Genomic DNA, 57,671 nt, shown 5'->3' with positions numbered 1-57,671 from the left:
ACCAAATAGTTTATCAGAAATTATTTGGCCATTTAATTCAAGTTGAAAGTACGCAGGACCAAAGCGTATTTCCCACTCGTATATAAATTTCACTTGGTAGTTTTCATCGGGAGATGAGTATATTTTGTTCATAGTTTATAACGCCACACTTCACCCGACGGGCGCCGAAGCATGAAGGTGTTTGATTTTTGACAATAAATGAATAGCCAACAGGGCCGAAAAGCCGCACTTGCGCCCGGTCGGCGTGCAAGTGTTTGTTAGCTGCTTGTAATACCGATTACCATTAATTCAAGAGCATATTCATAGACGCGTTCAGATAAATCTGTGCTTGACCCAAGTAATTTCATTACCTCATTCCTATGCTTTGTGTAATTTGGATTGTAATAATCATTGAAACTCCCCATCCCCCCATAAACAGATCTAATCGAAGATGATAGATCGCTTAATTCCTTTTGAGTGAATTTAGAGTTTGATAATGATTTTGCATTTTCAAGTTGTCGTTCAAAATGATCAATCCAAGGACAGTCCTCGTCTAAACGCAAATGAATACACAAATGTTCGAGCGATTGTATTAGTTTATCGAGCTGATTTTTTCGAATAGATAACTGAATTTTCATAGTCCTCGATCATGTTGAATAGCAGCTAACGCCAGCACTAACGGGCCGGGCGGCGCAAGGCGACGGAGGCCAGGAAGCGAAAGCGGTTGATTGACGAAACCGTTTGGAAACGGGCAGCAGTAGCCCGGACCAGTTAAGTGCTTTGTTGTAAGGCGGGCTTCAATTCAAGATGATCCGAAAACCCAAGGCCTTGGGGACAACTGAATGAAGAAGACCCTTCGAACTGAAAGAAAGGAAATCGCCAACCTTTGAGTTGCCGAAACCCCTCACGAACACCACAGCCTATAAACAAAACTGTTGAACGAGCCACCCGAAAACCAAAAAAGCTGGTTTTATGGCTATTTTTAGCACTGTTTTGCACGAGGATACCCTCGTGACAAACAGTGGACAAATTCAAAGAACGAAACCCTTAGGCGAAGGGGAAAAACCACAACCCCTTACGTTTTTTGCAAGTACCGATAAGGCTTACAACAATTATTATTGGACAATTTTGTCCAGTAACACCCTCCCAGAGGGAAATACGGACATTATTGTCTAATATTCTATCCATCCCTGGGAATATGGGACCATCATGTCCCGTATTCCATTTATTGGGAACCGATCTGTCCCATAATACCTTCTCACAGGGAAAAACCGACAGCCTTGTCCCATAATCCGCATCATGTCGGAATACAGGACTATTTTGTCGCATATTCTTATATTTCATGCATTTTCAGACAGTCGCACATGAACAATTGGCGTTTTTCACCATTAACAATGTTACCCTTGGGGTTATGCTACTATATTTAAACATTCAGCTGAGTGCTCAACCCAAAGTCGACTGCCTGCTTTTCGTCAAACTGGTAAATTCTTACTCTTTGGATTGAACAATTGCAAGGAGGTATTTAGCGGTCCGCTCTCCAACCCTGGCGGTTTGACTAAGTGCGTGACAAAGAGCGCCTGAAACACAACGCCTGCCTGGAGGAAGAGCCTCACCCGGATAGTTTCTGAAAAACGACAGCCTCAGATATATAAGATGTAATCCATCGATTTTTTAGTGCTCTTCTCACCTTTTGGGCCAGTTGATTGCACCCACCATATGCGTTATCAGCGTGTTGAGGTAAACCACGACATCTGCAGCCCTGATGCCTTGAATAGGGGTGCACTCGATCCATGAAATATCGGGCTTGTTCAACCTGGATCACGCGTTGCATGAACCGGTACCTCCCGGCACACGTGCGAGAGATAAGAAAATTCCCGGTACAATTAGGTTTCATCACCGGCCTCGGAGATTCGGCGGTGCGCAAGCACACCCTACCTTTGCCCCCGTCGCATCCGGTCATGTGAACCCCATAAGGTGTGCTTGCGCACCATCAAACAAGCTCATTATACGGCGTGAAGGGACGCCAAACGAACGTGGCACCATGGCCGATTCGAAACATCAAAGGGTTGCGGGCACCTCTCCCCCATAGCCCTATCCCCCGAATATGATCCTGTTATTTTCATTTGACGGGGGCCGTTGAGGGTGGTAGCCTTAACTTGTCTGACAAGTCGACAAGTATACAAGTTCATCCATCAACAGAAAATGGGAGCCCCCATGAAACGAGCCAGGTTGTCAGAGCAAATCGTAAACGAAATCCAGAGGATGATCCGGGATGAAGGGTTCTCCGACGGAGATCGTTTCTATTCCGAAAACGTGCTGACAAAAAAACTGGATGTGAGCCGGGCCTCGGTGCGCGAGGCCATTCGCATCCTTGAAATATCGGGCAAGGTAACGGTCCGCCAGGGCAAAGGGATCTTTGTGAGCGATCCCATCAGCAAAGGGGTCAACACCTTTGCAGCCTGGCTGCAATCCAACGAGGCAGACCTGCGGGATCACTTTGAAATGCGCCGGATTTTAGAACCCAAAGCCGCGTCCCTGGCTGCGGAAAAGGCCGATGAAAAAGACCTTGAAGCCATGGAGGGCACCCTGGACGCCTTTTCCCGACAGGTAGCCTCGGAAACACGGGAGGGGATCATCGAGGAAGACAGGATCTTTCACCTGGCCCTGGCCAAATCCACCCGGAACCGCCCCCTGTATATCCTGATGAAGACCATGGCCGAGAGCCTGAGCGAAGGGTGGATCTCCAGTTTGAATATTCCGGGGCGGGCCGAGCGCACCGTTGCCGAGCACAAGGCGATCTTTGATGCCATCAAGGCAAGGGACCCAAAACGCGCCGAAAAGGTGATGATGGCCCACCTGGAAAACGCAGAAAAAGAGATTCTGGATTACATGCAGCGCCAGGGGTAACACCCGGGCCGCAAAAGGAGTACCGATGGGCGTAGTCATTACAACCCTTGTGGAGAATGGCCAGGGCGAGCACCTGGGGCTGACCTGTGAGCACGGTCTTTCATTTCTTATCGAAAAAGACGGGCAGAGCTTCCTCTTTGATACGGGCAAATCCGATGCATTCCTGAACAACGCCAAACAACTTAACCTGGACCCCTTCCGCGCCCAGACCATCATTTTAAGTCACGGGCATTACGACCACAGCGGCGGCGTCCCCCATTTCCTGAAGAGCCCCTTTCGGCGCAAGGAGGTGGAGCTGGTGGTGCACCCCCATTTTTTCCGGGCAAAATACAGCACGGACGGGGCGCGCACCGAATTTTTGGGCAACGGGTTTACACGGGCCGAGGTGGAAGCGTCCAAGGGCAGCATCCGGTTCGCAGCCCCGGGCGTGGATGAGATCGCCCCGGGTGTCTATGTCATCTCCGATTTCGACAAAACCCATCCCGAAGAAAAGGCCAACCTCCGCTTTGTATTCGAGGAAGCAGGGCAGCTCGTCTCCGATACCTTTGCCGATGAGCTCATGGTGGCCGTGGAAACCGACAAGGGCCTTGTGCTGATACTGGGCTGTGCCCATCCGGGGATCATGAACATGATCGACACGGTGAAAGCTCGCCTTCACAAAACGATTTATGCGGTGGTCGGGGGAACGCACCTCGTTGAGGCCGACGACCGACGCATGACTTCGACCGTTTCCTATCTCAAGGGGCTGGATTGCGCCGCCATCGGCGTGTCCCACTGCACCGGCCCCAAGGCCATGGCAGCCCTTGAGAAGGCGGACGGTCGGTTTTTTCACAACAGGACGGGGAGTTCCCTGAGGATCGGGTAACGCCCCGGGTGATGAGGGAGGTTGAAGTATGGCAAGCGGTTTGTTTCTATTCGGTATTATTTTTGTCGCCATCGTAGGCATGATCGTGCTTATCTCAAAATTCAAGTGGCACCCGTTTATCGTGCTCATTCTGGCAGCGTATTTTGTGGGGCTCCTGGCGGGCCTTCCCGTAGACAAGACCATCGGGGTGATTAAAAAAGGATTCGGAGGGATCTTAGGCAACATCGGCATCGTGATCATCGCCGGTACCATCATCGGCACGATCCTGGAAAAAACCGGCGCGGCCCTCACCATGGCCAACGCCATTCTGGCCCTGGTGGGAAAAAAGAGAGCGCCCCTCACCATGAGCCTCACCGGGTATGTCACCAGCATCCCGGTCTTCTGCGACTCCGGCTTTGTGGTCCTCTCGCCCATCAGCCGGGCCCTTGCGGAAAAATCGGGCATCTCCCTGGCGGTGATGGCAACGGCTCTGAGTTCAGGCCTCTACGCCACCCACTGCCTGGTGCCACCCACCCCCGGCCCCATCATCATGGCCGGAACCCTTTCAGCGGACCTCGGCCTGGTGATCCTCATGGGATTTCTCGTCTCCATCCCCGTGATGCTGGCCGGTTACGTGTACGCCATGAAGGTGGCAGTGAAATACCAAATCGAGGCGAGTCCCGAGGTCTCCCTTGAAGACCTCCTGGACAAATACGGGAAACTTCCCGGGGCGGTGCACAGCTTCTCTCCCATTGTCCTGCCCATCGTGCTCATTGCCTTGAAATCCATTGCGGATTTCCCCGCCGCCCCCTTTGGCTCCGGTGTGGTAAAAACCTTCTTCGACTTTCTGGGCAACCCGGTCACCGCCCTTCTCCTGGGGGTCTTTCTGGCCACCAGTCTGATCCCCAAAGAAGAAAAGGGCGCCTCCTTTGCCTGGATCTCCGAAGGGATCCACCACTCGGCGTCCATCCTGGCCATCACCGGCGCGGGCGGGGCGCTGGGACTCGTGCTCCGCGAGCTGCCCCTGGCAGACGTGTTGAGCAACTCCCTGCTCCAGATGAACCTGGGCCTGTTGATCCCCTTTATCATCGCCATGCTCCTCAAGACCGCCATGGGCGCATCCACAGTCTCCATGATCCTGACCTCGGCCATGGTGGCCCCCCTTATGGTGCAGATGGGCATGACCTCAGAACTGGCCAAGGTGCTGGTGGTGCTCTCCATCGGCGCAGGATCCATGACCGTGTCCCACGCCAACGACAGCTACTTCTGGGTGGTCTCCCAGTTCTCGGACATGGACACCTCCACGGCCTACAAGTGCCAGACAGGGGTCACCCTGGTCCAGGGCATCGTGGCCATGACCGTGATCCAGGCCCTGGCCATGGTCATGTTGTAGCCTCCGGCGGCGAGAGTGGCGAAAACACCTCGAAAGCTCATTTCCCTTGCGCTTTTTCCTTCGTTCATCTGAAAAAAGCGCAAGGGCCTTTGGGTTAACCGTGATGACACCGACGGATCGATTTTTTACATGGTTCGCCTGAATGGACTTTAAAACCTGTTTATCAAACTTTTGAAAAGTTTGGCCCCCGGCAGGGCCGCCGGAGGCAAAGATAAGGATAAGGCATGACATTCATTCGTCTGTTTTTCTACAAACGATTTGCCCTCAACGCCTTTGTGCTGCAAGACTATGAAAAGGCCCTGACATACTTCGGTAAAATTGCAGCCCTTTGCCCGGATACCCCGGGAGCCTATTACAACATGGGGCTGTGCCTTATGGGGCTCAAACGGTTTGAGGAGGCTGAGGCTGCCTTTAAAGAGGATGTGCGAAAAAACGGCATGAGCCATGAGCGCTGCAGGGCCTTAGGGGACCTGGGCTACCTCTGGGGAAAAAAGGAAAGCGCCATCACGTGGTATGAAAGATGCCGGGCCCTCTCCGACGACCACCCGGATGCGCCCTGGCTGGATCGCCGCCTGGCCCTGCTCGCCTCCGTCAACGACATGGCCCCCTTGCAGGAGTCTCAGCGCCTCCTTGAGGAGGGCATCGCCTGCATGGCAAAGAAGAAAAGCGCCGTGGCCGAAAGCGCCTTTGAAAAGGCTGTGGCCAAGGATCCCACCAACATCCAGGCCCTCAACAACCTGGGGGTGCTTCGCATGGAGGTAAACCGGGACCCCGAAGGGGCGGCCGCCTGTTTTCGCAAGATTACGGCCCTGTCCGGCGCCCCTTTGTATGCTGAAAATCTCAAAAAAGCCCTGAAATCCGAGTCCTGAAAACTATGGAGGCCGCACACCCATGAACCAGACCATCCAAGACGCACAAACCATCTTCCAGGCCGCCCTCTCCGATGTGGACCCCGAAGGGCTCATCCACCAGAAACTCTCCCTTGAAGGAAGCATCCTCACCGTGCAGGCAGATGGCGAGCCCCTCACCTTCGACCTGGACCAATACCACCGTATTCTGGTGGTGGGGGTGGGCAAAGCGTCGGCCCGCATGGCCCTGGGCGTGGAGCAGGTTCTGGGAACGCGCATCACCGACGGGCTGGTGGCGGTGAAATACGGCCACACCGAACCCACCTCCCGCGTGCGCCTGATCGAAGCCGGACACCCGGTGCCCGATGCAAAAAGCGTGGAGGCAGCCCGATCCATCGTCTCCCTCTGCCGCGATGCCGACGAAAAGACGCTGGTCATCAACCTCATCTCCGGCGGGGGTTCTGCCCTTATGTGCTGCCCCTATTCGGAAAGCGGGCTCTCTCTGGAAGACAAACAGCAGGTCACCCAGGCGCTGCTGGCCTGCGGGGCCGAGATCCAGGAGATCAACTGCATCCGCAAGCACCTCTCCGGGGTCAAGGGGGGCCGCCTGGCCCAGGCCCTGTACCCGGCAGACTCGTTGAACCTGATTCTCTCCGACGTGGTGGGGGACCACCTGGACGCCATCGCCTCGGGCCTCACTGCCCCGGACCCGTCCAGCTTTTCCCAGGCCGTTGCCATTGTGGACAAATACAAAATACACGACGCCCTGCCCCCAAAGGTCCTCGACTTCCTGACCAGAGGGAGCAAGGGGGAAATCCCCGAAACACCCGGGGCCTCAGACCCCGCCTTTGGAAAGACCCGAAATATGCTCATCGGCTCCAACTTCCAGGCGCTGAAAGCTGCTCGCAGCAAAGCCCGGGACCTGGGGTACAACGCCATCATCCTCTCCTCCCAGATGACAGGAGAGGCCCGTGAAGCTGCCAAATTCTACCTGGGCATCGCATCGGAACAACTCAGGAACCGAACCCTGGCCCCAACCCCCGCCTGCATCATCGCCGGGGGAGAGACCACGGTGACCATGAAAGGAGACGGCACAGGCGGCCGCAACCAGGAGATGGCCCTGGCCTTTCTCAATGAGCTCAAGAACCGACCCGAGCTCCACGACCACGTGGTCTTCCTCTCCGGTGCCACGGACGGCAACGACGGCCCCACGGATGCTGCAGGGGGCATCGCCTCGGCCCATGGCCTGGAAGCTGCCCGGGAAGCCGGGGTCAACCTCCAGCGGTACCTGGACACCAACGACAGCTACAATGCCCTTGAGCAAAGCGAAGCCCTTCTCAAGACCGGGCCCACCAACACCAATGTCTGCGATGTGCAGGTGCTGATCGTGACATAGAACGTAAAAAAACCAAAAACATGCCTCCGGCGGCAAGGTGAGCCACCTTGAAAGCAAATTGCGAATGTGCTTTCCCCATCGCTTGTCACGCCGTAGCCCACAGACGACGGAGGCATGGTGAAACGTTGACAAGGGCGTAGGCGGATTCCTCGGGGAAAATCACATTCGCCTTTAAAGCACCATCTATTCAAGCCGTTTTCTGTTCAATTTTCTCCCCCTTCGGACCTATAGCCTAAAATCTGGAGCGCCGCACTCCGGTGCGGCAAAAGCGCCCCCCAGCCAACAAGCCGCACACCCCAACACATCCTCCTTCCCCCCTCCAGAATGTCGTTAGCCCTTATATTTCATGCAAAAACGGCCAGATCAAAGCAATGCTTTGTCACTACGCATCAAAAAAAACAGCCTCCGGCGGCAAGGTATGCCTCCTTGAAAGCAGATCGCCAATGCGCTTTGGCCATCGGCCTGTTTACATTCCCCCCGCCCCCCTTGTCCCCTGGGGCGCCGCACTCCTGTGCGGCTCGGGTCGCGACGGACTAAAAAGCCGCACCGGAGTGCGGTGCTCCGTTTCGGTCGATTTTTCTCGATTTTTTTGAACGTCGTGGCCAAACGATAACCAATGCCCACACGTCATTCAAGAAGAACGATTAAGGCCTGTTTGTTAAACCCATTTTTATGATATTGGGCAAATGTTTAGCAACTGGCGATATAAGCTGAATAGTTACAAAAAACCGCACACACCAAGCCGCACATCGCAACACCTCCTTTTTCCCCCCAGCCTCCTCCAAGAAGTTTGCCAAGACTAAAAAAGCAAATAACTCTTAAGAATCCGCAACAAAGTAAAAGGTTTTATTCTGCCGCGCTGGTATCTCTGAATCACATCCTTGCCTCTTCACCATGGACGCATCGTCCCTGACTTTAAAAGGACATCGCAACCGCTGCAAAACCAGGCAATCCGAACCAATAAAACCATTGCACAACCGGCGAAACGCTCCGGGCGTCGTCGTTTATGTCACCCGTTTCTAAACGCGTGACGAAAGAATCCATTCTAATTTCGGAGGAAAGTATGAAACAAAAAGCCATTCCCAGAATGATCCTTGCCGCCCTGTCGTGTGTGTTTCTCTTCTCATCCCATGCCGTTGCCGGCCTTACCGGTGAAACGAATTACGATGTCTACGATTCCACCATGGCGACCATGAGCGGAAAATCCTACTCCGGGGGCATCGATATCGTGTACTCCCAGCAGGCAACCGGCACGGCAGCTGCCAAGACCCGAAGCATTCTCAAGTGCGAAGACGGCACCTGGGTCGGCTCCAACAAAAGCGTTCAGGTCAACATGTACTCCTACCTTGGTGGTCACCTTCTGACCCTTGCCGATGTGAATCCCTACGGATCAGGTATCTACTGCCAGGCCGTAAAAGTTGACCCCACGCCCCTTGCCAACGGAAACCGTACCGTCTGGTTCTCCATGAGCGGCAACGGCGCAGGGGACGGAGACTGGTACTCCGTGGTCGTTGATGAAGATTTCACCTCGGTTGAGGTTGCGGCAGCCTCTGAGTTCTCCCAGCCGGGATGCTGGGAGGTGGAGTGGAGCACCGACACCACCCTTGGAAGCATTCCCTTTTTTGCGGGCAAAGAGACCAACGCCTGGACCGAGCCCCACGCCATCTACATCCACTCCGGTGGCTCCCTCCAAAAAGTCGTGGACGTAGGCGGCTACTCCTGCGGGTTTGCCTTTGACGACGAAGGCAACCTTTACACCGGCACCTACACCTCCTCCGGCCCCACGGACAGGCAATACGTCCGGCTCTACTCCACGGCACAAATTCGAAACGCAGTAACCAACAGCACCACCCTCACCGCCTCGGACGCCATCAGCACCATTCCCATCCCCGCCGGAGGCAACTCTGCCGATACCTACCTCGGGGCTAACGATCTGGAAAGGGATCCCGACGGCAACATCTACGTCACGGCCAACGGGTCATGGAACGCCAACTTTAACTCAGACCTGGGCTTTGTCTTCCGTATCGACGCCTGCACGGACATCAACAACCCGCCCACATCCATGACGAAAATCGCAAGCGGCTCTTTTGATTCCACCAAAACCGACTGGCAGAAAAGTCTCGCCTACGACGGAGCCTCCAACCTCGCCTCAGGAGGCCACTACAACCCCACCAGCTCATCCATGACCGGCAACCGCCTCTACGTGGACCAGGACTTTGCCTGGGGCAGCGGCGGGCCGGACGTCGTGAGCGGGCTCGGCGACGATGCCAACAGCGATTCGGACAGCATCCCGGACTGCTTTGACAACGCCTACCTCACAACCAACGCCAACCAGATCGATGCGGACCTGGATATGTACGGCAACATGGCGGATGGGGATTTTAACAACGATAACAGCTGCAATGTAATCGACGAAGCGTGGCTCAACACCTATATAGGGACCAGCAACCCTGTTTATGACATGAATTCTGACGGAACAGTTGATTCAGCGGATGAATCGCTATTTCTTTCCAGAAAAGGATCAGGCGCACCTTATTATTGATTTTTGGTAAGCCTTCTCCAGGATTAAATCTAATCAAATAGTCTCATCCTTACCAATGGTGCATCCTGTCCAGCATCTTGAACGGGGTGCACCATATAAACAAGCTCTCCCCCAAAAAGTCTGAATGCTTGCCGATTGATTCAGCGTTAATATTTTCTTATGTATGGAGTCCACTTTATGAAATTCTGCATCTCACAAAAAATGAGTCTATGTATATCGGCCCTGATTGTTTTTGCTCTTGTACTCGGCGTTGCAGGGTTCCTACTCGTCAGTCCCCCCCAGCATGATACCACCAAGGAAACAGAGACAGTTCAGGCCCCCCTTAAGCAACCAGAGATGAATTCCCACCTTCCGGCCCAAGCAGAAACCCTTGTGGAAAAAACGCACGTCCAAATCCCCCCCCTCTCCCCCTTGAGCCGACCTTGCTTCAAGACCTGTCCGAAGAGTTCACAACCTATGCCCTGAAAACAACGGATGCGGAAAAAATCCGTGTGGAAACAAGCCAGGCCGACGGCAGGGGTTACGTGGCATTTATGGCTAGGCAGGAAGGCTTTGAGCGGGGTATTCCCACCGTCATGAAGGAACTGGCGCAGGTTTACCTGGATACCTTCACAGACGCCCCGGCCATTACCCTTTCCCTGGTGATCGGAGGCGGCATCAAAGGGCAGATGACCTTTCTGCGCGATGAGGACGGCGCGGCGGTCCTGCCGGAGCACCATGGAGCCCAAACCATGGAGTAAAAGCCATCCATGCGCAGCATAAAAAAGTGCACCACCAAGCAAATAAGTCCGTATCATCCGCAAATTATTAAAAGGTTGCGTCTCGGTTCTCTGGTATCACTGAACAACCCGAAGACAGATGAGAAGGATGCGCCTGGCCAAGGCGCATGCACCTTAGCAAACCGCCGTCACTGCATGAACGCCCATGGTTTCCGGCAAGCATCTGCGCAAGCAGTTGATGATGCGTGTTCCTTTAATAACCGCTGCCTCCGGTCTCCTCCCCCCAGGCAAAGCGTACAGAGACGCCGTGATTGCGGATTTTTATTCTGCAACCGGCCATGATCCACATATGTCGGACGAAAATTTGGGAGGTGCCCCATGAACCCCTTCAGTCGCCTGTTCTTCCTGTCCACCTGTTTCCTGTTTTTCTTATGTTCCCCTGCCTCGGCAGCCCCTGTGCCCGATACGAATCAAACCCTGTGCTATGACGATGCCGGTAACGAGATTGACTGCGCTGGCTCAGGGCAGGACGGATCTGAATCTATCAACCCCATGTCCTACGAAAAACTGGATGATGAGGGATATGTGCTCTCCCCGGAAGCAACAACCTGGGTAGCTGTCCGCGACAAGGTCACCGGGCTTGTCTGGGAAGTAAAAAATGAAGTGAACAAAGATGTGAAATACTGTTGGGGCTCTAAGCCTTCCGACTCTTCGAAGCTCTTTATTGATGATTTCCTTGAAACCCTAAACACTGAACAATATGCAGGGCGTAACGACTGGCGCATTCCCACCATTAAAGAACTTACCTCCCTTGTAAGGTATATTGACAACCCGGAAGATGTGTTGAAAATCGACACAGATTGTTTCCCAAACACGGCCCCTGATGGCTCCTATTGGTCGGCCACTCCATTCGAAATAGCGGAGGGCATGAGCTTCTCATATTCACTGAATTTTAAAGCCTTTACACAACACGCAAACTGGAATAATAGTTCATTCCCCAAATCATACTTACGCGCGGTCAGTGGACCGAAGCAAACTGGAGAGTATCGCCTCAAACCCAATCACGAGATCCCAGGGACTGTCACCGATACGGAAACGGGATTGATGTGGGAACAAGAACTTGCGTCCAAATATTTACAAGATGATATCCCGATAAAATATACTTGGGGCGAAGCTCTTTCATATTGCAACACCCTCGAGACTGGTGGCTACCGTGACTGGCGCCTGCCCACAGCCAAGGAACTTCTAACCATCGTCAATTTTGCTGGTTCAAAAAAATTGGTTTACCCATCTGTTTTTTCTAACATTAGAACAGAATCCGACGAATCCTATTGGACATCAACTTACGCAAAACACGAATCGAACGAAAGCCCACTTACCGTACATTTTTCAACAATTATGGAAAGTCTCAAATACTATTCCGACATGGCAAAAGCAGCAAAATCGACAACATCGGTCCTCGCCGTCCGAGGCGGCCAACCCATCAACGATGGGCACCTTGTGATCACCTCCCCTCGCCAAGGCGCCGACATTGAACCAGGTGAGGAGATCCTTGTTAAGTGGATAGGTTTCCATCAAGCCACACAGGGAAACGTGGTCATGGACTTTTCCACCGACGGAGGAAAGCACTTTACGACGATCACTGATTCGGCTGAAAACACAGGACTCTACGCCTGGCAAATCCCGCCGGACATCTCTTCCGTGAACTGCATGCTGCGCATCACCCCAACGGTTTCGGGGCATGAGCAAGAGGGAACGACCCAGAGCCTCTTTCGCATCGGGCCCCAGGTAAAACTCCTCCTCGGTGATCCATCCGGGCACACGAGTGAAAGCGGATTAACCGCAACGGTTCCCGTCTGCCTGAACACACAACCCGACGGGACGGTCGTTCTCTCCATTGAAAGTGACAACCCTTTAGAAGGAATTGTCTCCCAAGGCGGCACCCTGACCTTTGGGCCCGACGATTACGACCAGCCGCAACTCGTGACGATCACAGGGGCCAACGATCATGTCGTCGACGGATCGGTTGCCTACCATGCCCTGGCGACGGTCGACCAGGTTCACACCACGGACACAACAGGCTACACCACCCTTGAGCCGACCCTCATAACACTGATCAATGACGACGACGACACAGCAGACTTCGTGGCCACCCCTGACAAAATTATTATCTCCGAAAACGGTACCTCAGCAAACATATCCGTTCACCTCACGTCAAAGCCCACAGGTAACGTAACCATACAATTCAAAAGTATCCATTCCGACAAATACGAACTCAACAAGGCAGAACTGGTTTTTTCCCTTACAAACTGGGGTCTTCCCCAGAAAATGGTCGTAACCGGTAAAAAAGACGGTGTCCCGAAAGCAGACGAGCAATTTGATCTCTCCGTGGAAGTGGACATCGACAAAACCACGGACCAGAGTGGCTATAAGGCGATCAAATCAAAAAGCATCCATGTCACCTGCCTCAACACCGACCCGGGGCTCTTTGTCACAGACTACTGGACCGAGGGATACAACCATCTGCGCCTGACAGAAGATGGAGGAACTGCACAATTCTCGGTTCGGTTACTGACGCAGCCTTCCGCCAACGTTACCGTCGATATCGAATCTACGGATACAACCGAGGGTGTAGTCTCTCCCCAAAAGCTGGTCTTTACGCCCCTTAACTGGAAGGACGAGCAATTTGTCACCGCCTCCGGCGTGGACGACTTCATCATTGAAGACCCCATGGTTCCCGAAGATTTTCAGATAATCGTCCGGCCAAACAAACCGGAGACAAAAGACACCACGGGGTATGCGGATGCTCCTGAACACATCATCTACCATGTCAAAAATGTCGACAACAATGACTGGGAACGAATCGCTCTCACCGTAGGGGATATCTCCGGAACCGTGACTGAAAACGGCGGTTCCGCAACCTTCCACGTGGCCTTGGGCACCGTGCCCGACGGAGACGTCATTGTAGATGTCACGAGCAGCAACGAAGCCGAAGCCTCCGTCTCACCTGCTACCCTTGTCTTTGCCCCCGAGACCTGGAATGAAAAAAAGACGGTGACGGTCACCGGTGTCCCGGACAGCAAGGAGGACGGTGAAAAAGAGGTGACGGTTCAGCTATCCGTCAACGGAGCCTCCTCAGACACCACCGGGTACAAAGACACCGCAGCCACCAAGGTCCCCTTGAAGAGCAGTAATGCGCAGTCGTCTGCCGAAAAAGCCACCCCCAGCCCCGAAACGCAAGGCGAAAACACCGAAGGAGGTTGCTTTATCCAATCACTGCATCACGGTCTGCCGTAATGCGTGACGCCATGAGCCCTCCGGTGACACAACCGAAGGGCTCATGGGCGCTCCTCCCGGTACAGCGCCGATACCGTCTATGTGACCATTCATTTTCACTCACTCGTTTTAGGTTTCCCATGAAGAAAAAACACATTGCCCTTGCCCTGATTCTCTGGAGCCTTCCTTTGCTCCCCGTATGGGCCTTTGCCGTGCCGGACACCGGACAGACCACCTGCTTTGACAATGAAGGAAACCCCATTGCCTGCCCATCTCCGAGCCAGCCCTTTTACGGGCAGGACGGCAACTTCCTCATCAACCCACCGTCCTTTTCTAAAACAGACAGCGACAAAACAGTCACAGACCATGCCACCGGCCTGACCTGGGAAGTAAAAACAGCGGCCAGCTTAGAAGAAACCGTCACCCAGACCGAGGCCCTGGCGTACATCGACCAGCTCAACGCCGAGGCATTCTGCGGGCACCGGGACTGGCGACTGCCAACCATCCTTGAGCTTCACGCCATGGCCGACTTCGAACATGACGGCCCGGCAGTCGACACCGACTTTTTCCCCAACACCCAGAAGACGCGTCACTACTGGTCGTCAACCACCAGCGAAGTGGAGGGCGTTACGAAATATTACCTCCTCAATTTTGATCTCGGACACGTTTTCAACACCACCAACCCGGACACGGCGGCCACAGTCCGTGCCGTAAGGGGCACCCCCCTGACCAACCCGAGCCGATACCACCTGAACATGGACAATACGGTCACCGATTTCAACACCGGCCTCATCTGGGAACTGAAGACCCAGGAGAACACCAGCGACAAATGGCGCCAGCACATGGCGGCAGCGTACTGCAACGATCTGGAGATCGGCGGTTACACCGACTGGCGACTGCCCACGATCAAAGAGCTGCTGACCTTGATCGATTACACCAGGACAGAGCAGCCCATGCTCCATATGCCCGTTTTCACGAACTCAGTCATTGCCTTCCACAGCGAAATATCGGCGTGTTACTGGTCCTCCACAACATCGGTTACGCCTGTTATCCAGACAGGGAAAAAAACCATGGCATGGGCCGTTGATATACAGCACGGTGTCACCAAACGTGGTTTTAAAACCTCCCAGGACAACAGCGGGGACGCCTTCCGGGTTCGAGCCGTCAGGGGAGGACAGGCCTTGCAGCCAGGGGGCCTTGTCATCACAAGCCCTAAACCCGGTTCCACCTGGCACAAAGGGGATACCATGCTCATCACCTGGGAGAACCCGAGCCCGGAGATCCCCGGCAATGTCGCCATTGCCATCTCCTGCGACGGTGGAAAGTCCTTTGCCTCCATAACGGATGACACCCCAAACGACGGAGCGTATTCCTGGACCGTCACCGAACAGGACGACGTCAACGGAGTCCTTAAGATCATGCCCCTGAACGGGGCTTATGCAGCCAGAGGAGCCAGCACGGGCATCTTTTATACGGAGTGCAGAAAATACCTCTGCGCCATCCCCCATGACGATACAACCCGGGAAATCGGGTCCCAGGCGGTCATCGATGTCAAGCTTAGCACAGCCCCTGAAAACACCGTGGCCTTTGATGTGACCTGCTCCGACGACACCGAAGCCAGGGTCACGCCCAAGGCCCTCTTTTTTTCATCGGAAAACTGGTGCGATACCCAGTACGTCACGGTCACCGGCAAAGACGACACCGAGGCCGACGGCAACCAGGATTTTTACGTCAACGTCTCCGTCAACACAGAGTTCACAAAGGACACCAGCGGCTTTGCTGCTCTGGCGCCCACACAGGTATCCTTTACAAACATCGACGACGACACGAAGCAAAGCGATGGGGAAGGGTCCGTGAAGGCGGGAGATGGGGATACATCCGGGGGGTGCTTTATCCGATGCGCTGTAACGCCCTGATCATATCATGATCTCTTTACCGGCCACGGATTGCCCAGTCCGGGGCCCGGATGTGGCGACGCCACGTTGGCTGCAAAGCCCTCGGCCCCCGGAGCATCTGACTCCGGGGGCCCTGCCGGGTGAACGCCATCATGACTCCCCCCGACGAAGAGAACCAACCCCGCAATTTATTCACAACATACCGCAACTATGTCCCAGCTTTTTACTCAAAAATTGACTATCTTGAGCGCCATGCACCTCACACACGACGAAGGACGCATCATATGATCAAACTGATGAGTACATTATGGAACGACGAAAGCGGAGCCACCGCCATTGAGTACGGGCTGATTGTCGGGGTCATGGCCGCGGTGCTCGTGGGCGCCCTCAACCTGTTCGGCACCCAGCTCACCGAATTGTTCACGGCGATCTCCGACAAGCTGGGCAATGCAGCCCAGACAGTGGCGACCTCCGACGAGTCCTCCGGGACGTATTAGCCGCCATGAACAGCGCATGGGCATGTGCCGCTCTCTTTACCGCGGCCCTCTGCACGGACCTGCAGGAAAGGGTTATCCCCAACACCCTCACCCTTTCTGCAGCCTTAGGGGGGCTTGCCTTTCACACCCTTCTGTCAGGAGTGCCGGGGGCCCTCTGGAGCGTGCAGGGGGGTCTGACAGGCCTTGCCTGCCTCTTCATCCCCTTTGTGTTGGGGGGTGTGGGCGGGGGAGATGTCAAGCTGCTTGCGGCCACGGGAACCTGGGTCGGTGCCCATGCCCTCTTCTCGGTCTTTCTCTACGGCGCCATGGCAGGAGGGGCCATGGCCCTTGTGCCGTATCTTAGACACCGACGGAGCAGGCGGCATGGTGAAACATCGGCCGTCACCATGCCCTATTCCCTGGCCATGGCGACGGGATACGCGGCGTACCTGCTCATGGGAAAGGTCCCCCTGGGATGATGGGATACGCAGACAAAAACAACAACCGGGGCGCCGTGGCCGTGGAATTCTCCCTGCTGCTCCCCATCCTGCTGGTGATTCTGTTTCTTATCATCGAGTACGGCTGGTATTTCACCAACCGGATCGTCCTGACCGATGCCGTGTACACAGGGGCCAAGGCCGCCGTGGAAGCGCGAGAGTGGAATGCCTACGGAGAAGATCCTGAGGAGTTTGCACGCCAGGCCGTGGCCGACGCGTTCTGGGTCTTTAAATTGAACCGGGACAAAGACATCCGGATCACCATTACCCCAAGGGACTCAACCGGCCCCCGGCGAATCGAGGTCAGCGTACCGGCACTGAAGGTCAGGCAGCTCACGGGATTCCTCCCGGAATTCATGGTGCCCAGGAAGCTGAACGCACGGGCCGTCATGGTGTTTCACGACATTTAGAAAGAGAAAGGCAACCTATGCGACACATTCGAGGCATCATCGCACTGATCCTGGCCGTGACCTTGGGGGGTATCGCCTCGGTGGTGGTTTTGAGAAACTTGAGCAAATCCGTTGCGGCCCCGCCACCGGTCCATGCAACAACCACAGCAAAAGCGCCCCCCTCCTATACCCGAAAAATCCCGCCGGGACTTCGGGCCATCAGTGTTCAGGTCACCGCCACCTCGGGGCTGTCCAAAAAGCTTAAATACGGCGACATCGTCGATGTCATCGTCACAAGCAGCGACCCCGGGGAAAAATTCGCCCACCTCTCCCGGGTCGTCCTGCAGCGGGTCAGAATCCTCAGCGCCTACCCCGAAACCGAGACCACGACCAAGGCGCGAACCTTTACCAAGGCATGGAACGTCAGCCTGATCGTCACCCCGGAGCAAGGGGTGGCCCTGAGCTCGGCCGCCGCATCCGGGGAGATCTCCCTTCTGGCCGTCAACCCGGAGGACGACCAGCCCGTGACCAGGTACAACGCCGGGTATTCTCTCCACTCGGGAGTCCACCTGCTCTCTCCCCCCGCCGACCTCAGCGCCGAGATCCCCGAAGGCCTGAGGGCCATCACCCTCACCGTCAAGAAAGACGACGGCATCTGCAGTGTCTTTGAACACGGGGACCGCGTGGACCTCATCGGGACAAGCAAAATCGGCGGGTTTACCGGAGACACCGACAACCCCGGCTCCGAAGGGATGACCACCGCCTTCCACCACTCCTCGAAAACCCTGCTCCAGAACATCGAGGTGCTCAACTCCGAAAAGGTGCTGGACAACCTGCCGTCCCCGGGCCAGTCGACCCAGCGGGTCACCCTGCTGGTAAAACCCCATGAGGCCGAAATGATCGCAGCGGTGTCCGATGCATCAAAAAAAACCGTTTTCCGGCTCATCAGCCGCAACCGGTCCGATACAACGCGCACCGACACCCAGGGAGCGTACGTCATCGACATGCTGGCCCATAAAAAAGAGGTCCACCGCGTCACCATTTACCGAAAAACAAAATCGTCCAACAAAATATTTTATACCCACGATTAGCGGAGCCTGATTTGAAATATTACCTGTTTCTGTTTCACGCCCTTGTCTTTCTGACCTGTATCCGCCCCTGCGCAGCCTCATCGTGTCAGGATTTTGCCGACGGCGGATGCCGGATCATGGTGGAGGCCAACAAGTCCTTCGTAAAACTCACGGACAAGAAGGTCACCAGCATCTCCGTTGCCAACCCGGAAATTGCCGATGTCAAACTCGTCACCCCCCGCCAGGTGCTCATCATCGCCCAGAACCCCGGGTCCACGAACCTGGTCCTCTGGTACGGGGAGGGCGAGGAGAGCCGGGCCGATGTCTACGAGGTCTCCGTCTACCTCTCGGAGAAAAAGATAGCCTTCATCCGCTCTCAGTTAAAAGCCTTCGTGCCCCATGCCAGGGTGACGGTAGGCCAGAGCCAGGATGGCGTCATCCTCTCCGGGTCCGTGGAGAGCCAGCAGGAGCTCGACCGGGTCCTGACCATCGTCTCCGCCCACGTGCTCAAAATCACCAACCTCATCGAACTCCATTGCGCCCAGCAGGTGCAGCTGGAGGTGACCATCGCCGAGGTCTCCCGCACCGGCCTGAAACGCATGGGGCTTGGTTTTCTCGTGAACCAGTCCCTGGGGATCAGCGTCTTTGAAAACGGATCGGCTTCGGCCAACATGGCCCGAACCAACACCGGCTCACAAATCTCCGCGTCAACGGCCAGCATCGCCTCCCCCTTTGCCTCCGCCTTTCAGATTGCCGTCACCAATGAAAAGGGAAACGCCTCGGCCATCTTAAGCATCTTAAAGGGCCAGGAGCTCATGCGTTTGCTCGCCACCCCCACCCTGGTCACCACCTCGGGCCAGACAGCCAATTTTGTCGTGGGCGGTGAGTTCCCCGTGCCCGTGGCCGGAGAATCCGGGCAAATCTCCATTCAGTTTAAAGAGGTGGGGGTCAAGCTCAATTTCACCCCCACCATCATCGGCAAAGAGGTCATCTCCCTGGTGATCAAACCGGAAATCAGCTCCCTGGACTACACCGTGGCGGTGAAATCAGGGGGCGTGTATGTGCCGGGGGTCAAAACCCGGAAAGGCTCTGCCACCCTTTCCCTGCGGGACGGCCAGAGCTTTGCCATGGCCGGACTCCTCAAGGAGGAGAGCAGCCGAAGCATCAAAAAAGTGCCTGTACTCGGAGACATCCCCGTCATCGGCGGAATCTTTACCAGCAAGGAGTACAGCAAGGAAGAGACCGAGCTTGTGGTGATGGTCACCCCAAGGCTGGTCAAGCCCCTGAACAGCGATGAGCTGCCTCGCCTGCCCGGAGAGGATATGCATGACTGCATCAACGACATGGATTTTTTCATGCTCAACCGGCTCTCGTACAAAACCTGCTCCCCCGAGCCCTCCCCTAATAAAGGAAAGACTGAAACGGGAGACACTGAACTCATCCATGTCACACAACCGCCCTCACCCGTGTTCGTGGGGGACTTAGGGTTCGCAAGGTAATTATGGCAAACAAACTTAAAGGATTGATCATAGGCAATGGAAACGGAGCTGAAATTGAAGATGCCTTTGCCGCAGAACTCAACCCCCTGATCCAGGTTGAAGTCGCCCGTGGCGATAGCGCCCTGGCCTCCCTGATTCACACCGTCACCCCGGATGTTCTCTTCTTTTTCGTGGGTGGGACACAGGACATGGAGCAAAGGAAACTGGCCGAGGTCATCCGGGAGTTCCCGGGCCTCGTCACCTTTCTCATCGCCGGAACCAAAGACCCGGACCTGATCAGAGAGGGCCTTCGCATCGGCGTCACGGACTTTCTGGTCTACCCGGATGAACGGGAAGCCCTGCTCCCGGCCATCCTGTCGGCCCTTACCCCCACGGGAAAAGAGTCCCGGGCCGGCTCCGTGCTCTCGTTTTTCAGTGCCAGGGGCGGCCAGGGCACCAGCACCCTTGCCCTGACTGCGGCCGATCTCCTGGCCCGGGACACGGACGCAGGGGTCCTTCTCCTGGACCTGGACCTCTATTGCGGCAACACCTCAGGGTTCATGGAGCTCAAGTCCCACTTCTCTCCCTTCGACCTCCTGGACAACATCGAACGAATGGACGCCAACCTGCTCTTCTCGTCCGTGCCCAGGCACGAAAACGGGTTCTACGTCCTCAGCACCTCAAAGGAGATCGGAGACGCCGAGAGCCTGAGCGCATCGGACATCGACAGCATGCTGAACCTGCTCACCCACTATTTCGACCACGTCGTCGTGGACCTGCCCCATGACTTTTCGGAAAAAACCGTGTGCGCCCTCAAACAGACCGACCACCTGATGCTGGTCACCACCCAGGACATCCCGGCCATCAAGGGCACCGGCAAAACCCTCCGGCTGTTACGGGATCTGTTTTTCGGCGAAGAGAACCTCCACGTGATGATCAACAGCCACAGCCCAAGGCACGACATCTCCGTGGCACACATGGAAGAGATCTTTGACTTCCCGATTCGGGGCACCATCGCACAGGATAAAAAACTCTGCCACGATGCCCTGGTGGCAGGCAAAACCCTGCATGCCATGCAGCCTAAAGCAAAAATCTGCCGCGACGCGGAGGCCCTGGTTCACCAGGTGCTTCAAGGCGAGCCCCCGTCCCGTCGCCCTTCGAAAAGCCCGTGGTCCTTCAGGTTCAGACCCACGGCCCCCCTGCGCCCCGCCCGGTCAGGAGCCGCATCATGACCCTCCGGGACCGCATCAGACAAGGGACCTCCTTTGCCGGTTTAGACGCCGCAACGCCCAACCCCATGGGCTCCGAAGCGTTTTATGCCCTCAAATCCGGCGTCCACCGGAAACTGGTGGAGCGGCTGGATCTCCACACCCTCACCGACCTGCCCAAAGACGCCCTTGCCGCCTCCGTCAAGACCGCGCTCTTAGACATCACCGCCTCGGAAAATGTCCCCTTGAACGCCCGGGAGCGAACCGTTCTCATCTCAGACATCATGGACGAGATCATGGGCTTCGGTCCTATCGACACCCTGGTCAACGACCAGACCGTCCAGGACATCCTGGTGAACGGCCACGACAAGGTCTACGTGGAAAAAGAGGGGATGCTGCACCTGACCCCCATCACCTTCCGCGACAACGACCACCTCATGCAGGTCATCGACAAGATCGTCTCGGCCGTGGGCAGGCGCATCGACGAAGCCTCCCCCATGGTGGATGCGCGCATGCCCGACGGCTCCAGGGTCAACGTCATCATCCCGCCCCTTTCGTTAAGCGGGCCCCTTCTCTCCATCCGAAAATTCGGGGCCGTGCCGGTATCGGAAGCCATGATGCTCGCCAACCTGACCTTCACCCCAGAGATGATGGCCTTTCTCAGGGCCGCCGTCCACGCCAAGCTGAACATCCTCATCTCCGGGGGCACCGGGGCCGGAAAAACCACCCTGCTCAACGTACTCTCCGCCCACATCCCGGCCCATGAACGCATCGTCACCATCGAAGACAGCGCAGAGCTCAGGCTCAACCAGCACCACACCCTGAGCCTGGAATCCCGCCCCGCCAACATCGAAGGCAAAGGCGAAATCACCCTCACCGAGCTGCTCAAAAACAGCCTGCGGATGCGGCCGGACCGCATCATCGTGGGGGAGACAAGGGGGGCCGAGGTCATGGACATGCTCCAGGCCATGAACACGGGCCACCCGGGATCCATGAGCACCATCCACGCCAACGCCCCCTCCGATGCCATCTCGCGCATGGAGATCATGGCCGGCATGACCCACGCGTTTTTCTCCGAGGTCTCCATCCGGCGGCTCATCTCCCAGGCCATCCACATCATCGTACAGCTGGCGCGCCTCGCCGACGGCAAGCGGCGCATCACCTCCATCTCCGAGGTCATGGGCATGAAAGGCGACACCGTCATCACCCGACCTCTGTTTACCTTTGAACAGCAGAGCATGGATGACCTCGGCGCCATCCGGGGAACCTTCAAAGGCGAAGGCCACACACCCCGGTATGCCGACCACATCAAAAGCTTCGGCATCCGCCTGGATCCCGAAGCCTTCACCATGACCCTTGAGGTGTAACCCCATGACCCCATGGATCCCCGTCATCCTCGTAGATACCGCCCTCTTTGCCCTGGCGTTCTATTTTTTTAAAACAGACCGAAGCAGAGGAAGGGCCCGCACCCTCATCCGCTCCCTCAAAGGGGATTCTGCTCCCCCAGGACCCCACGCCTCTGCCCTGAAAGCCGAGTCCGGAAAAATTGCCGTGGAAGAGCTGGTGGCAGCCCTCGTTGACCTCTCCAGGCTGGAGTCGGCACTCATCACCGCAGGCGTCACAACGTCCCCTGAACGGTTTGTGCTGTGGACCGCAGGGGCCGGAGCCCTCATGTTTCTGACCGCTTTTCTTCTCACCGGCCAGCTGGTGGTGGCCATGGTTCTGTCCTGCGCGGGGGTGGCCCTGCCCTTCGGGGTGATCATCTGGACAAAAAGAAAAAGGGAACGACGCCTCGTTGAACAACTCCCCGATGCCCTGGACATGATCGTACGCTCCCTCAAGGTGGGCCACAGCGTCGACGGTGCCTTAGAAGAGGCAGGCAGGAACTTTCCCGATCCGTTGGGGGACGAGATCACCCTCATATACGAAGAGATCGCCATGGGCCTTCCCTTTAAACAGGCCCTGAACCACCTTGAAGAGCGATTTGTCGACGTGCCGGATATCCGGATCTTCTGCGCCGCCTTCATCCTCCAGCGCGAAACCGGCGGCAACCTGGCCGCCATCCTCTCCGGCCTGTCCACCACCATCAGGGAACGCTTTCAACTGGAGAGACAGATCCAGGCCCACTCCAGCGAAGGACGGCTCAGCGCCCTGGTCATTGGGCTCTTGCCCCCTGTGTTCGGACTCGTGACATGGGTTCTCAACCCGGATTACATCAGAACCCTTGTCACACACCCCACGGGGCAGCGCTTTCTTGTGGCGGCCGTCTTCTTTGAAATCACGGGGTTCATCGTTATGCGCGCCATGACAAAACTCGACGTCTGAAGCAAAAAAAACGGGCAGGAAAAGCCTGCCTCCGGCGGCCAGGGGATGATCCCCTGAACCCCAGGTTGCGACCTTGGTCATCGTTTGGGCCATTAAGGTGTTATCGATGACACTGCCCCAAAAGACCGACAGCCCGTAGGGTGCACTCTGTGCACCGTGTCCGAGTCCCCCAAGGTTCTGATTTTACATAGGCGGATGGGGCATGAAGGCCCTTGATTTTGGTGCACGGAGTGCACCCTACGAGTCGGCCCTTGGCAGGTCATGGCCCATTCAGCTTATACATATAGCGACCCTGCCGGGAGCTAAAAATTGCCCCGAGGAACAAACGCATTTGCAACCCGCTTTCAGCGGTGGCTCACCTTGCCGCCGGAGGCATTGCTTTTGCCCTTTTATTTTTTTGCCACACCTCAAGACACTCACGGAGCTATACGCTGTGCCCGCTTCAATCATGGCAGCCATCACTTTTTTATGCGTTACCGTCCTTTTGATGATTCTCTATCTCAGGCTTGAGGAGGCCTACCTGCGCATCCGGATCAACCGTCGCTTCAACGGAAAAAAACAGAGCCCGAAGCACAGGAGAAAAAGCCTGGAGGAGAGGCTCTGGTACAAACTCGCCTACCCCTTAGGCCGCCTCACCACCCCGGGCGATCAGGAGACCCTGTCCGCCCTTCGCATGCGGCTCAACCACGGGGGCTACCGCGCCTCCTCAGCCGTGGCCCTCTTCTTCGGGCTCCGGGCCGGACTTGCCGGGGCCTTGGGCATCCTGACATTGGGCTGGGTCCTGTGGAGCAAAAGCTCCCCCCTGCTCGCCTTTATCCCCGCAGGAATCGGCTACCAGGCTCCGGCCTGGGCCCTGGCCTGGAGCATAAAAAAGCGGAAAAAATCCATCTTCCGGGAACTCCCCGATGCCCTTGATCTCCTTATTATCTGCATCGACTCGGGGCTGGGCTTTGACATGGCCATCGCCCGGATCAGCAGCGAGTTCTCCTCCATCACTCCCACCCTCGCCAAAGAGTTCGAACTCTACGTCATTGAGACACGAAGCGGGTTGCCCCGGGGCCTTGCCCTCACGAACCTTGCGGAACGAAACGGCTCCTTTCCCTTGAACAGCGTGGTGACCGTCCTGAACCAATCCGCGCGATTCGGAACGGACATTGCCGACGCCCTGCGAACCAGCATCTCGTCCATGAGAAAACAGAGGAAACAACTGGCCGAAGAAAAAGGGGGCAAGGTCGCTGCAAAGCTCACCTTCCCCCTTGTGGGTCTGATCATGCCCGCTCTGATGATCATCATCCTCGGCCCGGCCATCATCAACCTGATCGAAAGGTTCAAGCATGGATTTTAGCCAGACAAAAATAAAACAGACAAAAAGCGATGCCTCCGGCGGCAAGGTGAGCCACCTTGAAAGCGGCTTACCGCTGCGATCTGCCCCTCGTGCCTCGGGTCAAATCACTGCGGCATCTTTCGTAAAAATCGTGCATTTGTTTTTTGCACGAGCCATCACAGGCCACCTTCTACGTACCGGCTGCCTTCTGGTTACCGGTTGTCTTCTGCTTACCGGCTGCGCCGCCAAAACACCCCCCGCCTACACACCGGACGACGCCATGGGCCATGGGCTTCCTCCGGCCCTCACAACCACACGCCCCGAGCCCAATCACCTCGCCCTGGCAAAGGAGATGATCGGCAAGGGGTATCACGACATCGCCCTGGTCCAGTTGGAAAAAGCCCTGACGATGAGAGGAGAAAAAGCTGAAATATATCACCGCATGGGCTGCTGCCACCGGGAAAAGAAAGCCTATGAAGAGGCCAAACAATGCTTTGCCAAAGCCCTTGCCATGGAACCGGACTACGCACCGGCCCACAACGATCTGGCCATGACACTTGACCTTACGGGTGACCCGGAAGCAGCACAGCGCCACTACAAAAGGGCCATTGAAATCAACCCCGCGCGTCCTGATTTCTACAACAACATGGGTTTTTCCCACCTGTGTGCCGGACATCTCGACCTTGCCCGGGACAGCTTCACCCGCGCCATCACTCTGGACGACAGCTTTTTCCTGGCCCGGCATAACCTTGCCCTCTGCCTGGGATTTGCAGGCAAAGAGGCCGAAGCCATGGCCCTGCTCAGCGAAATCATGGCCCCTGCCGAGGCCCTGAACAACATGGGCGCCATCCACACCCTGACACACAACCCGGAGCAGGCTGCAGACCTTTTTTCAAGGGCCCTTGCCATGGACCCAACCCTGCCCGCCGCCCGGAAAAACATCGCCGCAACCAAAGGAGCACCCAAAAAATGATCCCCTTCCGCCCAGCCTTTCTGGTGCTGTTGTCCCTTGTCGCCATCCTGCTTGCAGGCTGCGCCACTCCAAAGCACTTCTCCAACGAGTTCGGCCAGGCCTTCACCCAAACCTTTCACGCCCAGGTCATGAACCCCGACGCACCGGTCAATCGCGCCCCCGTCACCACCATGCCCGGAACCCTTGCAAACGCCATCTACAAAAACAAATACGAACATCCAATGAAAGAGGTCGACTCAGACTCCGATGCCAAGGACAGCGACGCCGACATCATGGCTGACTGATATGCATGGAAGAAAGCCTCCGGCGGCAAGGTGAGCCACCTTGAAAGCTGGTTGCGAATGCGCTTTCCCCCTCGTTCCTCGAGGAAAATCACATTCGCCTTTAATTTAGATTGGTCTTAATCTTTTCTCAAAAGATATTTATCCAACTTTTCAAACCTTTAGATCACACAAGGGCCGCCATAGGCAGTTCTTCTGCAAGCGTTCTCGGGGCATTCGCGTGATGTGTGACATGTGGCAACCAATTTTGAAGGAGATGCCCATTTTGGCCTTGATCATCGTTTCTGCCGCGACCTGCAAAGAGCCGATTTGTAGGGTGCACTCCGTGCACCAAAATCAAAGCCCGTCATACCCCGAACACTGCTGTAAAATCGATATCTTGGGCGACCCGGACACGGTGCACAGAGTGCACCCTACGGGCTGTCGGCCTTTTGGGACGGTGTCATGACATCCTGGCGGTGGCTCAAACGATGACCAAGACCGGATATTTCATGAGAAAACAACCAGCCAAAGCGGAAATTATATGATTTCGGAAGGCTACAAAAAAATGTCAGCTATTTTGAAAAAGCAAACTGTAAACAAGCGTTTGCTGTTTGATTTTCTCACCCTTCAGGCGAGCCGGGCAAGGCCCCCATTTCATTTCTCTGGAAACACGATGAAGGGCATTTGGGATTCGCTTGACTTTAACCGGAATAACTCCGGCAACAGCTTTTTAAGAGCTGAATAGTTACGCTTGTATGAAAAAAACACCTTGAAAGCGGATGACCATGCGCATGGTAATAAAAACAACAATAAATAGTCCCCAAGACCACGAGCAAGGCTCCATCGTCCTTGTGGTGGCCTTTTTCATGACAGCCCTGCTCATGATGCTCGCTCTGGTCATCGAATCCGGCTATCTCTTCAGCGAAAAACGAACCCTCCAGAACTGCGTGGACGCCGCTGCCATGGCAGGGGCCCTGCACCTCTGCGACGGAGACCCCGAAGCCCTTGCCCGCAAGGTCCTTGTCCAGAATCTTTTTCCGGAAAAAGAGGCCATGGAAGATCCTGCGGTTGATGAGGACTTCCCGCAAAATTACGAAGTGGAGATCACACGGGGATACTACGATGAGAACGACGCCTACGGTGATTTTCTCGCCTACAAAGAGTTTGCAGCCGAAGGAGACCCCGATTTTCCCGCCGACGAATACGTCAATGCCGTCAAAGTCGCCCTGACTGTCAGAGAAGCCCTTCTTATGGGGGAATTGGAAAAGAAAAAAAACGTCGACGTTCACGTGGTTTCCGTGGCATTTCGGCGGCGTTTCGGTATCCTGGCCCACGGGGGAAATCAGGGCTCGGACATTCGAACGGATCAAAAATGGCGTCGAAATCAATTGATTTTCGAAAACACGGGCGGTGTCCATGCCAACAGCGACATAAAATGCATAGAACCGGTGGAGGTCACCGGCAACACCCTTGTCAGCGCAGGAGGCCACATCGTCAACTGCCGTTCAGGAATCCAGGGGGCATCGCTAGTTAGGGATGTTCGCCCCATTGACTGGGAATATCTCAATAACAACGGCACAGTGTATACCGTAGACCAATGGCCGGGGCATTATGGGAGTAACGCTGCAGACTATGCCATACCAACCGAACACGGCAACAGTCTCTACAACCATGGCAATGGGAAATGGCCCCAATATTCTTTCGGTCTCCATGAGGGAGACCATCAAGGCCGAATTTACTACTTCAGTGATGCAAACGCCCCTGCCAATGCCACGTTATTTCTCAAATCAATCTCCAATGGGCGACACTACAATGCCCACAATTTCACCATAGCATCAGAGATACATATCGGTTTTGACGGGTCATTCGACTCATCTTCTTTCTCAATGGGCGGAGAAAACGAAAAAACGGTATACATATACTGCAAAAAGGATATTGGGGGAATAAACTATGCCGATAAATGGAGCCATTTATCATACAAAGTGTGTAAAGGGATCATCTTTCGAACAGAAAAAGACTTTCACCTAAGGATTGTTTCCAACGAAAACTCTACTGATTTCGGGAGAATACTATACTATTTTCTCAATATCATCGCAGAAGGCTCCATAACGTTCTATGGACTCAACACACACCTTGTTTCGAACACCTATGCCCTCAACGGCACCTTCGGCCCCCCCTGCAGTGCGGCCTTTCTCATGCACGGCCGACTTGAGCTATCCGACGATAAGAGCCGTTAACCCTAGCCAATACAAAAAACCACGACCCGTAGGGTGCATTTTATGCACCATGATCAAGGCACAGCAGCCGTCCATATTCCATCAGCATAAAAACGCCCGAAGTCTCCGGGCCAAAGGTGTTCCCTTATCATTCAAGTCCGCCTCCTCCCAGCATTCACCCCGACACCACCTTGGCATGGGATTCTCCCCGTTTCCGGGAAGGAAATCGGCCGGTGCAGATCTTTTTGAACTCCGACGGGGTGTAGCCTTCGAGTTTGCGAAAGACCCGGCAAAAATAGGATTGATCGTTGAATCCCACCTGGTAGCAGGCCTCCGACACGTTGAGGTTGTCTGCCACAAACAATTTTTTCGCCACATGGATTCGCCGCATGTTGAGGTATTCCTTAAAGGACATGCCTGTCTTGTCTTTGAAAATCCGCGAAAAGTGAAACTTGCTCATGCCGTTTGCCCGGGCCGCCTCCTCCAGGGTGATGGGGTTCATGAAGTTCCGGTCGATGAAATCGATGGATTTCTGCACCTCCAGGGAGACGCACCCCGGCATGACAGGGCTCGGGCCCTCTGAGGCTTTCCCCTGGTACAGGCTCTGGTAAGCCGTCCACACCCTGTCCAGGGACATTTTGTAAAAATAAGCCTTTAAAACAGGATACGTCTCCAGCATCTGGTGGAAGGCATCCCGCCTCACCATCAAAACAACCCCGGGGGTCGCCCCCACAGCGCTGGCGATGGATACCCCCTTGGGTTCAAAGGACATCAACCCGAAAAAATCTCCCCTTCGAAGGGAGCCGAAGGAAAGATCCCCACCCGTAAACTGTTTGATACGAAGTTCGATGCTCCCGGACACCACAAACCCCACCCAGGTCGCCACCTCATCCTGCACCACAAGCTTCTCCTGTTCGGCGAATCGATAGGACTGAAACGCCGAGACCACACGGTCAAGGGCCTCCGGGGAAAGCCTGCCGAAGGGCAGGTGCCGTTTCAACAACTCTCGCTCATTCATAGTGATACCTGTTTCATGAATCCCCATAAAAAAACCCCATACCGATGCATGCATCGATATGGGGAACCGTATTCATCCTCACCACAGATTCACATTCAGCAAAAGACCTTCCTCGAGGCCCTGGGAACGTTCGGGCAGACGGCGCCGAAAATTCCTCATCATGCTAAATCCATTCAGGCAGGTCTTCTGACTCCTCCCCCCTTTTAACGGCCTTCCCGGTTTGACCCAGTGGCACATCACGTTAAAAGGCATAACGAGAGTTACAGCGGCGGGACCGTTCCCGATTTTCACGGGATTCCCTCTTAGCCCGGGTCTCGGGATGTCACGAGATCAGGGCACCTGAACGTCTACCTAATTTTTTGGGTTGTTTCATTGTAACAGTATTAAAGATAAGACATCGGGAGCCTACCCCTGATACGTGCGGAAACTCTCCTCCGCCAAGGCTTTATTCACAACAGGCTCTCTTTTTCCAACCTGAATAGTTGATGTTATAATGATCTACACTCTTATTTGTCAAGTATAAAAGCAAACCCCGAACATGTTCTAAACTTCAAGAAAAACAGGTCAATTCCAACATTCACCAACAAGAGAACCCGAATGCTTTACAAGGCAAACCGTTTATAGGGGAAATCACGTGACGAAGGAGTCCCTCCCACCGGGAGACAACGCATAACGGCATGATAAAGATTCCGTATCGTCATGAACAAAAAGAGAAAATGAAGAGTACGTCTTGACGGCCCTGAGTCATCGGCCCGGAACATCGATCCTTTTTCTCTTGCGCTGTAAGATCAACACGCCCTATATAGGAACAACCGCTTTCGAAAACCCTTTGACCCGCAGGAACCCTTTTTCATGCACACCCCCCTTATGTATACCCTGATATTGTCCATTGCCCTTGCGCTCATCCCGCAATCGGCTTTGAGGGCTCACCCCCATGTCTTCATCACCAGCACCATGAATCTCTGTTATAAAGCTGAGCAGCCTGTGCGCCTGGATGTGGACTGGGCTTTTGACGACGGCTTTTCAGCCATGATCCTGGAAGACTACGACACCAACGGAGACGGCTCATTCTCTCCCAAAGAGCTCAGCACGTTGAAATCCGAAGCCTTTGACTACCTTTCCGAACAGCATTACTTCACCTTCATCACCCACAGCGGCACCAAAAACCACCCCGTCACCATCGCCTCCTTCCACTGCGAGGCAAAGGATGGCATCGTGGTATACCGATTTTCTATCCCCATTGCACCGCTACAGAACAAGGGGGAACCCCTGCGGCTCAGCCAGTACGATCCCACCAACTACTCGGCTCTGTTCCTCTCCGAGGACAACCCCGTCACCTTTTCCGGCGATGTCCCCCAGGGGGTCGGTTTCACTTTGAGGGAAAACACAGAAGAAACGTACTACTTCGGCATGCTTCACCCCATTGAAGCCGTCATTTCCCCCGGCGGAAAGGAAACACGCCCATGACCTCCCGCATGCGCACAGCGGCCCTGGCCCTCTTCACGTGGATCCTGTTGAGCCCCCTTGCCGCCCACGCCTTCGGCCCCCCGGACACCGCGCCGGGCCTTGGGACGCGCCTGGTGCACAAGCTCATCCTCATCCAGTTCCAGATGCGAAGCGAGATGGCCGCCACCTTGAAATCCTTTGCCGCCTCCCCGGACCTCTTTGCCCTGGCACCGCTTTTGGGGCTTGCCGTCCTCTACGGAGCCGTCCACGCAGCCGGTCCCGGCCACGGAAAGGCCGTGGCCACGGCCTACATGCTCCACGGAAACCGCAAAACCAAGGACGGAGTCCTCTTCGGCAACATCGTCGCCTTCAGCCACGGCCTCTCCGGGATCCTCACCGTGCTGTGCATCAAATGGTTCCTTGAAATCCGCATGACCACCGGCCTGAAAGACGCAACCAGGCTTACCAGCCAGGTCAGTTTTTCCCTTGTCATCCTGCTCGGGCTCTTTCTTTTGATCTCCGGTATCTACGAAGCCGCACGCCCCAAGCCCCATCAGGAGAGTGCCCCGAAAGCCGGGGGCCTTCTGGCCGCTGTGGCCTTCGGCATGGTCCCCTGCCCAGGCGTCGTCACGGTCATGCTCCTTGCCATGGGCCTTCACCTCACCTACCTGGGCATCCTCATGGCCTTTGGTATTACCCTGGGCATGGCCCTGACCATCTCCGCCGCCGTGATCCTCGTGGTGGCAGGAAAAAACGCCGGGCTGAAAGCCTCCACGACCCGGGGAAGACGCCTCCCGGGAATCCTCACCGCCGTCTCCGGCATGGCGCTCACAGCCCTGGGAGCCTTGATGCTCACCGGACTTTAACCCTGATGAGGAGCAGAGCCCATGGACTCTTTTCTCTCGAAACGCTTAGAAACTTATGACAAATGGCTCAAGGCACGACGGATCTCCCACTCATCACGGGTGGTTCCCGTCTCCGAATCGGTTCAGGAAAAACAGTGGGTGCTCCCCACAGAGCAGGTGACGGAGATCGTGCGCACGGCAAAAACCGTGGCGGTTCAGGCATGCGAATGCAGGGCCCGCTACAAACGGTGCAACAACCCTCTCGAAGTCTGCCTGCTATTCGACGAAATGGCTGAGGCATGCATGGATAAAGGGGAAGCCCGCCGTGTTGAGTTTTCTGAGGCCAAGGAGATCCTGAAACACGCCAACCGGTGCGGCCTCGTTCACTTGGCCCTGTACAGGCCGGACCATGCGCTGTATGCCCTGTGCAGCTGCTGCCCGTGTTGCTGCCATGAGCTGCAGATCATTCGCGACTCCGGGCGAAGGGAACTCATCGCCCATTCAGACTATGTCGCCGTCACCCAGGTGGACGATTGCGTTCACTGCAGGGAGTGTGTGGACCGCTGTGTGTTTGGAGCCCGAGAATTTGAGAACGGGCATATGATATTTCATCCCCACGCCTGCACAGGCTGCGGCCTCTGCGTCACCACCTGCCCCACCGGGGCCATCTCCTTGAGCGAGTCAACACGGCCCATGCCCCTTTCATCCCCCCGAAGGGGGTAAACAAAAAAACACCTCCCCGGGCCCCATGCCCGAAGAGGTGTTTTTTGTGCACGGGGCCGTAAACAACCGGCCCCGAGGGAGGGAATCATGTCTTGTTGTTCAGCGTCAGGATGCTCTCGGCGATCTTGACCTGCTTGTCGATGCCGCTGGGGTCGCTCACGATTTTGTAGAACTTAAGGGAGACGCTGGCCGTGCCCGAGATGGGCAGGTCCCCGAGCCAGATACAAAAATCCAGGTCCGTGTCAAAGGTCGCCGTGGTGCTGGCGTTGAGTTCCTTGTTCTCCACGGGCCCCCGGTTGACCTTGAACCCGTCGAAATTGCTGCTCCCGATCTGGAACTCCCCGTCCATGGGGTACTCCCCGCTGAACACAACCTTGAAAACCAGGTTTTCCGGAGCCGAGAGCTGGCTGTAGGCGTAGTGGGCCTGAAAATCCGGGGCGTCGCTGATCTGTGCCGCGATATCGATGGCCACATCCCCGTTCTCATCCGGGGCAACAGATGTCACGGCTGCGTAGCTTGCCGTCTGCTTGCCGGCCAGGCTGTAAAAACTTCCCGTGGCCCCGGCGGCCACATCGATCCCCTTGAACCTGATGGTTGCGTCTATGGTATTCATGGCCTTCTCCTTTGCATCTTATATGGTCGAAAGAGTCATGGCATGCCCATGGCCGTGCCTGTCGTTAAACCAGGTCAAAGTTGATGTTGCCGCACTCCACCTCCTTGCCGATGGGAATGTCCCGGGACGTGGCGTGAAGCTCGTTGTGGGCCAGCCACTCAAGGACCTTGGGATGGGGCTCGTCGTGCATCATGATGGGCAGGGCCGTTGTGTAGAGGCTCAGGGTGTCGTCGTCGGTGACTTCGTTGATCTTCAGCTGCCACTTGGTGTCGGAGTTGGGGGGGATGCCGTTGAACCACACGCTCACCGAGATGTTGGTCATGAACTGGGCGGGCAGGTACCAGTGCCCCCCGATGTTGTCGTTGGGGTTGGTCACATCGGCTTTGGGCTTTGTGAGGGTGTCCACAGGGTTGTCGTAGCCCGGAGGCAGCTCGATGACCGTGCCGCTGGTAAACTGGAAGGACCATCCCACGGGCACGTTGGTGCACTTGATGTACAGGTTGTACAGGTGCGGAGGATCCACGGGGTCCCCGGGAATCTGGATCTTGTGGCCTGTGGTCTGGGTCAGGTCCGGGCTGTCCGATGCCACGTAGACCGTGTTTCTCCAGGCCCAGTTGCCCCTCTGGGCCAGCCAGTCGGACCAGGCCGCGGCGCTCTCGAAGTTATCCTCCGGCACGCCCTCGGAGGGATCAATGGAGTCCGATGCCTGGGCCACGATACAATAGTGGGTATCGGGGTCCGGCGTGGTGGGCTCCCAGCGAAAAGCGTCTTCGGTGTTGGCCACGATATCGCCCTTGTTCTCCGCCTTGACCTTCACCCCGTCCGCGTTGGAGGAGGTGCGCATGTAGTTGTCCTTCCAGATGGACGGCAGCAGGATCAGGTTGCTTTGGGCCCAGTAGGCGTGCAGGTACTTCTCCTGGGCCGTGCTGCTGATATTCTTTGCCCGGATATAAAAGTAGTTGCTCACGTTGTTAAAGATCTTATTGGAGTACCCGTTGCTGTAATTGGCCGGGTCCACGTACTGTTCGGGGTTGTCCGGGGGAACGGAGCCCGAGCAGATCACGTCCGGGGAGCTTGAAGTCACTTTCCTGGGCAGGCTCCCGTCGTCGGACAATGAGGTTCTCAGGAGCAAGCCATCCCATGTTGAGTCTGCCATTTTGACGCCTCCTTGGTTGTCTGTTGGTGGGGTGAACCCCACATCACAATTGGTCTGCTTCGTACTTCTCGATCATGTAGCGCAACAGGTCCTCCCTCAGGGTGAGCAAGGCCTTGTACTCCTGGGAGCCGTAGGTCTCCGCTGCGGTAAGAAACGCCGTCCACCAGGGCAAAACAGTCCCCAGCACACCGACATCCGAAGAGTCCGTGCCCAGGGTCCGGGCCACGGCGCTGCCGATCTCTTCGGGGGTGGGCGTGTCCGTGTCCACGAGCTTTTCCACGATCTGCGTCAGCCACACGTTGAAATCCAGGTTGGCCGGGGGATCGATGTTGGGAGGCTGGGTCTCGGACTTCACGGGCTGGAATTTCGCCGGGATCCGGCTCACGAAGGTCACCCGGTACAAAATGCGCCAACAGCCGTTTTCGGCCACCGACGCCTGCCTCAGGGCCACGGCGTTGGCATCCACGCTGTTGTGGAGCCAGTTGGGATCCATCACCGTAGAGAACAGGGTCTGGAAATTTTCCTCGGACGGGGTGAGGTAGAAGGCGAGGTACCGGTAGCCGTCCACCTTGCCCGGTGCCAGCTCGGAGGTCATGCCGTCGAGGTGGGGGTTGCCACCCTGCTCGCTCACGATGGGGGCCACCAGGGTGCTCTCCGCGTTGGCCGAGCAGCTCAGGTCAAAGGATTGGGACGCCTCCTTGGCCTTGGTGGCCGTTTTTTCAAGGCTGACGTTGAACATCAGGTCAAACTCGGCCAGGGGACCGATGGGCTTGTTGATCTTGGTCTCCACAAAGAGCCCGCCCCCGTTGTCCACCAGTTCCACCCCGGAGAAGGTCTCCGAATACGTGTCCATCACCGAGGTCTGCTCGGCGTAGGTGGCACCGCTGGACGACCAGACATAGGTGTTGACGATATTGCGGTTGGAGATCTTGCGGGACCAGTCAAAGGCCGGGTTGTCCTTGATCTTGGCCGTAAAGTCCTCGATGGTCATGCCGCCGTCCGTTGCGAACTGCTCGTAGTAGCCCTCCAGCTCCTTTTCCTTACGCTCGATCTTGCGCTTGAGGGAATACGCCTCCACAGGCTTGAAGTAACTGCCCCGGACCAGGTTGGCGTCCGGGTAGTCCGGGTCGTTTTCCAGGCCGATCTTGCCGTCCAGGGTGCCCTGCTTGATGTAGCGGTTGTTGATGGGAAAGGGGATGAGATTCATGTCCTCGGGAATGTCTTCGTTGGGCACCACGCTGTACCGCACAGGCGTCCGCGTCCCCTTGATGGCAAGCATATAGAGATCCGCGGTGCCGGACTTGACGATGGCCACCCCGGCGTTGTCCGTGATAAACCGGAGCCCCACGGCATCGTTGACCATATCGGAGATGCTCTCCCAGGAACCCCCGGGCCGGAAGGCGCTGATCTTGCTGATGGAGGTGCGGTTCTTAAGGGAACTCTCCTGGATCGTGGAGTTGGACAATTCAAAGCTGTGCTTGCCGCCCCCGGAGATCCCGTATTCGAACAGGGTGGTCTCCGCCTCCACGCCCAGGCCCACCGAACTCTTCACATCCCCTTCGCTGATGATCCCCAGCTTGCTCCCGTAGGTCAGACGCGAGCCGTCGTTCTGGGATGCGGAAAAGCTGTACTCCACCTCGCTGGCCTCGGTCATGTCCACGGAGGTGGCCCCGGCATAGTTGCTGTTGTCCGAGGCAGGATAGTTCCAATAAGGAAAAGTCTGGTTCTCGCTGGGCAGCGGGGGCGCTCCTTCGATAAACCCGATCACCGAGGGCTTTGTCTGCACCTGGCCGATGTAGATGGTGTCCAGGTCCCCTACCTTGAACCCGGTGTAGAGCACCTGCTGGCCGCTTCCTTTGTCCTCATAAATATAGGCCCGTTTCATGACGCTGAACACATCGCCGTAGGCGTTGACCTGGAGATCGCTGTACTCAATCACCGAGGGCTGCCCCGTGATGCGGGCCAGGGCCAGGGTCTTGATGCCGTTCAGGGCATTGTAGACCACGGGCGCCTCATTGCTGATGGGAGCGTCCGAAGCAATCCAGGCCGGGCCCGTGGCCACATCTGCCGGAACAAAGGTGCCGGTGTTGCCCCGGCCGGTCCGGTCCCCCACCTCCAGGCCCGACCCGCTGTCAAAGCGCCAGTAAGCGGCAAGGTTCGTCTCCGCGCCGGAGAGGGTGCGGTTCATGTTGTCGGAGATCTGCTCCCCTGTGAGCTGGGCCTTCCAGATCCTCACCTCGTCCATGCCCCCTTTCAGGGGATACCGGGACGCATTGCTCACCAGGGAGGTTCCCAGGGTGAAGGTGCCCTGGTCGCCGTAGCCACCCAGGTCCGCCACCGGCACGTTCTCCACGTTGGACTCGCCCCCGTCCACATAAAAGACGGTGGTGGCGATCTCGGGGAAGAGCTGCCACAGCTCCCCGCTGGTGATTGTGGCGTTGTTCACGTCCTTGCTGTCAAAGGCCGTCTGGCCCTTCATCTCGGAAAAACGCCAGTAGGAAATCAGGCCATCGGAGTTAACGGGCGGCCGGTGGGTAAGAAAGGCCTCACGGATTTCATCGGCCTCCAGTACCCGGTTCCAGAACCGGACCTCGCCAATCTTGCCGTGGTAGATCTGGTTGAGCTTAGGGGAACCGCACAGGTAGAGATGCTCGTCGGACTCCCTGGTCTGGACCGGCTTGTCGAAGTCCTCTTTTTTAAAGGAACCGGACAGGGCGCCGTCCACGAAGAGATTGAGGTAGACCCCGTATTTCTGGGGCTTGGCCGGCTGCCCGTCCACATACTCCTGGTCGATGCTCCGAATCTCGGCGGTGGCCGTCAGGTAACCGGTCTGCCCCCCCGCGATGGCCGAAGAGGCCTTGACGGTGAGGGTGTGGGCTGCATCCCCCGACTCGATGGAGAGCTCGAAAAAAGCGGTGCCGTCGGGGTAGAGCCCCAGGGTGTAGCTTCCGTTCTTGGAGGCGATGATCCGGTAGATCCCCGCTTCCACGGCCGGTTTCACCCAGGCTTCCATGGCCCCTTTTTCAACGATCTTGAGACTGGAGTCGCCGCCGCAGTCCACGTAGTTTTCGTCGATCATTTCAAGGCAGAAACCCTGACGGAAAACAAAGGCCGAATGGGTCCAGGCCTTGCTGCCGGTGTCCTTTGCCACCAGGGCTTCCTGCTCGTTGGCCGCAAAGGGGCTCATGAAGAGCCCCCCGTCCTGGCTCCAGGAGGAGTTGTCCAGGTTCTGGTAGGTGCCGTTGTATTCGGAACCCAGGTAACTGGAGTTACTGGCCACCATGGTGTCCAGGCCGTCGTTTAAGTTCAGGCAGACCAGGGGCGGGTTCACCACCTGGGAGACCCCGCTATCGGCCAGACGTTCCATGGAGATGGGATCCAGGGCCCGGGGCCAGAGGGCGAGCTGGTTGATCTTCATCTGCATGCCGGTATCCAGGTACCCGCCTCCGTAAAGCGTGCCCAGGGAATCCGTGAAGTTCTGGGTCACCGTGGCCGAGCCCTGGTTCTTCCCGTCCACATAGAGGATGATCTCCACCTCGGTGTCGCTGACGGTACGCAGGGTCATGCCCACGGCCGTCCAGGTGTCGGTGGGGGCCGACCCTGAGATCCTTTTTGTTCCGGCAAAGGAGACGCTCAGGCTGCCGGAGGTATCCGAATAGACCCGCAGGTACTCTTTCACCAGCTGGTTGGTGGTCATGCCGAAGAGGTCGCCGTCGTCCCGGGCCGACGAATCGATGCGGACAAAACCGTGGAGGGTGATGTCGTTGGGCGTGCCCTCGTTGAGGATGATGGAGGAGTAGACCGTGGTGCTGGCCCGAAAACTCGGCACATACCAGTTCTCGTACCCCATCATGTACTGAAAATCCTTGTCCGGGTTGTCCACGTTGCCGTGCACATGGTAGCTCAGCAGCTTTGAAATGGTCTCACCGCCCGTGGGGGGAACCGGGCGTCCCCAGGCCTCCAGGGTGACATCGCCGTCAATGGCCAGCACCTCGCTGGGCATATGCCCCCTGGAGACATCAAAGGAGACGTAATTGGGGGACGAGGTTGTTTTGTTGACCTCCAGGGCAAAGCGGTTGGGCTCTTTGATCCAGCCGCCGTCGGTACCCTGGGTAAGGGCCGGGGCCTGGGCGGTGTTTTTCACCACGGCCACGGCGCCGTTGGTGGGCGTGGTGTCGGCCACGGCGGCAAAAAGCCCGGAGCCCTCGGAGAGCACCGTTACATCTGAGCCTTTCTGGCTCTTGCCCTGCTGCTGGATGGTGGCAGTGGTCTGGGCAAGGGGAACGACCCGGGATTCGGAGTCGATGTTTCCGGTGAAAAACTGGGCAAAGAGCATGGCCCCGGCAAGGATATTCTCGGTGGGGGCCTTGCTGTCCTGATTGGACACGTGGGCCAGCAGCCCGTCGGTGACGGCCATGACCCAGGGCGCCACGTTGGCCAGGTACCCGTCTGGGTAGTGGCCTGCCTCCCCCTGGCCGTTGAGCAGGAGCGCCATCTCGTTCTGGTCCCGGCTGATCCCTGGAAACGCATAGCTTGCCCCACCGGCCGTGACGGTCATGTCGCAGTCGGCCTGGCCTGTCCCGGCGATTTGCACCGCAAAATCGCTGATGTGGCTCTTCTGGACAAACACGGTCAAAAGGTTCGAGGCTTCGGCCCTCAGACTCAGGCTGGCATCCAGGTACTGGACGTCGCAGTTGGAAAAACCGGCATCGCTGTAGTCGTAGGAGGAGGCGCTGCCGTTCATCACGTCCACGAACTGCCTGGCCCCCACGGGCACTGCGGTCCAGGCCTGGGTGATGGACTGGCTCCCCGAGGGGTTTGCGGCCCAGTGATCGGGGTTGATGGTGAGGTTGACGTTCACCGTACCCGGGACAGCCGAGGCATTGTCGAGGATCTCCACCGAGCCTAAGGGCAGCCCGCTTTCAAAACGGGTCATAAAGACAAAGTGCTCCGGGGAACTCGCATTGTCCGAAGGAGCCCAGACGCCGGGATAAAGGCCCGCGTAATCAAAAAACACCGTGGCCCCGGAACTCAGGGTGCTGTCGTTGGGCGACCCCGAGGCATCCCCTGCAAAGACCGACACCAGACGGTCCAGGGACCTCGGGACCCCTTTCCAGGTCTCGGTGGTACCCGACACGGTATGGGTCATGGTGACATCGCAGTGTGCAGTGGAAAAGGAGTTGGCAACAGAAATCGTGGCGCTATTCACGTAGGAACCCGGCCGCACGGCCATAAAGGTGACCAGGCCCTCCTGACTGTCATGGGCGGCGTCCGCGGCCCAGTTGGCGTAAAAGGAGGCCCGGGAGGTGTCCAGGGCGTAGTGCGCCACGGCAAACTCATCGGTATCGTGGTCGGCATAGTAGAGGTGTACCAGGCCGTCTGAGCCCTCCATGAGATAGGGAGACGATGCCGGGGTCAGAAAATCCGCCACCCCCGCGTAGATGCTCAGGTTGTCCTTGTCGATGACCAGCTCCCCGGTGGTGTTCGTGCCCAGCGGGCTGTTGGACGGTTCCAGGGTGGCGCCGTATACTTCGCCTTTCACCGTGGACCCCGAGGTGCTGTTGGGCGTCACCGGCGGCGACTGCCCGTAGTCGACCTCGTTGAACTCAAAAGAGCAGACCTCGCTTCCGCCCACGGAAACGACAGTCCTGTCGATGAGCCCCACAAAGCCGCTTCCCTGGGCGCCGATGGATGAAAGGGCCGTGCCCGAGGGCTCGGCATCGACGGTGACATCGCTTAAGGGAGCCCCGCTGCTGTTAATCGTCAGGGTAAAGGGGTTGGCCCCCTTGCCACTGTAGGTCACCTCCACATGGAACCAGTTGTTGACCGACACCAGGGGCTGAAGGGTCTGGCAGGAGATGCGCTTCGTGCCGTCACCGAACCCCACCTCCAGCCGGGCCCCGTCCACCAGGGCGAGGTAGGGGGCGGAGGATGCCTCGGCGCTGGCGTCGATGCTGCCGATGATAAACTGCTTTCCCGCGGTGGCGGCCTTGGGATAGATCCAGGTGTTGAACTGAAACGCCCCCCTGATCTCCAGGGGGTTGGGCGAAGGAGAAGCAAGCCCCACCCGTGCAATGTCACTGAAAGCAAGGGTGTAGTTGGCCTCGCTGATGAGGGAGGCCGTCAGCTCGTCCGGGATATCGGCCAGGGTCCCGGCCGCCGACACCGCAGCGTCCACCAGGGCCGTGGAGACCGTGCCACCGTGGGTCCCTGCAAAGGCCATCATGAACCGGCCGGAGCGCTTAACGGAAGAGGTCTCCCCTTCGGGGCCCACCACCTTCTCCTGCTTGGTGTAAAAAGAGGCGGCCGGAGCGCCTGTCACATCAAAGGAGACATCCGACCCGTTTGTCACCTTCACCGAAAAACTCTTATCCGGGTGCAGTTTGTTGTCGGTGCCCACGGTTTTCCCGGTGAGGTCAAAGAGGTTGTTTCCATCGGCGGGAATGTTGTAAAGGTCGATTTTTTTGGAGGTGTTGTTGAGCACGGTAAACTGCCAGCAGAACCGATCCGAATTCATCACGGGCAACAGAGAGACGTCAAACTCCCCTGCGGTCATGTCCGTCACCATGCTCAGCTCGATGGTGGGCTCAAGGAAGGGCTTGCCCTCGGGATCCAGATACGCCTGGATGTCTTTTTCGTTGGCGGGTACATCCTCCTTGCCGCTCTTTTCAAAGCGCACCTCCCATGCGGGCTGGAGGGAGAACTCTGTGACATCGGGGTCCCGCCGCGACGGGCTGCTCACCAGGGTAAACCGGTTCACGTAAAGGGTGCCGTAGGTGGACTGGCGAAAAATGGAGATGTACTTCTCATCGGAGACCACGCGAAAAGGGGCCTCGGCAGGCGAAATGGACAGGGACTCGGATTCGTCCAGGGTGATCAGGCTCATGCCGGCGGGCCGAAGCTGTGTGGTGAACACAACGGGCTTGAAGCCGGTCCAGTCAAAGGCGTCGTTTTCAGAGGTGGTTTGAAGGTCCAGGACGTTGAAAAAAATCTCCGTGGAGCTCTCATCCGCCGTGTTCCTGTTTCCAAAAACCACGACCCGGCCCAAGTACGACAACGTGACAAGATTCTTGAAATAAACCGCCATGCCTTTGCCCTCCATAGAAAGAGTCCGACGTTGGGTTGTGGGTGTGCGTCGCAACAGTCCCGTCGCGTGTCGGCGCAGGACGGCCATCGCCCCTATGTTCCATACACCGGCGAATTTCGCGAACAGATTATTTTTTAAGGATATTTCTCAAAGCAGGACACCGAATCCCATCCCGTAAGGACCACCTTGGATAGCGGACACCAACCCGTCGCCGGCAGCCCCCCGCCCCTATCGTACCGGGGCGAGGAGCCTTCATGGCAAGGCATCAGGAAAGTCTGCCGGGGGGTTTTATCTTATCCGGGATATACAACCGCAGGGATCCTCCATCATGGTTCGCAGATGACATCGCGACAGAAGTAATTTCTGCGAAACAGGGAGCGCAAAGAGCACCCAGACACCACAACAGATCAAACAGCATTTAAAAAGGTTGGATATAAAAAAAGCACGAAGCACTTGGTGTGAAATTCACTAATTCTCGTAAGCATTAACATAGATTATTTAACGAATCAATCATTAATCACAGACAGAAATCAAATACGTCATTCAGGTTGTACACCAGAAATACTCACCGTGCCCATCAGGGGTCGAAAATTATCATCACTCAGAAGGGAACATCCCGCCAAACAATAAATCCGGCTGAGCACAGGTTTCTACAGATCAGGCAATGCACAAGTCAAATATTCAGAACATACCCTTGCTCCACACTTTTTTAACATGTTAGCTTTACAGGCATAAAAAAAAATAACTCTCCTGCGATTCCAAGGAGAGACAAACGACAACATCACAGGGAGCAGCACCCATGACAACGACAAAAAAGATACTGTTCGCATCGGGCATCCTCCAGTTTGCACTGGCGCTTTTTCAAGCGGGAATAGCCTTCTCCCCCTCCCTCAGCCTCTATTTCGGAGCCCCGGAGTCACTCGTGGGCAGCAGGCTGGCCCTCATGGGAACGAGCTTTTTCGTGAGCGGGCTCCTTATTCTTTTCGGGCTGTACGCCCTGTCCGGAGCCGGAGCCATCAGGCCACTGCCCTGGTTACGACAGGTGCTGGCCGTCATCGGCGGGATCTACCTTCTCCGGGGCCTTGTCCTCATCCCCGAGGTTCTCGTCATTGCGGGTGTTGTGGTGGCCGCAATCCCCATCGCGCCGAGATTCGTGGTCATGTCGGCCTGCGCCCTTGCAGTGGGGAGCCTTTTTGTGGCGGGAACCGTCGGCGGCTGGGCCAGCCTCAGCCCCGGCGGCGATGCGACTCCATAACAGCCACAAAAGAATCCAGAACACTGACGCCGCCTTTGTCCGCCCAGACCGCCGCCACCTCAATTTCCGGTAAGGGCTCTACGATGGGCAGGTAGGTCACCCCTTCGCGACCCAGGCGCCGGGTGGACTCCGGCACCGGACTCACCCCCATGCCCGCGGCCACCAGAGCAATGGCCGTAAGGCGCCGGTTGGTCTCCTGCACCATACGGGGCCTCATCCCCGCCCGGGTAAACGCTCGGACAATTTCGTCATAGAGCGCAGGCAGGTTATCACGCTTGAACATAACCAGGGGCTCGTCGGTGAGTTCTCCCAGGCTGATCTCGGTTCGCCCGGCCAGGGGATGCCGGTCCGAGAGGGCCAGCACGTAATTTTCCTTGATGTATGTCTTCTTGCAGAGCCCGCTTAAGTCCTGATTGTGATACCGGATAAACCCGATATCCAAGGTCCCGTTCCTTACGGATTTCAATTGATAGTTGGTGGTCATCTCCTTGAGCTCCAGATGAACCTTTGGAAACCGTTGCTTATAGTCCAGGATCACCTCCGGCAACAGGCTCTGGTTGATGATCACCACAAAACCGATGGACAGCGAACCCTCCTCACCACGGGCCATGGCCCGCACGGTATCGCCCGCCCGCTCAAGCCTTTCCAGGATGGCTTTCGCTTCTTCCTTAAAAAAAACACCCTCCGGGGTCAGGGCCACCGACCGACTCGTCCGTTCAAACAGCCTTGCCCCAAGTTCCTCTTCCAGCTGCTTGACTTGCTGGGACAAGGGGGGTTGCGAAATATTCATGCGACGGGCCGCGTTGCCGAAATGCAGTTCCTCGGCCACGGCCAGAAAGTATTTCAGTTGCCTCAGTTCCATACACGATTGCTCCTTCGCTCCCTTTAAAACCCAGAGAGGTTATCTCAAGGGGAGATCGATTCGAAAATCATATGAATCACAACACAAACATATATTAGACATATCAATACAGCACATTGTATGTAAGGAAGCAACCCAGCCCGGTTATTTCATGAGAAAACGATCAGATAAAAGCAATGAGGCATTGGTGCATTCGGTATGACCGAATAAATCAAACGCCCCAAAATGCAATTCTCGGTTTTCTGCTCTATTTCCTCACCCTCCGGGTGAGTCAAACGCGCTTATAGCGTTGCGTTATCAGGTCCTTGATGTAAATCGCTACATCTGCAGCCCTGATTCCTTACAGATAAGCACACCCAACTCGTGAAACATCCGGGCCAAGACCATGAAATGAGGAAGACAATGATCAGTTATTCACGCTTTGCCACACGCTGCTGTTTTCTCCTGGGCCTTGCTGTTGCCTGTTCTTCCATCACCCTGTCATGCCGTGCCGATGAATCGTCTCCGGCCCCACGGCCACCGGCTGCCAGGGTCTCTTTTACCAAGGCAACCCAGGCCCCGCCGTCTGCCGTCACCATGGATCGACGCGGGAACCTTTACATCGCTGATCCGGTGAACGGCCAGGTGGTCCTGATGTACCCTGATGGTTCGCAGGTCCTTTTTGCCATGGGCCTGCGGACGCCCACCGGCATGGCCGTCGATTCAAAAGGGCGGCTCTATGTGTCCGAAGGCTCCCACGGCACCATCCAGTGCATCCGCCCCAACGGAATAAAAACCCTGGTGGCCGAAGGATTGTGCAGGCCGTCGGCCATTGTCATTGATCGTGACGGGGATCTCATCGTGGCCTGCCCCGGAGATGGAGCCATCGCAAAAATCAAGGGAGTCAGCGCCATCCTCGCAGACGCTCTGTAGCGAGGTCCCTTGAGGACCTCCCGCGGCCTGTGCTAAGAACTGAAGCAGGGGTGCCCTGCAATGTAAACGGTACGGCAGGTGCACCCCGATACCACAACGTCATAAGCGCACAGGACGCAGGAAAATGGGACCAGGCGATAAAAAGGTCAAGGAGTTAAAGGACAAGATGGATGCCCTGGGGATCAAGCCCGGTGACATCGACGAGACATTCATCCGCTCATCGGGCAGGGGCGGGCAACGCCTCAACAAGGTGGCCTCCTGCGTTCACCTGAGACACCGGCCCACCGGGATCATCGTCAAATACGGTGCGAAGCGGTCCCAGAATCTCAACCGATTCTTAGGGCTCAGGCTCCTTGTGGAAAAAATAGACGAGACCCTCCACGGCACGTCCCGGACCGATGCGGCAACGGAAAAATTAAGGCGTCAAAAGCAGAGGCGAAAGCGTCGAAGCCGATCCAAGTACACGTCGTGACGCCAAACCACCATGCGCACACCGTATTCTGTACGGCCAATACCGAACGGATAGCATCCACCCAGGCCACGTTCTTCACGCTGCAAAAGCGAATCCCTGCCCCATGAAGTGGCCGTTGAGCGGCTTTCATTCGCCCTCTTATCATTGAAATTTTCTATTTATCATCAACAGAACATCAATATAAGCGTTTTGACATCCCCTCCCGAGTTTTCTATTTTCCTCCCATTCCACAGGCAATCACCCTTGCAGAACCGCTTTCAGAACCCTGTCCCTTCGCCGTTGTGCGGAAGGGGTGTTGGTCTCGAATCGCTATGTAAGGACAAAACCGCCTGAAAAAAAACCAACACGCAGCTCTATCTACGTCCATACACGAATGGAAGCACCCTTACCCATGACCGGAGGCATACAGATGAACAGCCGTCACCTTACACGAAAAATGATGAAAACAGCTGCTGCGACGCTGCTGATGGCCCTTTGCATAGGATCAGCGGTCCATGCGGCCCAAAAAAAACTGCCGAGCCTTTACATGGGGTACATCTTCACCACCCACCACACGCCCCTCATGGTGGCCGCCATCAAAGGGGAAGCTTTCAAAGCCTCCGGTGCCTACCTGGCCCCCATGGTACCCAAGCAGAAGTACAAGCTCATGGCCGCGGACGGCACCCCCCTTGCGGTGATCAACCTCATTGTGTCCAAAAACGGGTCCGAGACCGCCACCCTGTTCGCCATGAACCGCCTTGATTTAGGGCTGGCCTCGAGCACAGCCTTTATGAGCGGCATCGACAAGGGAACAAAGGTCAAAATCCTCTGCCCCCTGCACGTGGATGGCCTGAGCATGGTGTTTCCCAAGGGTCGCAACATCCACGGATACGACGAGGTGGCCGCCGCCATCAAAGCGTCCAGGCTCCCCTTTAAAATCGGCTACCACTCCCCCACCAGCGCTCCCCGGATTGTCTTTGAAGGGGCCTTTCGCAAGGCAGGGTTCACCACCACGGGCAACCCCAATGATATCAACGCCGACATCCTCATGGTGGACCTCAAGTCCACCGCCAACCTCATCCCCGCCCTGGTCAGCGGGCAGGTGGACTGCTGGGTGGGCCCCGCCCCCCACCCTGCCGTGGCAGCGTTCAGGGAGGTCGGTTATGTGGCCCTCAATTCAAGGGATCTCCCACCCCGGGGCCAGTGGACGGACTTTCCATGCTGCGTGATGGGTGCCAGTGAAGAGCTCATCGCCACACGCCCTGACGTGGTCCAGTCCATAACAGGCCTCATGACGGCCGCCTCAAACTGGAGCAACGCAAAAAAAGCAGAGACTGCCGAAATTTCCGCAACCTGGATCGGTGTGCCTGCCCCGGCCGTTGAAAAATCGTCCATCATCTACACCACAGACCCGACAAAAAACTGGCTCAAAGGTGAAGCCATTTTCCTTTCCATGCTCAACAGCATGAACAAATTCAGCGGCGTCCTTAAGGGTACGGACCTCAAAACCGCCGCTCCCATTCTTTATGATTTTTCTTTTATAGAAAAAAACCTGGTCCATTAACTCCCCATACCAACGGATCCGGCACCACCTGAAATGACGCCGGATCCTACGCCTGGATTCAGCATGAAAAAAAATGCATTTTCCCTCTCCCTGCCCTTTCTTGCCCCGGCCCTGTTTGCCCTTGCCTGGGTCGTGTTTTCCCAGCGGGTCGCCAACCAGGTCATCCTGCCCGGCATGGATCAGGTGGCAAAGCTTCTGGCACACCCCACCCATGACCTGATCAGCATGGGCTCCCTGACAGGCAACGTCCTGGTGAGCCTGACCCGGGTGGCCATCGGGTACACGGTTGCTGCCGTCATCGCCATCCCCTTAGGTATCGTCATGGGGTACTACGCAACCGTGTTTCGATTTTTCAACGGTTTTTTAAACCTCTTCCGGCCCATTCCCCCCCTGGCCTGGGTTCCGCTGGTTATGGCGTGGTTCGGCGTCTCCAGCCTGGCTACCCTCACAGGGGTTGAGATGGGCCAGCTCTTTGTTACGCTGAACAACATCACATTTGCCATGCTGTTCATCATCGCCATCGGGGCGTTCTTCCCCATCCTCACCGCCACCATCCACGGGGTAAGGCATGTCAGCCCCACCCTCATCGACTCGGCCCGGGTCCTTGGAGCAAGCGAGGCCCAGGTATTCACCCGGGTCCTCGTTCCCGCCGCCATGCCGGCCATCATCACCGGCATGCGCATCGGCCTGGGCATCGCGTGGATGTGCCTTGTGTCCGCAGAGATGCTTCCGGGCTCCCTTTCCGGCATCGGGTACATGATTACCCACGCCTTTACCCTGGCCGCCACAGACATCGTCATCGCCGGCATGGTCTCCATCGGTGTTGTCGGGGCGTTGATGGATATGATCTTTCACCGCATTGAAAAGAAAAAATTCAGCTGGCAAAGGCAGTCCAACCCATGACCCACACGCAACAGAACATCGTCACCATAGAGAGCCTGTCCAAAACCTTTACCACGAGGCGCGGAGAAACCGTCACAGCGGTCACCGACATCAACCTGGCCATGGAGGAGCACTCATTTACCTGCATTGTGGGGCCTTCGGGGTGCGGCAAGTCCACCATCCTGCGCATCGCATCGGGCCTTGAAAAGCCCTCGGAGGGAACGGTTCACTACCGGGGTGTCCCTGTCACCAAGCCCTGCGAGCACATCGGCCTCGTATTCCAGGAGTACTCCCTGTTTCCCTGGCTCACGGCCCGTGACAACGTCGCGGCGGGTTTGAAATTTGCCGGTATCGACAAGGCCACCCGTCACCATGAAGCCATGGCATTTCTTGGCATGGTAGGCATGAAGGACTTTGCCCGCGCCTACCCCCACGAGCTGTCCGGGGGCATGAAACAGCGGGTGGCCATTGCCCGGGCCCTGGCTACCAACCCGGACCTGTTGTTCATGGACGAGCCCTTCGGCGCCCTGGACGCCCACACCCGCATCCTCCTGCAGCAGGAGCTGCTCAATGTCTGGGAGATGACCCGCAAAACCATTGTCCTGGTAACCCACAGTGTGGACGAAGCGGTCTTCCTGGCCGACCGCATCGTGATCATGACCGGAAGCCCCGGAAGGATTCGAAACACCCTGGACGTGGACCTGGAGCGCCCAAGGCGCCGCTCCATGCCCCGCTTCGGAGAGCTGACGGATCATATCCTCAAAGAGCTGGAGCCCGAGCGATAAGAAGTTAAGAATTAACAAAAATGCCTCCGGCGGCAAGGTGTGCCACATTGAAAGCTGGTTGGGACACCTGGGTGTAGTAGAGTGCATTCCATGCACCAGAACCGAGGCGAAACGCTTAGCCAGCGTCGACAGCAGCATGTCGGCCTTGGGGTCACCGACCATGGTGTACGGAGAACCGGAATCGTCGGGCTTGCGAAGGCATCCGGGTCCTAACAGGCCTTCGTTCTCCGGGCACCAAGTTATTCCGACGTCACTCTATTGAAATCTTAAGTGCATGGGCCACTCACCTTAAAAGCAAATTGAGAACCGTCACTGGTATCGCCGGAATCATCACAAAAAAAAGCCGCCCCCTTTCTCTCAAAGGGTGCGGCTTTTTTGTTTGTCTCTCAGCGTCCCGAAGGAAAATGCTTATCCTCCAGAGGTACTTGCAGGCTCGGGCTGCTCAAAGGGTTGTTTCTCCTTGGTCAGGTCCTTTGTGCCGGTTCCGGGCATCAACTCAAACCCCAGGTCAAACTGCACCAGCATGGTCTTGAGCTCATCAAAAGGCTTCTTGTCCCCCACCAGCTTGGCCTTGCCGTTTGTGATCTGGTCTTCGAAAGAGACGGCGCCCATCATGACCTGTACCAGGTCTTCCCGGTTGATCGTAATGGTCAGGTCGGGGTCTTCGGCCTCATACCCCTTAATGTTGGTAAGGGTGGCATTGCTTAACTCCACGGCAAATTTCTCGTCGTTGTCCGGAGTGATCAGGTTGATCGTAAAAGCTTTGCCAGCCGCTTTGGAGCTGTCCAGCCGGATGGCGAGAAAATCGAGCCAGAGCTCGGTGGACATGGCCTCCACCACATCGGGACCGGATGTGGAGGGAGTCGCCCCTTCGGGGATGCCGTTTCTCAGCTCATAGGCTGCAGCCAGGAAACTGTTTCGCACGCTGGGGCTCTCCTTTTGGTACCCGATCTGCTCAAACACATCCGCCAACAGGTCTTTGGCTTTCTGGTTCTGGGGCTCGGCGTAGACCAGCTTGTTCAAGATCTCCTGGGCGTGCCTGTATTTTCCTTCGTCAAAAAGGGCCTTGCCTTTGACCATGATGGCCTCTGCACCGCCCATCATCTCCACGTACAGGGGCGCAGAATCCTCGGGGGACAGGGGGATCAGGGTGGTGGGGTTGGCGTCCCAGTAGCCGAGGTACCGGTTCACCACCGCACGGCTGTTATGCTCCACCGACCCGTGGTAACTGCGCGCCGCCCACTGCATCTCCAGGCTCTCGGGGACTTTGTACACGTTATGGATCTGGTTGATGGTGACCCCCTGGTTGGCCAGGTGAAGGACGCCGTTGTTCAGGTTGGCATAAGTATCCCGCTGGGTCCGCATCACTTCCTGGATGCGCTCGTTGCCCCAGCGCGGCCAGGAGTGGGCGGAGAACATTACTTCGGCTTCCTGGCCGAACATGTAAAGGGCCTTGTTGATCTGCTTGGACCACTCCAGGGCGTCCCGGACCAGGGCCCCTCGCAGGGTGTAGATGTTGTGGATGGTGCCGGTGATGTTTTCGGCAGCCCAGAAAGCCTTCATCTCGGGGAAATAGGTGTTCATCTCGGCGGGTGCCTCGGTGCCGGGGGTGTTCTGGAACACCATCTTCACCCCGTCCACGGTCAGCTCTTCAATATCCTCCTTGATGATCACATTGGGAGGAATGAGCCCCAGGGTACCTGCCGCCGTGTTCTTGCCGATGGCCTGGTCCACATGGCCGAAGGGACTACGCGGCAGCAGCACGCCGTACTGGAAAAAAAGGCGCCGGTTCATGGCATTGCCCGCATACACGTTCTCTGCAACCGCGTGCTCCATAAAACCGATGGGGGCGATTACCTTGACCTTGCCGCTTTGAACGTCCGCCTCATCCACCACCCCCCGCACCCCGCCGAAATGGTCGGCATGGGAATGGGAGTAGATCACGGCAACCACCGGGTACTCACCCAGCTGCTCGGTGACCAGTTTCAACGCGGCTGCGGCGGTCTCCTTTGCCGTCAAGGGGTCAAACACGATCCACCCGGTGTCCCCTTTGATGAAGCTGATGTTGGCCAGGTCAAAGCCGCGGACCTGGTAAATTTTATCCTTGAGGATTTCATAGAGCCCGTAGTTCATGTTGATGATGGCCTGACGCTGAAGGGACGGGTGGATGCTGTCGAAATCTTCCCCGTCAAGGAGCCACTGGTAACTGCCCATGTCCCAGGCAATATGACCGGCCTCGGCCTTGATCTGCATGTAGTCAGGGGCTGCGATAAACCCTTTTTTCGACTCTTCGAAGTCCCGGGTGTCGTCAAAGGGGAGCATTTCGCGCTGCTTTTTCTGGTGCTCAGCCGTAAATGTGGACGGCTGCTTGCCCTTGGGGTCGAAATGTCCCCCCTCCCCCATGGCCGTTTGACCGGCTGCCGCGGCTTCTGTGGCTTCTGCCATCGACATATCAGCAGTTTCTTCACTTGCCGCATCCATGTCAGGGGCGTCGGACTTTCCCGACGAACAGCCCGCAGCAAAAGACAGGCCGGTAATCACCAAGCACACCAGAGCAGCACGCCAGATAAAAACAAAACGATTCCTTTTCATTGGGTTCTCCTTTTTATGGGGCCGGATGGCAGGACGTCACCGGGGCTCATGCACGGAAGGAAGGGGATTTTTTTCGTATCAGCGTTGAGGGGCACCGGGGTAACATGCTAAATTAAATTAAGAATACATTACACATATCCGTTTTTCAACACAAAACGCCCTCTCCTTCGCCTGGTTCACCGCCCCGGAATCCCATGGACACAGACTCACCGAGTGCCACATCAACCCCTTGCCCACAAACACCCTGAACGAAGGAGCCCCAATGAGCAGCTCAGGAAAACAACCCCCAGGAAACGACGACTGCGGTTGCCCCGTCCCGGCCATGAACTCAAACCATGAAAAAACCATCAATTTAGCCCTGCAGGGAGGCGGTGCCCACGGAGCCTTCACCTGGGGGGTGATGGACCGGCTCATTGAGGATGGGCGACTGAGCATTGAAGGCCTGTGCGGAACAAGCGCCGGGGCGATGAACGCCGTGGTGTATGCCTACGGCAACATGATCGGCGGCGCCGACGGCGCGAGGCAGGCGCTTTACGACTTCTGGAAGACCATCAGCGACACGGCCCGGCTCATGAGTCCCCTTCAACAGGCCCCCTGGGAGGCCTGGACCGGCACCTGGAACATGGACACCTCCTTTTCCTTCAACATGTTTGAACTCATGACCCGGGCCTTTTCCCCCTACCAGTTCAACCCCATGAACATGAACCCCTTACGGGATATCCTCGAAAAGGCTGTGGATTTTAAGGTGTTGAACCGGTGTCAGGAGACCAAATTGTTCATCAGCACCACAAAGGTGCGAACCGGCAAGGTCCGAATCTTCACAACCGATGAAATCACCCTGGATGTCGTCATGGCATCGGCATGCCTTCCCCAGATGTTCCAGGCTGTCAAGATCAACGGAGACCACTACTGGGACGGCGGTTACATGGGCAATCCGGCTATTTTCCCCCTCTTTTACCATACAGACACGCGGGATGTGGTGATCATCCACATCAACCCCATGGATCGGGAAGAGCTCCCGACAGATGCCAGCGATATCACGGACCGCTTAAATGAAATCACCTTCAACGCCTCCCTTCTAAAGGAGCTGCGCTCCATCGCCTTTATCACCAAACTCATTGAAGAGGGCTGGCTCAAGGATGAATACAAGGGCCGACTGAAGCACATGCTGATGCACTCCATCCGGGCGGACAGGATCCTGTGCGACCTCAAGGTCTCCAGCAAATTCAACAGCGACTGGGGATTCCTCACGGACCTTTTCAACAGGGGCCGGTCCACGGCAGAGGCCTGGCTCACGGAGAACTACGACGCCATCGGGACGCAGTCCACGGTGGATCTGAAAAAAGAGTTCTTCGACATCGGCAGTGAGCACGCCGGGTAAAACGATCTCCCTCATTTAATCATACACCCTGATGTCCTTTATAAAAAAACAGGTTTATTCAAGGGTTCATTTTAAGGTATGGAAGAAAGGATCAAAAAATCGGCACACCTGCCCGGCAGGCCACACGTAACGACGACAAGGAACGACAGTGGAAGTTAAGATTGCAGACCCCTCGGATATCGAAAGCACGCTCCGCCTTCATTACAGGTACCAGATCGACTCCATCAACGAAGCAGACAAAAAGGACGGATTTGTCACCACACCGTTTACCGAAGCCCAGTTAGACGCCTTGATCGCACGGGAAAACGGTCTCTTTGTTGCAAAAGAGAACGGCGAGGTGGTCGGCTACGCCATGGCAGCCTCCTGGACGTTCTGGTCGGTGTGGCCCATGTTCGCCCGCATGATTGAGGGGCTCCCCGAGTTGAGCTACAACGGCCGGGCCTTGAGTGTGGACAACTCGTTTCAGTACGGCCCCATCTGCATTGACAAATGCCTCAGGGGCCACGGCGTTCTTGAAAATATCTTTCAGCTCGTGAAAAGCACCATGGGAAAACGCTACCCGGTCCTGATCACCTTTGTGAATAAAAACAACCCCAGGTCCCACGCAGCCCATACGCGCAAACTCGGCCTTGACGTCATCAACAAATTCGAATTCAACGCCAATCACTATTATGAAATGGCGTGCGAGATACACGCATGACCAACGTACACACATCCATCCCATCGGATCTTGAGGCATGGATCGCCCTGGCACGGGAGGTTGAACCGCTGTTCGGACCCATGGCCGGCGACGCGTCCTTCCGGGCCGCCTTGAAGCAGGCCATACAAGACGAACACGCTTTTTGCCTCCGGCAGGAGCCGGATGCCCCCCACAAGCCCCTTGCAGGGGGCATTGTCATCTCACCGGACACCAATGAGATCGCATGGCTTGCCGTGTCCGCAGCCAGTCGGGGAAAAGGCATTGGCACGGCCCTCCTTGGCGAGGCACTGGCCCACCTCACCCCACAGGAGGCCATTGTTGTCCAAACCTTTGACGGGTCGGTACCTGAAGGCCAGGCCGCCCGATCGCTCTACGCACGCTTCGGGTTTGTCGACCTGAAACATGGCGGCGACAACCCCGCCGGCCTCCCCACGGTCATCATGGAGCGTCCGGCAACCGGTAACAGCGCATAGCCACCACCGGATCAGGCAGAATCCCCACAGTGCAGGACAGAGGCACGACGCAAACCGGTCACACGCCAGCACACAGAATCGAATGGGGAGCCTGGGTACAGAAGGCCTGGGACAACCATCCGACGAACCGGGCCCGTACCGGTACCTGCCCCACGGTTTCTATCCCCTCCTGCCCCTCCACATCACCACGGACGCATCCGTTTTTCAACGGCAGCTATCTATTGAAATTAATAGTTTATATCTTGACCCTCCGTCAAAATAGCTGTAAACATTTACAAACATATCACACCACAGATCAACCAGATCACGCCATTTTCCCAGTCGCTTCAGCTGTCCGAGATCTTGAGATGCATCATCCTGGCCACCATGCGGATTCCAATTCATCCGATGCCATTGACAAACCACTGCAAAAAAAGAGATGAACAGCGATGAACCGATCAAAAAACGTGTTCCCCATCGAATTGATAATGCTCCTTTCCGTCCTTGCCCTTTGCCTGGTGTCCGGTCCCACAGTCGCATCGTCTGCGGAACCGACTGGCCTGTCCATGGCCCAGCGCCTCAACGGGAAGTGGGTAAGACGTGACGCGCCCTATCGCCTTGCCATCACGGATATCGGCCCCAACGGCGCCATGCACTCCTCCTATTTCAACCCGCGCAGCATCCATGTCCACGAAGCCAATTGGACCATTCAGGAAAACAGGGTGCACCTGTTTATCGAGTTCCAGGACACACACTACCCTGGCTCGCGATATCTTCTGAGATACATCAAAGAAAAAGACGCTCTGGAGGGAGAGTACTTCCATGCCATCCAAAACACGACCTATGACGTTGCCTTCGTGAGAATGCCTGCTCAATAGCCCGAAGGACAAGAAAATCGCATAGAAAACGGTGGATTACATTTTTTAGTTTTGGATTCATCGGTTTCGCATGAAATATCCGGGCTGACGCCACCGTCCCTTCTTTGCACTGATATCCCCGTTGTCCCTTCACGCCCCTGAGAAATAAGCCGCGAACCGAGGCGCTCGCCTTGCCCCCTGAAGGCTCCCTGCTCGAACGATTCCGTGTAATCTCCGGCGCCCTTTTTCCCCAGTATAACGTTGCCCGCGTTATGCTTTTTGCATACCCCCGTGGACTCAGGAAGGACCGATCAACCGACACACAGGAGGATGGACCATGAGCAGGCATAAATTCTTAAATATCGTTGTTGCCCTGAGCCTTTCCGTGTTGTTCTGCTGCGGCCCGGCCAAGGCCAAGTCCAAAGCGATCATTCATGACGCAGAGTACTACGTTCTGGAAGCGCAGCATGGAGAGAAGTGGGCCACCGAAGACGAAGAGCTGGACAAGAAACTGGCTGAGTTAAAGGAAAAACACGGCACCCCGCCCAACATCATCCACATCATGTGGGACGACACCGCCGTAGGGGAAATCGGTGTGCCTCAAATTCAAAAAACACGCGGCTGGGAAACGCCAAACATGAACAAATTCTCAGCAGAAGGGATCTATTTTGCCAGGATGTATACCGAGCCCTCCTGCACACCGAGCCGTGCCGCAGTAATGACCGGTCGGCACGCGGTGAGAAACGGCATGTACAACGTGGGGTTCCCATATGAATACGGCGGGCTGGCAGCTGATGAGGTGACCATGGCAGAGGTCCTGGGACAGGCGGGATACGCAACGGCCTTCTACGGCAAGTCCCACCTCGGGGATATCGAGTCCAGCTACATGACCAAACAGGGCTTTGATGAAGCGCTCTGGACGCCTTACAACCAGGTCCCCAGCATGTACACCCCGGACCTGGAACGGGCGGGTGCCATCCGGCCGGGCAGCCTCAATGACGGGGTTATTCCCGAAGACCCTTACGACATCGATAAAGGGTGGCGGCCCAAGGGCTATATCTGGGCCCTTGAAGGGGTGAAAGACGGCCCGGTGAAAGAGTGGGGCACGCCCCCCAACCTTGAAGACTACATTGCCATGGACGGCGAATCCCAGAAGCGACTCAGTGCGTTCATGAAAAAAAGCATCGAAGCCAAAAAGCCCTTCTACGCTGCGTACTGGCCGCAGATGACCCCGTTTACGGGATTTCCGGAGAAAATAACCGCATCAGCCGGAATGTTGCAGGAGGCCATCGCGCGCTTTGACGTATACGTCGGAGAACTTATGGAGGAGCTGAAAACCCTGGGGATCGAGGAGAACACCCTGGTCATTCTCATGGCCGACAACGGCCCCATGATCCACAACGGCCCCCCCGGCATGGTGGAGACCCTCCATCGGGGCGGCAAAGGAGACTTCCTTGAAGGGGGCGTGCGCGTGACCGCCCATGCCCGATGGCCCGGCGTCATCGAGCCGGGCCAAATTGTGGGGGATATCATCCACGAGACCGACCTGTTCACCACCTTTGCAAGTCTCGGAGGGGCCACAAAATACATCCCCACGGACCGCATCATCGACGGGGTGGACCAGACAGCACTTTTCTTGAAAGGGGACACCCACAGCAGGCGGGATTACGTTTTTATCTACACCGGGGACGAGCTCGCCGCAACGGTGAAGGGACGCTACAAGCGAGACTGGCGCAACGCCGTGCCAGGCCTCAGCGGAGCCGAGTTCTACGACCTCTACAACGACCCCCGGGAAGTGTACCCCATGATGCTCCAATTGTTCCCGACCAAGCCCATGTTCAGTATCATGAAGACCCGCCACCTCATGATGAAATCGGCGTACCCGGACAAAGGGCAAAATCGCGACTTCCCCTTTAAAAACATTGAAAATGCTCGGCCTGAGTCTGTCGAAGCGTCCAAACCCCGCTTTGACGCCGAAAAGCTTCCCTTTGACCCGCGTGAAGCCATCATGCAGGTGCCCGAGTGGGATAACCTTGACCGGAACTGGGGGGCCGGTAATTAGCAGGCACTCGCCCAGATCAAACAGGATCCCCAAACCACGGCGCTCCGGGCATTCCCATGGAGCCTCCCTAAACGAACAAAGCCCCCGGCTTTCCAGCCGGAGGCTTTGTTTTTTAACAGCGCAACAGAAAGGGATTTGCAGCGCACACAACAGCTAAAACCCCATCTTCCTTAAAGAAGCCCCCCGACTACCCATGTCGGTGAATAATAAAATGCCGCCCCTTGATCTTTTTCACGGAGAGGGCTTTTTCGGCCTTGTCGGCAACGGTGCGCTCGATGGCGACATACGAGTAAAAATCAAAGCAGTTGATCTTGCCCACGCACTGCCCGTCGATGCCCGCGTCCTTGGTCAGGGCCCCTAGGATGTCTCCGGGCCGAAGCTTGCTTTTGCGCCCGCCGTTGATGGAAAGGGTCACCATGGCAGGGGCCGGTGCGTCCCCGACGGCAGGGGGAAGCTCCGCCGCATCGGTGGCCTCAAAGGCCGTCTTCATCATGGCGTTGATATCTTCCAGTCGAAACCTCTCCTTGGGGGTCAGCAACGAAAAGGCCAGCCCCTCCTCCCCGGCCCGGCCTGTACGGCCGATGCGATGGACATACACCTCGGGTTCAAAGGGCAGATCATGGTTGATCACCGCGCTGAGCCCTTTGATATCAAGACCCCTTGCCGCCACGTCCGTTGCCACCAGGATCGGGCAACTGCCGTTGGAAAACCGCACCAGCACCTCGGTGCGCTCCTTCTGTTCGATGTCCCCATGGATAGCCAGGGCCGAGAACCCTTTTTTGCGCAGAAAGGAGGCCAAGGCCTTGCAGTGGAGCTTGGTGTTGCAGAAGACAAGGGTCGACTCTGGCTTGAAGGCGGCCAGGATCCCGGCAACGGCCTCGGGCTTTGCATCCCAGTCGGTTTCATAGAAGTGCTGACGGATGACGTTCTCTTCATGGGCCACATCCACCGCCACATTCTGTGCGTTCGTCTGAAACCGACGGCTCAGTGCCAGGATGGGATCCGGGAAAGTGGCTGAAAAAAGGAGGGTCTGACGTTTGGAAGGCACATGGGCCATGATGGCCAAAATGCTCTCTTCAAACCCGACATCAAGCATCCGGTCCGCCTCATCCAGAACAAGGGTGGTGAGGTTGTTCAACGAGAGGGTCCCACGCTGCAGATGCTGCTCGATGCGCCCCGGGGTTCCCACCACGATATGGGCCTGGTGCTCCAGGGAGATCTGCTGGGGCCTGAAGGGGACGCCTCCGCAGATGGTCACGATCTTGATGTTGTGCTTGAAACGGGCAATGCGCCGCAACTCTCCGGCCACCTGCTCGGCCAGCTCCCGGGTCGGGCACATCACCAGGGCCTGCACCCTGAATCGTGCCACGTCAAGGTTATGGAGCAGCCCGATGCCGAAGGCCGCCGTCTTGCCGCTCCCCGTCCTGGCCTGGGCCAGGAGATCCTTGCCCTTCAGAACATGGGGCAAACTGGCGGCCTGGACCGGGGTCATCTCGTCATACCCCATGGTCCCTAAATTTTTTATCATCGACTTGGTCAACGGCAACGCCGTAAATGCACTCATCAAACCCTTCCTTTGGTAGATAAAGCGGCTCCCTCCTTATGAATCATCGCCTGGGGGGTGCCGCCTGTTAAAAACCTCGCAGGTAGATCATAGATTCCTGTAAAAAGCCATCAAATTGTACCATTGACAAAAATCCCGGAGCGTTCAACATATTCGTTGAGCCTTGTTCGCAGCCCAGCTTTTCGTATATCCTTTTTTCCATTCATCCGGGGAGACACACTGCCCCACCAAAAAGGAACCATGCCCATGGAGACCTTCACAGCCCCCAGACCACTTGTGGCCAACCCGGATTTTCCCGAGCAGCGGCGGCGTGCCCTGGCTGGCCTCACCGAATCCATGATCGATGCGCCCCTGCGCGGGATCGTCGCCGATTTTAACCGATTGCCCTGCTGCTTTACCCTCCAGTGCTGCTACGGCCACTTCCTGTTTTCCGGTCGGAGGGACCC

Annotated in this window: 46 protein-coding genes and 1 riboswitch (2 of these 47 running past the window's edge); of the genes, 37 read left to right on the top strand and 9 right to left on the bottom strand. The window is 56.6% G+C overall.

The window, feature by feature from the left end; translation table 11 throughout:
- Together BLQ12_RS17335 and BLQ12_RS27090 are read right to left on the bottom strand one after the other, a co-directional pair.
- A protein-coding gene (locus BLQ12_RS17335; protein WP_092212368.1) for a hypothetical protein crosses the window boundary here: on the bottom strand, positions 1–132 show its start. Its footprint begins 276 nt before the window's first position; the window shows 132 of its 408 coding nt (coding positions 1–132); it begins with the start codon at positions 130–132; its stop codon lies beyond the left edge, outside the window.
- A 125-nt stretch (positions 133–257) separates the two neighbouring features.
- The gene (locus BLQ12_RS27090) at positions 258–617 is read right to left on the bottom strand and encodes a DUF6966 domain-containing protein (protein ID WP_139164018.1); all 360 of its coding nucleotides are present in this window, start codon (positions 615–617) and stop codon (positions 258–260) included.
- Positions 618–2,193: 1,576 nt separating this feature from the next.
- Here BLQ12_RS27090 and BLQ12_RS17330 point away from each other — a divergent pair.
- The 22 genes from BLQ12_RS17330 (at position 2,194) to BLQ12_RS17225 (ending at position 28,039) form a co-directional block, all read left to right on the top strand.
- Positions 2,194–2,886, top strand: coding sequence for a FadR/GntR family transcriptional regulator (locus BLQ12_RS17330; protein ID WP_175469896.1), 693 nt, complete (start codon positions 2,194–2,196; stop codon positions 2,884–2,886).
- Positions 2,887–2,911: 25 nt separating this feature from the next.
- Positions 2,912–3,751: an MBL fold metallo-hydrolase gene (locus BLQ12_RS17325; protein ID WP_092212364.1), complete on the top strand. Its 840-nt coding sequence runs from the start codon at positions 2,912–2,914 to the stop codon at positions 3,749–3,751.
- Between the two features lie 28 nt (positions 3,752–3,779).
- Complete coding sequence (locus tag BLQ12_RS17320) at positions 3,780–5,123, top strand: GntP family permease (protein WP_092212362.1); 1,344 nt, start codon at positions 3,780–3,782, stop codon at positions 5,121–5,123.
- A gap of 224 nt (positions 5,124–5,347) precedes the next feature.
- Positions 5,348–5,992, top strand: a complete 645-nt coding sequence (locus tag BLQ12_RS17315; RefSeq protein WP_092212360.1) for a tetratricopeptide repeat protein — start codon at positions 5,348–5,350, stop codon at positions 5,990–5,992.
- A gap of 22 nt (positions 5,993–6,014) precedes the next feature.
- Positions 6,015–7,367: a glycerate kinase type-2 family protein gene (locus BLQ12_RS17310; protein ID WP_092212358.1), complete on the top strand. Its 1,353-nt coding sequence runs from the start codon at positions 6,015–6,017 to the stop codon at positions 7,365–7,367.
- 1,063 nt (positions 7,368–8,430) lie between these two features.
- Positions 8,431–9,909 (top strand): hypothetical protein, encoded by a 1,479-nt coding sequence (locus BLQ12_RS17305; RefSeq protein WP_092212356.1) that lies wholly within the window; start codon positions 8,431–8,433, stop codon positions 9,907–9,909.
- Positions 9,910–10,331: 422 nt separating this feature from the next.
- Positions 10,332–10,649 (top strand): hypothetical protein, encoded by a 318-nt coding sequence (locus BLQ12_RS17300; RefSeq protein ID WP_092212354.1) that lies wholly within the window; start codon positions 10,332–10,334, stop codon positions 10,647–10,649.
- Positions 10,650–11,006: 357 nt separating this feature from the next.
- Complete coding sequence (locus BLQ12_RS17295) at positions 11,007–13,925, top strand: Lcl C-terminal domain-containing protein (RefSeq protein ID WP_092212352.1); 2,919 nt, start codon at positions 11,007–11,009, stop codon at positions 13,923–13,925.
- A 119-nt stretch (positions 13,926–14,044) separates the two neighbouring features.
- A complete protein-coding gene (locus BLQ12_RS17290; protein WP_175469895.1) occupies positions 14,045–15,820 on the top strand; it encodes an Lcl C-terminal domain-containing protein in 1,776 nt (591 codons plus the stop codon).
- 275 nt (positions 15,821–16,095) lie between these two features.
- Positions 16,096–16,296: a Flp family type IVb pilin gene (locus BLQ12_RS17285; protein ID WP_226860175.1), complete on the top strand. Its 201-nt coding sequence runs from the start codon at positions 16,096–16,098 to the stop codon at positions 16,294–16,296.
- 5 nt (positions 16,297–16,301) lie between these two features.
- Positions 16,302–16,754: an A24 family peptidase gene (locus BLQ12_RS17280; protein WP_092212346.1), complete on the top strand. Its 453-nt coding sequence runs from the start codon at positions 16,302–16,304 to the stop codon at positions 16,752–16,754.
- The gene (locus BLQ12_RS17275) at positions 16,751–17,182 is read left to right on the top strand and encodes a TadE/TadG family type IV pilus assembly protein (RefSeq protein ID WP_092212344.1); all 432 of its coding nucleotides are present in this window, start codon (positions 16,751–16,753) and stop codon (positions 17,180–17,182) included. The genes BLQ12_RS17280 and BLQ12_RS17275 overlap by 4 nt, the downstream gene beginning before the upstream one ends.
- Before the next feature lie 17 nt (positions 17,183–17,199).
- Positions 17,200–18,252, top strand: coding sequence for a Flp pilus assembly protein CpaB (cpaB, locus tag BLQ12_RS17270; protein WP_092212342.1), 1,053 nt, complete (start codon positions 17,200–17,202; stop codon positions 18,250–18,252).
- Positions 18,253–18,263: 11 nt separating this feature from the next.
- Positions 18,264–19,730, top strand: a complete 1,467-nt coding sequence (locus tag BLQ12_RS17265) for a type II and III secretion system protein family protein (RefSeq protein WP_092212340.1) — start codon at positions 18,264–18,266, stop codon at positions 19,728–19,730.
- 2 nt (positions 19,731–19,732) lie between these two features.
- A complete protein-coding gene (locus BLQ12_RS17260; protein WP_092212338.1) occupies positions 19,733–20,941 on the top strand; it encodes a CpaE/TadZ family protein in 1,209 nt (402 codons plus the stop codon).
- Positions 20,938–22,284, top strand: a complete 1,347-nt coding sequence (locus BLQ12_RS17255) for a TadA family conjugal transfer-associated ATPase (RefSeq protein WP_092212336.1) — start codon at positions 20,938–20,940, stop codon at positions 22,282–22,284. Before BLQ12_RS17260 ends, BLQ12_RS17255 begins: the two co-directional genes overlap by 4 nt.
- 4 nt (positions 22,285–22,288) lie before the next feature.
- On the top strand, positions 22,289–23,242 hold the full coding sequence (locus BLQ12_RS17250) for a type II secretion system F family protein (protein ID WP_092212334.1): 954 nt from the start codon (positions 22,289–22,291) through the stop codon (positions 23,240–23,242).
- Between the two features lie 433 nt (positions 23,243–23,675).
- Positions 23,676–24,587 carry a type II secretion system F family protein gene (locus tag BLQ12_RS17245; RefSeq protein ID WP_175469894.1) on the top strand — a complete coding sequence of 304 codons (912 nt, stop codon included), beginning with the start codon at positions 23,676–23,678 and terminating at the stop codon, positions 24,585–24,587.
- Positions 24,588–24,723: 136 nt separating this feature from the next.
- On the top strand, positions 24,724–25,539 hold the full coding sequence (locus BLQ12_RS17240) for a tetratricopeptide repeat protein (protein WP_175469893.1): 816 nt from the start codon (positions 24,724–24,726) through the stop codon (positions 25,537–25,539).
- A complete protein-coding gene (locus tag BLQ12_RS17235; protein ID WP_092212328.1) occupies positions 25,536–25,823 on the top strand; it encodes a hypothetical protein in 288 nt (95 codons plus the stop codon). Before BLQ12_RS17240 ends, BLQ12_RS17235 begins: the two co-directional genes overlap by 4 nt.
- 520 nt (positions 25,824–26,343) lie before the next feature.
- On the top strand, positions 26,344–26,547 hold the full coding sequence (locus tag BLQ12_RS17230; RefSeq protein WP_092212326.1) for a hypothetical protein: 204 nt from the start codon (positions 26,344–26,346) through the stop codon (positions 26,545–26,547).
- A 46-nt stretch (positions 26,548–26,593) separates the two neighbouring features.
- Positions 26,594–28,039, top strand: a complete 1,446-nt coding sequence (locus tag BLQ12_RS17225; RefSeq protein ID WP_139164017.1) for a pilus assembly protein TadG-related protein — start codon at positions 26,594–26,596, stop codon at positions 28,037–28,039.
- 154 nt (positions 28,040–28,193) lie between these two features.
- Here BLQ12_RS17225 and BLQ12_RS17220 read toward each other — a convergent pair whose 3' ends face one another.
- Positions 28,194–29,036: a helix-turn-helix domain-containing protein gene (locus tag BLQ12_RS17220; RefSeq protein ID WP_175469892.1), complete on the bottom strand. Its 843-nt coding sequence runs from the start codon at positions 29,034–29,036 to the stop codon at positions 28,194–28,196.
- Positions 29,037–29,195: 159 nt separating this feature from the next.
- Positions 29,196–29,394, bottom strand: a riboswitch (cobalamin riboswitch).
- A 494-nt stretch (positions 29,395–29,888) separates the two neighbouring features.
- Here BLQ12_RS17220 and BLQ12_RS17215 point away from each other — a divergent pair.
- Genes BLQ12_RS17215 through BLQ12_RS17205 form a run of 3 tightly spaced genes read left to right on the top strand, consistent with a single transcriptional unit; the run spans position 29,889 to position 32,050 of the window.
- Positions 29,889–30,503 (top strand): DUF1007 family protein, encoded by a 615-nt coding sequence (locus BLQ12_RS17215; RefSeq protein ID WP_092212320.1) that lies wholly within the window; start codon positions 29,889–29,891, stop codon positions 30,501–30,503.
- A complete protein-coding gene (locus BLQ12_RS17210) occupies positions 30,500–31,348 on the top strand; it encodes a HoxN/HupN/NixA family nickel/cobalt transporter (protein ID WP_092212318.1) in 849 nt (282 codons plus the stop codon). Before BLQ12_RS17215 ends, BLQ12_RS17210 begins: the two co-directional genes overlap by 4 nt.
- A 21-nt stretch (positions 31,349–31,369) precedes the next feature.
- Positions 31,370–32,050, top strand: a complete 681-nt coding sequence (locus BLQ12_RS17205) for a 4Fe-4S binding protein (protein WP_092212316.1) — start codon at positions 31,370–31,372, stop codon at positions 32,048–32,050.
- A gap of 85 nt (positions 32,051–32,135) precedes the next feature.
- Here the strand turns inward: BLQ12_RS17205 and BLQ12_RS17200 are convergent, their stop codons facing one another.
- From BLQ12_RS17200 to BLQ12_RS17190, 3 genes are all read right to left on the bottom strand, one after another.
- A complete protein-coding gene (locus tag BLQ12_RS17200; RefSeq protein WP_092212314.1) occupies positions 32,136–32,663 on the bottom strand; it encodes a hypothetical protein in 528 nt (175 codons plus the stop codon).
- 64 nt (positions 32,664–32,727) lie between these two features.
- Entirely contained in the window at positions 32,728–33,819 is a 1,092-nt protein-coding gene (locus BLQ12_RS17195; protein WP_092212312.1) for a hypothetical protein, read from the bottom strand.
- Positions 33,820–33,862: 43 nt separating this feature from the next.
- Positions 33,863–40,906 carry a LamG-like jellyroll fold domain-containing protein gene (locus BLQ12_RS17190; protein ID WP_175469891.1) on the bottom strand — a complete coding sequence of 2,348 codons (7,044 nt, stop codon included), beginning with the start codon at positions 40,904–40,906 and terminating at the stop codon, positions 33,863–33,865.
- A gap of 799 nt (positions 40,907–41,705) precedes the next feature.
- Here BLQ12_RS17190 and BLQ12_RS17185 point away from each other — a divergent pair.
- The gene (locus BLQ12_RS17185; RefSeq protein ID WP_092212308.1) at positions 41,706–42,161 is read left to right on the top strand and encodes a hypothetical protein; all 456 of its coding nucleotides are present in this window, start codon (positions 41,706–41,708) and stop codon (positions 42,159–42,161) included.
- On the opposite strand, the gene BLQ12_RS17180 is transcribed toward BLQ12_RS17185, so the two are convergent.
- A complete protein-coding gene (locus BLQ12_RS17180) occupies positions 42,133–43,023 on the bottom strand; it encodes a LysR family transcriptional regulator (protein WP_092212306.1) in 891 nt (296 codons plus the stop codon). The two genes, BLQ12_RS17185 and BLQ12_RS17180, sit on opposite strands and share 29 nt — an antisense overlap.
- A gap of 402 nt (positions 43,024–43,425) precedes the next feature.
- Here BLQ12_RS17180 and BLQ12_RS17175 point away from each other — a divergent pair, with 402 nt between their 5' ends.
- The 5 genes from BLQ12_RS17175 (at position 43,426) to BLQ12_RS17155 (ending at position 47,617) form a co-directional block, all read left to right on the top strand.
- Positions 43,426–43,935 carry an NHL repeat-containing protein gene (locus BLQ12_RS17175; RefSeq protein ID WP_092212304.1) on the top strand — a complete coding sequence of 170 codons (510 nt, stop codon included), beginning with the start codon at positions 43,426–43,428 and terminating at the stop codon, positions 43,933–43,935.
- A gap of 124 nt (positions 43,936–44,059) precedes the next feature.
- Positions 44,060–44,407 carry a peptide chain release factor family protein gene (locus tag BLQ12_RS17170; RefSeq protein WP_092212302.1) on the top strand — a complete coding sequence of 116 codons (348 nt, stop codon included), beginning with the start codon at positions 44,060–44,062 and terminating at the stop codon, positions 44,405–44,407.
- Positions 44,408–44,816: 409 nt separating this feature from the next.
- Entirely contained in the window at positions 44,817–45,950 is a 1,134-nt protein-coding gene (locus tag BLQ12_RS17165; protein WP_092212300.1) for a CmpA/NrtA family ABC transporter substrate-binding protein, read from the top strand.
- A 63-nt stretch (positions 45,951–46,013) separates the two neighbouring features.
- Positions 46,014–46,853 (top strand): ABC transporter permease, encoded by an 840-nt coding sequence (locus tag BLQ12_RS17160; protein ID WP_092212298.1) that lies wholly within the window; start codon positions 46,014–46,016, stop codon positions 46,851–46,853.
- On the top strand, positions 46,850–47,617 hold the full coding sequence (locus BLQ12_RS17155; RefSeq protein ID WP_092212296.1) for an ABC transporter ATP-binding protein: 768 nt from the start codon (positions 46,850–46,852) through the stop codon (positions 47,615–47,617). Before BLQ12_RS17160 ends, BLQ12_RS17155 begins: the two co-directional genes overlap by 4 nt.
- A 408-nt stretch (positions 47,618–48,025) precedes the next feature.
- Here the strand turns inward: BLQ12_RS17155 and BLQ12_RS17150 are convergent, their stop codons facing one another.
- Positions 48,026–50,062 (bottom strand): alkyl/aryl-sulfatase, encoded by a 2,037-nt coding sequence (locus BLQ12_RS17150; protein ID WP_217640340.1) that lies wholly within the window; start codon positions 50,060–50,062, stop codon positions 48,026–48,028.
- A gap of 409 nt (positions 50,063–50,471) precedes the next feature.
- Between BLQ12_RS17150 and BLQ12_RS17145 the strand changes: the two genes are divergently transcribed.
- From BLQ12_RS17145 to BLQ12_RS17125, 5 genes are all read left to right on the top strand, one after another.
- Positions 50,472–51,590 carry a patatin-like phospholipase family protein gene (locus BLQ12_RS17145; protein WP_217640339.1) on the top strand — a complete coding sequence of 373 codons (1,119 nt, stop codon included), beginning with the start codon at positions 50,472–50,474 and terminating at the stop codon, positions 51,588–51,590.
- A 148-nt stretch (positions 51,591–51,738) separates the two neighbouring features.
- Entirely contained in the window at positions 51,739–52,290 is a 552-nt protein-coding gene (locus BLQ12_RS17140) for a GNAT family N-acetyltransferase (protein WP_092212294.1), read from the top strand.
- Positions 52,287–52,763, top strand: coding sequence for a GNAT family N-acetyltransferase (locus BLQ12_RS17135; RefSeq protein WP_092212292.1), 477 nt, complete (start codon positions 52,287–52,289; stop codon positions 52,761–52,763). Before BLQ12_RS17140 ends, BLQ12_RS17135 begins: the two co-directional genes overlap by 4 nt.
- A 428-nt stretch (positions 52,764–53,191) precedes the next feature.
- Positions 53,192–53,620, top strand: a complete 429-nt coding sequence (locus tag BLQ12_RS17130; protein WP_092212290.1) for a hypothetical protein — start codon at positions 53,192–53,194, stop codon at positions 53,618–53,620.
- Positions 53,621–53,936: 316 nt separating this feature from the next.
- The gene (locus tag BLQ12_RS17125) at positions 53,937–55,661 is read left to right on the top strand and encodes a sulfatase-like hydrolase/transferase (RefSeq protein ID WP_092212288.1); all 1,725 of its coding nucleotides are present in this window, start codon (positions 53,937–53,939) and stop codon (positions 55,659–55,661) included.
- A 187-nt stretch (positions 55,662–55,848) separates the two neighbouring features.
- Here the strand turns inward: BLQ12_RS17125 and dbpA are convergent, their stop codons facing one another.
- Positions 55,849–57,225, bottom strand: a complete 1,377-nt coding sequence (gene dbpA, locus BLQ12_RS17120) for an ATP-dependent RNA helicase DbpA (RefSeq protein WP_092212286.1) — start codon at positions 57,223–57,225, stop codon at positions 55,849–55,851.
- A gap of 246 nt (positions 57,226–57,471) precedes the next feature.
- Between dbpA and BLQ12_RS17115 the strand changes: the two genes are divergently transcribed.
- A protein-coding gene (locus BLQ12_RS17115; protein ID WP_092212284.1) for a hypothetical protein crosses the window boundary here: on the top strand, positions 57,472–57,671 show its 5' portion. 340 nt of this gene lie beyond the right edge of the window; the window shows 200 of its 540 coding nt (coding positions 1–200); the start codon lies at positions 57,472–57,474; its stop codon lies off the right edge, out of view.

It is taken from the genome of Desulfoluna spongiiphila, from assembly GCF_900101345.1.
Lineage (GTDB): Bacteria > Desulfobacterota > Desulfobacteria > Desulfobacterales > Desulfolunaceae > Desulfoluna > Desulfoluna spongiiphila.
The sequence above is the reverse complement of the archived record's forward strand: the minus strand, read 5'-3'. Positions and strand labels throughout refer to the sequence as shown.

Excerpts from the sequence above, each read along its gene's own strand:
- BLQ12_RS27090 (WP_139164018.1), bottom strand. The coding sequence starts at position 617 with ATGAAAATTCAGTTATCTATTCGAAAAAATCAGCTCGATAAACTAATA.
- BLQ12_RS17330 (WP_175469896.1), top strand. The coding sequence starts at position 2,194 with ATGAAACGAGCCAGGTTGTCAGAGCAAATCGTAAACGAAATCCAGAGG.
- BLQ12_RS17325 (WP_092212364.1), top strand. The coding sequence starts at position 2,912 with ATGGGCGTAGTCATTACAACCCTTGTGGAGAATGGCCAGGGCGAGCAC.
- BLQ12_RS17320 (WP_092212362.1), top strand. The coding sequence starts at position 3,780 with ATGGCAAGCGGTTTGTTTCTATTCGGTATTATTTTTGTCGCCATCGTA.
- BLQ12_RS17315 (WP_092212360.1), top strand. The coding sequence starts at position 5,348 with ATGACATTCATTCGTCTGTTTTTCTACAAACGATTTGCCCTCAACGCC.
- BLQ12_RS17310 (WP_092212358.1), top strand. The coding sequence starts at position 6,015 with ATGAACCAGACCATCCAAGACGCACAAACCATCTTCCAGGCCGCCCTC.
- BLQ12_RS17305 (WP_092212356.1), top strand. The coding sequence starts at position 8,431 with ATGAAACAAAAAGCCATTCCCAGAATGATCCTTGCCGCCCTGTCGTGT.
- BLQ12_RS17295 (WP_092212352.1), top strand. The coding sequence starts at position 11,007 with ATGAACCCCTTCAGTCGCCTGTTCTTCCTGTCCACCTGTTTCCTGTTT.
- BLQ12_RS17290 (WP_175469895.1), top strand. The coding sequence starts at position 14,045 with ATGAAGAAAAAACACATTGCCCTTGCCCTGATTCTCTGGAGCCTTCCT.
- BLQ12_RS17285 (WP_226860175.1), top strand. The coding sequence starts at position 16,096 with ATGAGTACATTATGGAACGACGAAAGCGGAGCCACCGCCATTGAGTAC.
- BLQ12_RS17280 (WP_092212346.1), top strand. The coding sequence starts at position 16,302 with ATGAACAGCGCATGGGCATGTGCCGCTCTCTTTACCGCGGCCCTCTGC.
- BLQ12_RS17275 (WP_092212344.1), top strand. The coding sequence starts at position 16,751 with ATGATGGGATACGCAGACAAAAACAACAACCGGGGCGCCGTGGCCGTG.
- cpaB (WP_092212342.1), top strand. The coding sequence starts at position 17,200 with ATGCGACACATTCGAGGCATCATCGCACTGATCCTGGCCGTGACCTTG.
- BLQ12_RS17260 (WP_092212338.1), top strand. The coding sequence starts at position 19,733 with ATGGCAAACAAACTTAAAGGATTGATCATAGGCAATGGAAACGGAGCT.
- BLQ12_RS17255 (WP_092212336.1), top strand. The coding sequence starts at position 20,938 with ATGACCCTCCGGGACCGCATCAGACAAGGGACCTCCTTTGCCGGTTTA.
- BLQ12_RS17250 (WP_092212334.1), top strand. The coding sequence starts at position 22,289 with ATGACCCCATGGATCCCCGTCATCCTCGTAGATACCGCCCTCTTTGCC.
- BLQ12_RS17235 (WP_092212328.1), top strand. The coding sequence starts at position 25,536 with ATGATCCCCTTCCGCCCAGCCTTTCTGGTGCTGTTGTCCCTTGTCGCC.
- BLQ12_RS17230 (WP_092212326.1), top strand. The coding sequence starts at position 26,344 with ATGATTTCGGAAGGCTACAAAAAAATGTCAGCTATTTTGAAAAAGCAA.
- BLQ12_RS17225 (WP_139164017.1), top strand. The coding sequence starts at position 26,594 with ATGGTAATAAAAACAACAATAAATAGTCCCCAAGACCACGAGCAAGGC.
- BLQ12_RS17220 (WP_175469892.1), bottom strand. The coding sequence starts at position 29,036 with ATGAATGAGCGAGAGTTGTTGAAACGGCACCTGCCCTTCGGCAGGCTT.
- BLQ12_RS17215 (WP_092212320.1), top strand. The coding sequence starts at position 29,889 with ATGCACACCCCCCTTATGTATACCCTGATATTGTCCATTGCCCTTGCG.
- BLQ12_RS17210 (WP_092212318.1), top strand. The coding sequence starts at position 30,500 with ATGACCTCCCGCATGCGCACAGCGGCCCTGGCCCTCTTCACGTGGATC.
- BLQ12_RS17205 (WP_092212316.1), top strand. The coding sequence starts at position 31,370 with ATGGACTCTTTTCTCTCGAAACGCTTAGAAACTTATGACAAATGGCTC.
- BLQ12_RS17200 (WP_092212314.1), bottom strand. The coding sequence starts at position 32,663 with ATGAATACCATAGACGCAACCATCAGGTTCAAGGGGATCGATGTGGCC.
- BLQ12_RS17195 (WP_092212312.1), bottom strand. The coding sequence starts at position 33,819 with ATGGCAGACTCAACATGGGATGGCTTGCTCCTGAGAACCTCATTGTCC.
- BLQ12_RS17190 (WP_175469891.1), bottom strand. The coding sequence starts at position 40,906 with ATGGCGGTTTATTTCAAGAATCTTGTCACGTTGTCGTACTTGGGCCGG.
- BLQ12_RS17185 (WP_092212308.1), top strand. The coding sequence starts at position 41,706 with ATGACAACGACAAAAAAGATACTGTTCGCATCGGGCATCCTCCAGTTT.
- BLQ12_RS17180 (WP_092212306.1), bottom strand. The coding sequence starts at position 43,023 with ATGGAACTGAGGCAACTGAAATACTTTCTGGCCGTGGCCGAGGAACTG.
- BLQ12_RS17175 (WP_092212304.1), top strand. The coding sequence starts at position 43,426 with ATGATCAGTTATTCACGCTTTGCCACACGCTGCTGTTTTCTCCTGGGC.
- BLQ12_RS17170 (WP_092212302.1), top strand. The coding sequence starts at position 44,060 with ATGGGACCAGGCGATAAAAAGGTCAAGGAGTTAAAGGACAAGATGGAT.
- BLQ12_RS17165 (WP_092212300.1), top strand. The coding sequence starts at position 44,817 with ATGAACAGCCGTCACCTTACACGAAAAATGATGAAAACAGCTGCTGCG.
- BLQ12_RS17160 (WP_092212298.1), top strand. The coding sequence starts at position 46,014 with ATGAAAAAAAATGCATTTTCCCTCTCCCTGCCCTTTCTTGCCCCGGCC.
- BLQ12_RS17155 (WP_092212296.1), top strand. The coding sequence starts at position 46,850 with ATGACCCACACGCAACAGAACATCGTCACCATAGAGAGCCTGTCCAAA.
- BLQ12_RS17150 (WP_217640340.1), bottom strand. The coding sequence starts at position 50,062 with ATGGCAGAAGCCACAGAAGCCGCGGCAGCCGGTCAAACGGCCATGGGG.
- BLQ12_RS17145 (WP_217640339.1), top strand. The coding sequence starts at position 50,472 with ATGAGCAGCTCAGGAAAACAACCCCCAGGAAACGACGACTGCGGTTGC.
- BLQ12_RS17135 (WP_092212292.1), top strand. The coding sequence starts at position 52,287 with ATGACCAACGTACACACATCCATCCCATCGGATCTTGAGGCATGGATC.
- BLQ12_RS17130 (WP_092212290.1), top strand. The coding sequence starts at position 53,192 with ATGAACCGATCAAAAAACGTGTTCCCCATCGAATTGATAATGCTCCTT.
- BLQ12_RS17125 (WP_092212288.1), top strand. The coding sequence starts at position 53,937 with ATGAGCAGGCATAAATTCTTAAATATCGTTGTTGCCCTGAGCCTTTCC.
- dbpA (WP_092212286.1), bottom strand. The coding sequence starts at position 57,225 with ATGAGTGCATTTACGGCGTTGCCGTTGACCAAGTCGATGATAAAAAAT.